Genomic DNA, 57671 nt, shown 5'->3' with positions numbered 1-57671 from the left:
GTAAGCGATTTTCCCGAGCCCGACTCACCTACTAATCCTAGACTCTCTCCTTTGCCCAGCGAAAAGCTAACATTGTTGACTAATCTCTCATTTGTCTTCGCTGCCAGTGTTAGTTGCTCTATTTCTAAAATGGGTTGTGTAGACATCATTTTTTCCTCCATAAGTCTGCTAGACCATCACCTAGGAGCGACAAAGCTATTCCTGTATACACCACTGCTAATCCTGGAACAGCCGATAGCCACCAAGCTGTAGTGATGAAGGGCTGTCCATCCGAGATCATTGTCCCCCAGTCTGGAGTTGGTGGTGTAATGCCGATCCCAAGATACCCGAGCGTCACAATGGCGACAAGCAATCCAATCATATCTGTCATAAGAACGACTACGGCTTGAGGAAGTACATTGGGAAGCAAATGACGTAAAATAATTCTTACTCCGGGTAGTCCTAATGTTTGAGCAGACGCCACCCATTCCTGATTGCGGAAAGATGCGCTGAGACCTCTGACGACACGGGCAAAGACAATCCAACCTACAAGGATAAACGTAATATAAATACCTCGTTCTCCTGCTCCACTGGCAAAAGCAACGATAATAACGATCAGATAAAAAGGAAAAGCGATAAATGTATCTGACAACAGCGAAATAACTGCATCAACCCATTTCCCGTAATATCCTGCTAGCATTCCTAGGAATACACCTGTGCAAAAGGGAATGATTTCTGCCAAGACCATGATTTTCAGATCAGTCCTCGCTGCATAGATCAGTCTAGTAAACAGATCACGCCCAAGTTGATCGGTTCCTAGCCAATGTTCAGCCGACGGAGGCTGCAGAAAGTCACTCAAATTTTGCTCGGATGGATCATAGGGACTTATATACGGTATAAACACAGTTAAGAGAATAAGGGCTGCAAACATAATCATTCCTACTAACAAAGAAGGGGTATTCCATATGCGCTTTAAGCCGCTTGTCATCTTGTTGCCTTCATACAATTGTGGCTCTAGTCTTATCGTTTTCATTGTTTCCCCTTCGTTCTGGGATCAAGCCACCAAGAAATGATCTCAATCAAGAGACTGATGATCACAACAGATAGCGCACAATAAAGTGCTATTCCTTGAATAACTGGAAAGTCCCGTTTCGAAATTGAAGTAAACAGCAAACTGCCAATTCCCTTAATTCCAAATACCTGTTCAACGACCAATGTGCCGCCGATTAGATAAGAAATATTCACACCCATCAGCATCAGTGTAGGAAGAGCAGAATTGCGCAACACATGTTTAAATAGAATAACCCTGCTTGGTATTCCCGCGGCTTTAAGGGTGACTACAAAATCCGATTCTAACACTTCAAGCATCTGCGCTCTTAAGGAACGGACCAGGGTAGGAATCTGTGAAAAAGCAACGGTGATTGCCGGAAGTGCAAGACTATGCAAGGTTCCAACCCACCCTTCACTAACTCCCCCAACGGGAAACCAGCCAAGCCGGACACTAAAGAGCAAAATTAAAAGTAAGCCAACCCAAAAGATTGGCATACCCAAAGTTATTGTAGGAAATATACGTATTAAATGGTCCAGCAGTTTATCCTTATGCGTAGCAGCTACCGTAGCAAGCAGAAGTGATACGACAATTGCCAACACACAGGCCATCACTATGAGCAACAAAGTAACAGGAGCCCGCTGCGTGATCAATTCTCTTGTTGATGTCCCCATAATAATGGAATTTCCAGTATCTCCTTGCGTAAACAGCGTCTTCACAAATCGCATGAACTGCTCCCATAAAGGGATGTCGAGCCCAAGAGTATGATGCATACTCTTGAGCGCCTCAGGGGTACTATATTCTCCCAAAATCATTTTCGCTGGATCTCCGGGTACAATTCGGATGATGAAAAAGACGGCTATCATTACGCAGCAGATCACTGCCAATGCTTTTATAAGAGATATTACAAGCCAGTTGTAAGAGTCCTTACTTCCTCTAGGTTGATTTAACACCTGCTTAAGATTCATCATTGGCTGATGCGGACATCTTCGAAACGGGCGCTACCATTAGGTAGCACAACTAGACCATCCACTGAAGAACGAATACCTTTCAAAACATCTGGATAATAAAGCGGAATATACGGTACTTCATCAGCAAGTGTCTGCAGCAGCTTGGTATAGATTTGCGCACGAGCATCGCCATCTGCTGTTTTTTGGCCCTCATATAGAAGCTTCGTTACTTCATCATTCGTATAATGGGTCCAATACGATTTGCTGAAGCCTTCCGGATCGGTTTGGAAGGCAATAATCGAATTCGCTTCCGGGGAATCAGCTTGACCGCTATTCAACATTGCGGCGAAATCATAAGCAAAGAATCGTTCACGGAAAGTGGCAAGCTCAATCGATTCAATCTCAATTTTAATTCCGATGGTTTGACCCGCTGCCTGAATAATTTGTGCCTCTTGCGCTCTTGTACTATTACCGGAGGCTACAAGTAACTTGGTAGTAAAACCATTAGGGAAAGCCGATTTAGCAAGCTCTTCCTTGGCTGCCTCGACATTGAAGTTCAGAGCCTTAATTGTATCATTGGCGTTATAAGGAATCGTTGTTGGCAGTAATGAGTTTGCTGTTTGTGCATATCCAAAGGTTAACGCTTTGGTCAAGCCTTCACGGTCAAGCGCCAGAGCCAGTGCACGGCGGACATGTACATCCGAAAAATGCTCATCCAGCGTATTAAAGAATAATTGCTCTGTCACCCAACTACCGTTAGTAATTACTTTAGTGTCGGCTCCATCTTTGATCTCATTAGCATTTTGCAAGGCCAAAGATTCAATAGCATTAACTTCCCCAGCCTTCAGCTGGTTGATCGCTTGGCTATCGTCCTCAATCAACTTATAAACAAGCTTATCAATATATGGTTTACCTTCTTGCCAGTAGAATTTGTTCTTAGTGAAAGTCAGATCACCCGCAGTGTCCCATGATTCAACGACAAAAGGTCCCGTTCCGATTGGTTTCTTGAAGAATTCTTCTTCGGAAACTCCACCAAAATTATTAGGTAGGATGCCATTAGAGAAATTGGACAGCTCTGAGATAAATGGTGTATAAGGTTCTTTAAGCGTAATAACAAGCGTTTTGTTATCTTGTGCTTTGATTGAATCAACCTTAGCGGATATTGCCAGCGGGCCGCCAACCTTCAAGTGCCGCTCAAGGGAGAATACGGCATCTTCCGCAGTCACATCGGTACCGTTTGAAAACTTCAGACCCTCACGAAGTTCAAAAGTATACGTCAATCCATCCTCGCTGATACTATGTGACTTCGCAAGCCAATCTACAATTTCGCCCTTGCTGTCAAAAGCAACTAATGATTCAAATACTTTATCGATAGCAAAAGCATTGTTGGATGTAATCTGATTATGCAAATCCAGCGAGGTTACAGAAGCAGGCCGTCCATAGACGAAGGTGCCTCCTACTGCCGGCTCTGCCGTTTGAGGACTCTGAGTTGCTGTTGCTGGACTCGCACTTTCCTGCGCATCTTTATTTGAAGCAGCCTTATTATTAGATCCCGAGCATCCTGCAATTACCATCAATAGCAAAACTGCTATTGCCCCCAACAGAACCGGTTTCTTAACAGATACATTAAAATATGACATAATCCGCTCCCCCTACAATTCTTATATGTTTAGTATGAATTGTATTATGGGTTAAACACTGTAGTCTGTCAAACAAAATTTAAATCGTACCAACTCTTTAAGAAAATAGATACAACAAAAAGACCACTGTCGATAACTCAACAGTGGTCTTGCGTGCTTGGCAACGTCCTACTCTCCCAGGACCCTTCGGTCCAAGTACCATCGGCGCTGGAGGGCTTAACGGTCGTGTTCGGGATGGGTACGCGTGGAACCCCTCCGCTATCGCCACCAAACATGCGTCTGTGAAACAGACGCTGCCGCGTGAAATTTGGTTCATCACCAGAAGTGAGAATAAATTTCTAAGCGTGTTACAGGCTTGATGCCTGAAAACTGAATCCGAATTGAATTTGCGTTTTAAGTATAGGATAAGCCCTCGACCGATTAGTATTGGTCAGCTCCATGCATTGCTGCACTTCCACCTCCAACCTATCTACCTCGTCGTCTTCAAGGGGTCTTACTAATTGGGAAATCTCATCTTGAGGGGGGCTTCACGCTTAGATGCTTTCAGCGCTTATCCCGTCCGTACGTAGCTACCCAGCCATGCTTCTGGCGAAACAACTGGTGCACCAGCGGTACGTCCATCCCGGTCCTCTCGTACTAAGGACAGCTCCTCTCAAATTTCCTGCGCCCACGACAGATAGGGACCGAACTGTCTCACGACGTTCTGAACCCAGCTCGCGTACCGCTTTAATGGGCGAACAGCCCAACCCTTGGGACCTACTTCAGCCCCAGGATGCGATGAGCCGACATCGAGGTGCCAAACCTCCCCGTCGATGTGGACTCTTGGGGGAGATAAGCCTGTTATCCCCAGGGTAGCTTTTATCCGTTGAGCGATGGCCCTTCCATGCGGTACCACCGGATCACTAAGTCCGACTTTCGTCCCTGCTCGACTTGTAGGTCTCGCAGTCAAGCTCCCTTATGCCTTTGCACTCTTCGAATGATTTCCAACCATTCTGAGGGAACCTTGGAACGCCTCCGTTACTCTTTAGGAGGCGACCGCCCCAGTCAAACTGCCCGCCTGACACGGTCCCCGTACCCGATTAGGGCACTAGGTTAGAACCTAGATACGATCAGGGTGGTATCCCAACGGCGCCTCCACCGAAGCTTGCGCTCCGATTTCTACGGCTCCCACCTATCCTGTACAGATCGTACCCAAATTCAATATCAAGCTGCAGTAAAGCTCCATGGGGTCTTTCCGTCTTGTCGCGGGTAACCTGCATCTTCACAGGTATTAAAATTTCACCGGATCTCTCGTTGAGACAGCGCCCAAGTCGTTACGCCATTCGTGCGGGTCAGAATTTACCTGACAAGGAATTTCGCTACCTTAGGACCGTTATAGTTACGGCCGCCGTTTACTGGGGCTTCGGTTCATAGCTTCGGGTTACCCCTAACCACTCCCCTTAACCTTCCAGCACCGGGCAGGCGTCAGCCCGTATACTTCGCCTTGCGGCTTCGCACAGACCTGTGTTTTTGCTAAACAGTCGCTTGGGCCTTTTCACTGCGGCCCCCTCGTGCTATTCACACTACCGGGGCACCCCTTCTCCCGAAGTTACGGGGTCATTTTGCCGAGTTCCTTAACGAGAGTTCTTCCGCGCGCCTTAGAATTCTCTTCTCGCCTACCTGTGTCGGTTTGCGGTACGGGCACCTTCTCCTGGCTAGAGGCTTTTCTTGGCAGTGTGAGATCATGACCTTCGCTACTACAATTTTCGCTCCCCATCACAGCCCAGCCTTAACGATGTGCGGATTTGCCTACACATCAGCCTCACTGCTTAGACGGACATATCCATCAGTCCGCGTCACTACCCTCCTGCGTCACCCCATCGCTCATAGCGGATTACGGTGGTACAGTAATTTCAAACTGTTGTCCTTCGACTACGCCTTTCGGCCTCGCCTTAGGTCCCGACTTACCCTGAGCGGACGAGCCTTCCTCAGGAAACCTTGGGCTTTCGGCGGATCAGATTCTCACTGATCTTTTCGTTACTCATACCGGCATTCTCACTTGTATGCTGTCCAGCGCTCCTTACGGTACACCTTCAACCCACATACAACGCTCCCCTACCCCAGATACATAGTATCTAGCCATAGCTTCGGTGGTGTGTTTAGCCCCGTTACATTTTCGGCGCAGAGTCACTCGACCAGTGAGCTATTACGCACTCTTTCAATGGTGGCTGCTTCTAAGCCAACATCCTGGTTGTCTGTGCAACTCCACATCCTTTCCCACTTAACACACACTTGGGGACCTTAGCTGATGGTCTGGGCTGTTTCCCTTTTGACAATGGATCTTAGCACTCACTGTCTGACTCCCGGCAATAAGTATATGGCATTCGGAGTTTGACTGAGCTTGGTAATCCTTGCGGACCCCGCACCCAATCAGTGCTCTACCTCCACTACTCTTATACCGAGGCTAGCCCTAAAGCTATTTCGGGGAGAACCAGCTATCTCCGAGTTCGATTGGAATTTCTCCGCTACCCCCACCTCATCCCCGCACTTTTCAACGTGCGTGGGTTCGGGCCTCCAGTGCGTGTTACCGCACCTTCACCCTGGACAGGGGTAGATCACACGGTTTCGGGTCTACGTCCACATACTCAATCGCCCTATTCAGACTCGCTTTCGCTGCGGCTCCGTCTTCTCGACTTAACCTTGCATGTTAAACGTAACTCGCCGGTTCATTCTACAAAAGGCACGCCATCACCCATAGATAGGGCTCTGACTTTTTGTAAGCACACGGTTTCAGGTTCTATTTCACTCCCCTTCCGGGGTGCTTTTCACCTTTCCCTCACGGTACTGTTTCACTATCGGTCGCCAGGTAGTATTTAGCCTTAGCAGATGGTCCTGCTGGATTCATACGGGGTTTCACGTGCCCCGCACTACTCGGGATCCGTCTCGGAGAGAACACAGTTTAGGTTACAGGGCTTTTACCTCTATCGCGGGCCTTTCCAGACCTCTTCACCTACCATATTCCTTTGTAACTCCATGTGAGACGTCCCACAACCCCTAAGAGCAAGCTCTTAGGTTTAGGCTGTTCCGCGTTCGCTCGCCGCTACTGACGGAATCACTATTGTTTTCTCTTCCTCAGGGTACTTAGATGTTTCAGTTCCCCTGGTCTGCCTCTACATACCCTATGTATTCAGGTATGAGTAACTGCGAATTACCACAGCTGGGTTTCCCCATTCGGACACCCCCGGATCAAAGCTTGCTTACAGCTCCCCGAGGCAGTTTCGTTGTTCGCCACGTCCTTCGTCGGCTCCTGGCGCCTAGGCATCCTCCGTGTGCTCTTATTAGCTTAACCATGATTTTTCCGCAGGAAAATATCATACGATATCTCTTTTGGAATCATCTCACTAATAACATTTACTTGTTTGCACAAGTTGCTAAAAGATGTTCTAAAACGCAAATTCGTTTCGGTATCCAGTTTTCAAGGATCAAGTCTTACTTGAGAGCTTAAACTCTCAAAACTGAGCAACGAGTGAGTAACAGGCCTAAACCTGAGATTGTGGAAGTTTAACTTCCGATTTGAATGTCTTCATTGCAGAAGACGATTCTCCATAGAAAGGAGGTGATCCAGCCGCACCTTCCGATACGGCTACCTTGTTACGACTTCACCCCAATCATCTACCCCACCTTCGGCGGCTGGCTCCCTTGCGGGTTACCCCACCGACTTCGGGTGTTGTAAACTCTCGTGGTGTGACGGGCGGTGTGTACAAGACCCGGGAACGTATTCACCGCGGCATGCTGATCCGCGATTACTAGCAATTCCGACTTCATGCAGGCGAGTTGCAGCCTGCAATCCGAACTGAGACCGGCTTTGATGGGATTGGCTCCACCTCGCGGCTTCGCTTCCCGTTGTACCGGCCATTGTAGTACGTGTGTAGCCCAGGTCATAAGGGGCATGATGATTTGACGTCATCCCCACCTTCCTCCGGTTTGTCACCGGCAGTCACTCTAGAGTGCCCAACATTACTTGCTGGCAACTAAAGTTAAGGGTTGCGCTCGTTGCGGGACTTAACCCAACATCTCACGACACGAGCTGACGACAACCATGCACCACCTGTCTCCTCTGTCCCGAAGGCCGCTGCTATCTCTAGCAGATTCAGAGGGATGTCAAGACCTGGTAAGGTTCTTCGCGTTGCTTCGAATTAAACCACATACTCCACTGCTTGTGCGGGTCCCCGTCAATTCCTTTGAGTTTCAGTCTTGCGACCGTACTCCCCAGGCGGAGTGCTTACTGTGTTAACTTCGGCACCAAGGGTATCGAAACCCCTAACACCTAGCACTCATCGTTTACGGCGTGGACTACCAGGGTATCTAATCCTGTTTGCTCCCCACGCTTTCGCGCCTCAGCGTCAGTTACAGCCCAGAAAGTCGCCTTCGCCACTGGTGTTCCTCCACATATCTACGCATTTCACCGCTACACGTGGAATTCCACTTTCCTCTTCTGTACTCAAGTCACCCAGTTTCCAGTGCGACCTTAGGTTGAGCCCAAGGTTTAAACACCAGACTTAAATGACCGCCTGCGCGCGCTTTACGCCCAATAATTCCGGACAACGCTTGCCCCCTACGTATTACCGCGGCTGCTGGCACGTAGTTAGCCGGGGCTTTCTTCTCAGGTACCGTCACTCCGATAGCAGTTACTCTACCGGACGTTCTTCCCTGGCAACAGAGCTTTACGATCCGAAAACCTTCATCACTCACGCGGCGTTGCTCCGTCAGACTTTCGTCCATTGCGGAAGATTCCCTACTGCTGCCTCCCGTAGGAGTCTGGGCCGTGTCTCAGTCCCAGTGTGGCCGTTCACCCTCTCAGGTCGGCTACGCATCGTCGCCTTGGTGGGCCGTTACCCCACCAACTAGCTAATGCGCCGCAGGCCCATCCCTCAGTGACAGATTGCTCCGTCTTTCATTCTTTCTTCAGGAGAAAAAAGAAATTATCCGGTATTAGCTACCGTTTCCGGTAGTTATCCCAGTCTAAAGGGCAGGTTGCCTACGTGTTACTCACCCGTCCGCCGCTAAGTTATTTTGAAAGCAAGCTTTCAAAATAACTCCGCTCGACTTGCATGTATTAGGCACGCCGCCAGCGTTCGTCCTGAGCCAGGATCAAACTCTCCAATTAGTATTGAAAAGAGCGATATGCTCATTTTGAAACATCTGACGAGAAAATTAATTCTCTAATTTTGGATTTCACTTTCGTGATTTCCTACTCACTCGTTGTTCAGTTTTCAAAGATCAAGTTCTCGTTGGCGCCGCTTAATGTCTCAGCAGCAACTCTTATACTATATCATGTTCGGCTATTTAATGTCAAGCTCTTTTTTTAACTTCTTTTTCGAGCTCGGCATGTGTATTTCTTGGCCGGACTTAGAATATATCATGTATAGAGATTGATTGCAACACTTTTTTTAATATAATCTATAAATAAGAGACTGTGCTACCAATGATCCTAAATATACTCTTACGCACTAGGCAGCACAGCCTCAGCTCTGAAGTCTTTCAATACTTACTACACTAAGAAATAATCTCTTGAATATATAGCTCCCGCTCCAACATTAAGTTAACAATTGTACCCTCTACCTTAATCATAGGACGTGTAGGATTCGCACGATCAGTGAATATGATCTCCCCGTGACGCCCATCGCTCAAACGTATTCTGGTTCCATTAAATAAATCAGTGCTCTTCTGTATAAAGGTCTGTACAACGACTGGGTCAAGCTTACCAAAGCTTTCAGTCATAATCTGTTCTAATACTAGATAAGGGGACTGTGCCTTTCTATAAGCTCTTTCCAAAGTCATAGCATGGAATATATCTGCTACCGCAACTACTTTAGCGTAAAAGTGAATCTGGCTACCTTCTAGCTTAAGTGGATAACCAGACCCATCGACCTTCTCATGATGCTGCAATGCTGTTAGTCTTACCCCTTCATTAATCGCTGTGACATTACGTAATAATTGATAGCCATATGTAGTATGTCTGCGAACCTCTTCTATTTCAGCACTATTAAGTGACTCCGGCTTATGTAAAAGAGAACTATCTACTTTTGCGTTTCCGATATCATGCAGCAATCCAGCAAAAGCGATCTGCATCCAATCCTTTTGCGGATACCCGCACCACTGAGCAATCTTATATGATGTTAACGCGGACAATACGGCATTGTGATAGTTGTAATCCTCGTCTTTTAGCGTACGTGGAGAAAACTTCAAGACATGATAATCCTTCAAATGACTAATTAGTACCTCTAACTGACTCCGTAACTCAAAAATAGGAAGAGAGGCTGCCGTTACCGAACGATAGCTTGTCCTAATAAGTCCGATCATTTTGTCATATTCATCGTGTAGTGGGGAATTGTTCTTAATCAGCATTGATTCATTTATAATGGCTCCGGCTTTAAGTGATGTCTGCTTCGAGTTTTTTTTGGCAGCATCAGAGTTGCCCTCTCCTTGAACACCCTCGATCTCCACTTGCCCAACTAAGAAAGCTTCCAAAATTTCTAGATCACGGGGGAGTAGTATTTTTCCCTTGGTAAACAAAATCCCACCCAAAGGTGTAATTACATCTTTGATTATCTTTGAGCCCGCTTTAACTTCTCCAACCAATACATTTGGCATATACTCAGCCCCTTAATTTCTATAACAATAAGCTCAGGATTACCCAAATCTAATATGACAGATAATTTCTGAGAAAATAGTACTTTATATACTGATTTATACTCTATCGGCTAATTATAGTACGGATAAAAGGAAGCGACTAGTGCAATGAAAACTATTCTTTTAAAAATTACTCATTACATTTCATAAAATAACTAACTATTAATTAATCACAGTAAAAAGAGCAAGGGGTTCTGTAATAGAACCCCTTGCTCTTTATTGAATATAAACTATTCTAAGTTATCCTCTTGATCTTCAGCGATTGTTTCCGGCTGATCTATATCGCCAGATTCATCAACTGTTACTTGGTCCTCGAGGCCTTCTATATCTTCAGACATTTCGTCCTCTTCATTCTTATCGGCTCTGCACAGGGTAGCCACAGCATCATCCTCGCGGATGTTAATTAGCTTAACCCCTTGCGCATAACGACCCATAGTAGAAATTCCATCCATGCTGGTACGAATCAAGGTACCGCTTGTAGTAATGATCATTAAGTCTTCGTCGTTCTTAACAACTTTAAGACCAACTACAGGTCCATTCTTCTCAGTGAGATTAATGGTCTTGATTCCTTTACCGCCACGAGTCTGGGAACGATAGTCGCCGGCTGGTGTCCGTTTACCATAACCCTTGCTAGTAACAATCAGAACCTCAAGCTCCTTATCGACACAGTCCATACCAATGACATGGTCATTACTATCGAGTGTAATACCCTTCACGCCAGTTGCGCTACGACCCATAGAACGAACATCATTCTCTGAGAACGTAATCGACATTCCGCGTGCTGTACCGATAATAAGATTTTGCTGACCATCTGTCAGCTTAACCTCAATCAGGGAATCCTCTTCCCGAAGATTAATAGCGATAAGTCCGCCTTTGCGGATGTTATTGTAATCCTCAAGTGGCGTCTTCTTCACGATACCTTCGCGGGTAGCAAAGAACAAGTACTTGTCACTATCGCTCTCTTCCACCTGGATAACGGCACTAATCTTCTCACCTTGTTCAATTTGAATCAGGTTGATGATTGGTGTCCCACGCGCAGTACGTCCCAGCTCTGGGATCTCATAAGCCTTAATCCGGTACACCTTACCCTTATCGGTAAAGAACATCAGATAGTTATGAGAGTTACTCACGAAGAGATGCTCCACAAAATCTTGGTCCTTGGTGTCCATCCCCATTACTCCGCGGCCCCCACGCTTCTGGCTGCGGTAAGTGCTGACAGGCAGACGTTTGATGTATCCAGTATGCGTAATAGTGATAACAACCTCTTCACGTGGAATAAGGTCTTCATCGAGGATACTTTCTTCACCAACCGTAATCTCTGTCCGGCGATCATCAGAATATCTATCACGAATATCCTGCAACTCGTTGCTGATGATTTCCAGTACGAGATGCTCATTCGCCAAAATTTCACGGTACTCTGCAATTTTAGCTAACAATTCGTTATATTCATTCTCGATTTTTTCCCGTTCCAGACCGGTCAGACGCTGCATCCGCATGTCGAGGATTGCTTGAGCCTGCTCTACACTGAGGCTAAAGGTGCTCATCAATCCGTCACGGGCTATATCCGTTGTCCGCGAAGCGCGGATTAACGCAATAACTTCATCCAGATGATCCAGCGCAATACGCAGACCTTCTAGAATATGAGCGCGTGCTTCAGCTTTTTTAAGATCAAATATTGTACGACGACGAATAACTTCAATCTGGTGCTGCAAATAATGATAGAGCACATCACGCAGATTAAGAATTTTCGGCTCGTTGTTGACGATGGCAAGCATGTTGATCCCAAATGTGGATTGCATTGAAGTATGTTTATATAGATTGTTCAACACAACATTTGGATTCACATCACGTCTCATCTCAACAACTACACGCATACCGTTACGGTCAGACTCATCTCGAAGATCCGTTATACCCTCGATCCGTTTCTCACGTACTAATTCTGCGATTTTTTCAACCAGTCTTGCCTTGTTTACCTGATATGGCAGCTCATGTACAATGATGCGAGCCTTACCGTTGTTCTCTTCAATTGTTGCCTTGGCACGCATGGTCACGGAACCACGCCCCGTACGATAAGCCTGACGAATGCCCTCACGACCCAAAATATATCCAGCCGTAGGGAAGTCAGGGCCTTGGATATACTCCATCAATTCCATAGGTGTGATATCGGGATTCTTAATCATCGCCTGCACACCATCGATAACTTCACCTAGGTTATGCGGTGGGATATTAGTAGCCATACCTACAGCAATACCAGATACCCCGTTCACGAGCAGGTTCGGATAACGAGCTGGCAATACAACTGGCTCATGCTCTTCACCATCATAGTTGGGTGCGAAATCAACTGTTTCTTTGTTCAAATCTCGAAGCATTTCGCCTGCAATCTTGGAAAGACGGGCTTCTGTATAACGCATCGCTGCAGCCATATCACCATCAATCGAACCAAAGTTCCCGTGACCGTCCACAAGCATATAGCGCATAGAGAAATCCTGAGCCATCCGTACCATTGTTTCATAGACGGCTGAGTCACCGTGAGGGTGGTACTTACCGATAACCTCACCGACGATTCTTGCCGATTTCTTATGAGGCTTATCCGCAGACATTCCAAGTTCCGACATCGCAAACAAAATGCGTCGGTGAACCGGCTTGAGTCCGTCCCGCACATCTGGCAAAGCCCGACTAACAATGATGCTCATTGCGTAATCCATAAAGGATTCACGCATTTCCACGCCAATGTCCCGATCTTTGACTTGTGGGTTATTTTGTTCAGCCATGAATTGCTGGACCTCCTTCAGTTAAAAAACCGCTACCCTTAATTATATTACTTTCACAAAAGTAGCACAATTAAACATGATAGCCTTTTATCTTCTAATATTGATTTCTTTTGCGTTGGTTAGGGTATTCGCCCTTTCCGCAAATGTCTTTAGTACATAGACTGTAAAGACAAGAAACACGGTTTTATTATCCTAGTATCGTTCGATAAGGCATAACCCCATATCCTTATATTATACCATTGTTTAGGTAGCTTGTCCTGATTTTCAGCCGTCAAAGATTATGCTTCCAAAGCAAGTTTTGTACAAAGGAATTCAAAAGACCAAATGCTGCAAAAAATTGTTAAGGAGGAAGATAATGAAGATTCAACGTGTCCCAAGTAAATGGGCAAAAACAAAAGTCATTCTTCAAAATCAATCTCTATCTCTATATGTACCGGATACTCGTAAATACGATTTAAGTGTTCTTAAAGAAATGCTTGCGTTATATACAATGGTCTATATTAAACCTGACCGCGGAAGCTTTGGCATTGGTGTAATGAGAGCCGAGCAGCGTACGGTGATTTTGAGCCCTAGCCAGCGGAAGTCTGAAAAAAATGCCACCACCGATAACGAGGAGATAGAACAACAAGAAACACAGCTTCTATATATTTTAAGATATGCAAAAACGGCAGAAGTTTTCTTCTCCCCCGAAGAGCTGCATGAAGCCTTACAGAAACGAATTCAGAACCGTACCTACCTGATCCAAAAGGGAATTGACCTTCTACGTTATCAAGACCGCCCCTTCGACCTTCGAGTTCTTGCCCAAAAAAGTCCGTCAGGCGCATGGGAAACGACAGGAATGCTCGGAAGAGTGGCTGCCCCTCAGAAAATCGTCACCAATTATCATAACGGAGGCAGTATTGTGTCAGTAAATACATTATTAAAAAGTCATATGAACCCTTCTGAAACACTCTCCACCGTTAATCAATTAAAATCTTTAGGCGTGCAAATTGCAGGCCAATTGGAAACTACTTATCCAGGGATTAAAGAAATCGGTCTGGATATTGCCATGGATCAGCATATGGATATGTGGCTGCTTGAGGTCAACACCCTTCCATCCATAGTTATATTTAAGTTATTTCCTGATAAATCTATCTATCGTAGAATACACCGCTATGCTGTAGCATACGGGCGTGTAAAAGCTAGAAAATCTCCATACACTACCCGCAACAAACAAATCACCAAGGCCTAAAAAAACAGCTCTGAAATCAAAAAACAGCTCTGAAATCAAAAAAACCTCCAGCATTCTAATTCCATTAGGAACAGAAGCCGGAGGTTTTGTTAAAAATATAAGTAGGTATAAGTTTCACGTTATACATTATCCTTATATTTTATTCTTACACATCAAGATATCTGACGTCTTTCGCATGCTCATGGATAAAGTCACGCCTTGGTTCAACATTATCGCCCATCAGCGTATCAAAAATACTATCAGCGAGCATCGCATCTTCAATCGTTACTTGCAACATCATACGCGCTTCAGGATCCATCGTCGTGTCCCACAGCTGGGTAGCATTCATTTCACCCAAACCTTTGTAGCGTTGGACATTGACCTTAACATTTTCTCCAAAAGAAGCGATAATCTCATCGCGTTCCTTCTCGCTTCCTGCATAACGGATCACTTTGTTGCGCTCTATCTTGAACAATGGCGGTTGTGCGATATAGATATAACCTGCATCTACTAGCTTCCGCATGTAACGGTAGAAGAATGTCAACAACAGAGTTCTAATATGAGCTCCATCGACGTCGGCATCCGTCATAATAACGACTTTATGGTAACGAGCCTTTGATAGATCAAAATCATCACTGATCCCTGTACCCAGAGCCGTAATGATCGCCCGAATTTCCGCGTTGGATAGAATACGGTCTAAGCGAGCTTTTTCTACGTTTAGGATCTTACCACGCAGTGGTAGAATCGCTTGGAAATGACGATCCCGGCCTTGCTTGGCCGATCCCCCCGCAGAGTCACCTTCGACGATATACAATTCGCTGATAGACGCATCCTTGGATGAACAGTCTGCAAGTTTACCAGGTAGTGCACTGACTTCAAGCGCACTCTTACGGCGTGTTAACTCACGAGCCTTACGAGCAGCTTCTCGTGCACGTGAAGCTGAAAGCGACTTTTCAAGGACACGGCGAGATACTGCTGGATTCTCTTCTAGGAATTCCTGCAATTTCTCTCCGAACAGTGATTCTACAATTCCGCGTACTTCACTATTTCCGAGCTTAGTCTTCGTTTGACCTTCGAACTGAGGCTCTGGAATTTTGACAGAAATAATCGCTGTCAATCCTTCACGCACGTCGTCACCAGTCAGATTTGAATTACCATCCTTCAGCACACCCGCTTTACGGGCATAATCGTTGATGATACGTGTTAGCGCACTTTTGAAGCCGGATTCATGCGTTCCGCCCTCATGAGTATTAATATTATTCGCAAAAGAGTAGATGTTCTCTGTATACGAATCATTGTATTGGAGAGCTACTTCAACCTGGATCATATCTCGTGAGCCTTCCACGTAGATTGGTTCCTCGTGCAGCGCTTCTTTTTTCTCATTCAAATATTTCACATATTCAACGATACCACCCTCGTATTTGAACACGTTGGTAACATCGGTCCGCTCATCATGCAGTGAAAGCTCGATTCCTTTGTTAAGAAAAGCTAGCTCACGAATACGTGTAAGCAATGTCGCATATTCAAAGACCGTGGTTTCAGTAAAGATTTCAGGGTCTGGATGAAAAGTTGTAGTCGTACCTGTCTCGTCCGTATCTCCAACAACCTTGATCTCATACTGTGGTGCACCACGTCTGTATTCCTGCTGATAAACATGCCCATCACGCTTAACATTAACAACAACCTTCTCAGACAAGGCATTTACTACGGAGATACCCACACCGTGTAAGCCGCCTGATACTTTATATCCGCCGCCGCCGAATTTACCGCCTGCATGCAGTACTGTCATTACAACTTCAAGCGTCGACTTTTTAAGTTTTTCATTTTCACCTACAGGTATGCCACGTCCATTATCGATAACAGTAATCCCGTTATCCTCATGAATAATCACTTGAATCCGGTCACAATAACCTGCTAGGGCTTCATCGATACTATTATCTACGACCTCCCACACCAAGTGATGGAGACCTTTAGAACTAGTGGAACCAATATACATGCCCGGACGTTTCCGGACAGCTTCTAGCCCTTCTAGTACCTGAATCTGGCTCTCATCATATGTCGGTTGATTCATTGACATGCCTTCACCTACTTCTTTCAGATTATCTCTTTGTTACTAAACGCAAGTTATATCTCGAGCAAAATTTTGGCTCTTTTTTTGAGAGTGGAGGAGGAAATGGGGGAGTAATACACGATATTTTTAGTTACGACAATAGATTTTGCTTCCTCTTCACCAATCCGCTCAAGCTTCTTGTCCTGCTCAGAGTGAATGACGAATTGCTTAGACACCTTGGAAGATTTCTCAATCGAAATATCAAATATTGCAATTAACTCCGAAGAGCGAATAATCTTCTCCCCGCCCAAATGAATATACATGATCTTCCTCCGCTCTTTATAACTCCACTTTTCCATCATGAACATGATATAGGCTGGCGCCTTTTAATTTATCGGCATTCAGACCCTCAATTCCGGTAGCGGTAATGAATGTCTGTACCTTGCTTTGAAAGGTTTCAATAAGCTGGGTCTGTCGGTAAGGATCAAGCTCGGATAAAACATCATCAAGAAGCAGCACAGGATATTCTCCGATTTCTTCATGGATCAGCTCGATTTCCGCCAGCTTGAGCGATAAAGCCGTGGTACGCTGCTGTCCCTGAGAACCGTAGACCTGAGCTTCCCTTCCGTTGATAAAAAAGGACAGGTCATCCCGATGGGGACCCGTCAGCGTCATGCCGCGCCTGATTTCTTGTTCTCTCGTTTGTGATAACTTTAACATAAAATTGTCTAATAAGACAGCTTCATCTTCCTCATCACGATCGCCGAAAGAGGGGACATAGAGCAATTTCAGTTCTTCTCCGCCGTTCGTAATCCCCCGGTGTATGCTTTCAGCCCATATTTGCAGCTTCTTTATGAATTGTTTCCTTTTTTTTACGATTTTAACACCGTGCTCCACAAGTTGAGCATCCCAGATTTCCAAAAGATCTTTTCCCGCTGCCTCTTTCCCCCACAACTGCTTCAGCAAATTGCCCCTTTGTAAGAGAATCTTTTGATACTGCTGGAGGTGAAATAGATAACTGGGCTGGACTTGGCCAATCTCCATATCAAGAAAACGCCGTCTGATGCCAGGTGTGCCTTTTACAATCTCTAAATCTTCCGGTGCAAACATGACCACATTAAGTGATCCTACAAACTCACTAAGGCGCCGTTGTTCTAAACCGTTAATCTTAGCTTTTTTACCTTTGGCAGAAAGGGTGAGCTCTAGCTTGAGATCGCCGTACTTACGTTCTACCTCGGCAATGATCTGAGCAGCGTCTCCAGGGGCATCGAATGAAATAAGTTCGCGATCTTTCGAGGTGCGGTGGCTTTTGGTCATCGCCAGGACGAACAATGCCTCCATGAGGTTTGTTTTGCCTTGGGCGTTCTGACCCAGAATCAGATTGACATCGCCCAGGCTCTCCAGACGCAGCAGCCCGTAATTTCGATAATGCTGCAGACCGATATTTTTAACAAACACGAAATGGTTCCTCCCCTAGCCTACTCCTCTTTAACTCCTCCACCTTCAACCTGAAAGGTGCCGTTATCCTGCACTTCAATTTGGTCACCCGGATACAGCTTTCTTCCACGTCGTTCCTCTACTTCTCCGTTAACCAGTACATGTCCTTCTTGCAGTAAAGCTTTAGCCATTCCACCTGTGGATACACAATCAGAAAGTTTCAGGAATTGATCCAGCTTAATATATCCACTGTGGATAAGTATTTTTTTCATGGTTTTTATCCTTTCAGCCACTTATCCACATGTTCATGAATGTTGGCATTAATTTGTTGTACGGTAAGGCAAAATGATATACAAGCTATTCGTTTGGTCAAGTGGCTTCAAAATGATCGGACTCATCATTCCTGTAAATGCTATGACAAGCTGCTCACTCTCAATAACTTTTAAGACATCGAGCATATATTTGGAGTTGAAAGATATTTTGAGAGGTTCACCTTTGAAATCAATGACTTCAAGTTCCTCACGAACTTTACCAAGCTCAGAAGAGCTAGAAGAAATTTCAATGCCGCCTTGTTCAAGCGTCTGCATGCGCACAATATTGGTTTTTTCTTCACGGGACAGCAAATAAGCGCGATCAATCGATTCGCTTAATTTTTTTGTGTCCAAAGTTAGTTCTGTTTTGTAGGTTGTTGGAATAATTCTAGAAGTATCCGGATAAATTCCATCAAGGATCCGTGAATAGAACAGTACTTTGTCGATTTTAAAGAGAACTTGATTGTCCGCAACCACAATATCAACAAGCATATTTTGATCAGGGATAATTTTACTTAGCTCATTAAGGGTTTTACCGGCGATTACGATATTTGCAAATTGGACATTCTCCGTACCTTCTAGTCTTGCTGCTCTTGTAGCTAAGCGGTGACGGTCTGTCGCTGTGAACTTAAACTCATTATCAGCCAGATTCCACAGTATACCTGTTAAAATCGGAGTTGTCTCTTGGGTAGAAATAGAAAAAGCGGTTTGTTTAATCATATTTTTCAGCAAATCACCTGGCAGGGAGATGGTATCGTTCTCCTCAATACTCGGTAACACCGGGAATTCTTCAGGGTCTAAACCTACGATCTGAATCTCCGTGGATCCAGAAGAAATATACGTTTGGAATCCTTCTTTAACTTCCATGTGAATCTCTTTGGAGGGCAGCTTCTTAATAATCTCGACGAAAAACTTAGCGGGAAGAACTACACTTCCTGGCTGGTCTATCTTCACGATCGTATGGCTGTCATTCTCTGCTGGAATAAACGATTGGATGGAAATATCGGTGTCGCTTGCAGTTAGTGTGACGCCTTGATGGCTAACTTCCAGCTTAATACCGGTCAGAATTGGGATCGTCGTTCTACTGGAGATAGCTTTGGATACGTGTTGAATGGATTCGTTGAGCTCGTTTTTAAGAATGCTTATTTTCATGATTTCACTCCTAGCTGAAAAATTGGGGATTTCGTTGTATTTGCTGTTCTTTATTACGCGTCTTTACATGATGAATTATTATAGTTATTTAATAGTATTAGTAGTAGGGGCGTCTAATATGTGGATAACCCTATTAAATAGCATAAAATTAAGCCTACCCACATGTGTATAGATTGTGTATAGGCTCTTTGTTCCTCTTAGGAAGGATTTTTAATTTTCTCCGCAAGATTATTTACCACTTTGTACAACTCCTGATCGACCTTTAATGACTGTGTAATTTTATCATGCGCATGAATTACGGTCGTATGGTCACGTCCACCGAATGCCTCGCCAATCTTAGGAAGCGAATAATCCGTTAGTTCACGGGAGAGATACATTGCGATTTGACGTGGAAATGCTACGGCTTTCGTACGTTTTCGTGCTTTGAAGTCTTCAAGGCGTAAATTGTAGTATTCACCGACTTTTTGCTGAATATCAGCGATGGTAATCATCTTAGGCCGGCTGGAAGGAATAATATCCTTGAGTGCTTCAGCTGCCAAATGAGTGGTTACATCCTGGTTGGTTAGCGATGAGTAAGCAACAACCCGGATTAATGCACCCTCGAGTTCACGAATATTGGTGTCAATCTGGTTAGCAATATACATCATGGCCTCATTAGGGATATCAAGGTTCTCTGCTTTCGCCTTTTTGCGCAAAATCGCAATTCGGGTCTCTAGATCAGGTGGTTGAATATCCGTAATCAAGCCCCATTCAAACCGGGAACGTAGGCGTTCTTCCAGTGTGGGAATTTCCTTTGGCGGTCGGTCGCTGGAGATGATAATTTGCTTGCGTTCTTCGTGGAGCGCATTGAACGTATGGAAAAACTCCTCCTGCGTGGACTCTTTTCCAGCGAGGAATTGAATATCGTCAATAAGCAAAATGTCAACGTTACGATACTTATTGCGGAAGCTTTCACCGCGGTTATCACGGATTGAATTGATAAATTCATTCGTGAATTTCTCTGAAGAGATGTAAATAACCTTGTTATTTGGGTTATGTTCCAGAACATAGTGCCCAATGGCGTGCATTAAATGGGTTTTGCCCAGTCCTACACCACCGTATAAAAACAAGGGATTGTATGCTTTGGCGGGTGCCTCGGCTACTGCCAGTGAGGCTGCATGCGCAAAACGGTTGCCAGAGCCAATTACAAAAGTGTCAAAGGTGTACTTGGGATTGAGTAGATGCGTTTGTGCTTCTTCTCGTGATACTACGGGAGTGGGAGCCGATTGTTGAACCACAAGCTCAGGCGGCTTGCTTTCTTCAATGACGAATTTTACATCCACTTGTTTCCCTGTAACTTCGTAAACCGTAGCTCCTACTAGTTTGGTGTAGCGACTTTCCAGCCATTCTACTGCGAACGTTGTAGGTGCCGAAATAATGAGAACCTGGGAGTTGAAGGTTACGGCTTTGGTAGCCTTAAACCAGGTATCAAAGCTCGGCTTGCTTAATTTGGTTTGAATAATCGATAAAATTTGCTGCCATAATTCGGAAGTATGGCTGTCCACAGACTGTCACTCCTTTAAATCTTCCAAATGTGGCATCAGCCATGAAGTGGAAATGTCGAAGAAAATAGGTTGGTGCTGATATTTATCCCCAGTAGGCAATATGAAGAGACAAAAAAATATGGATAAATTTGATTTGTTCACAACTTTATCCACAGCTTGTTGATAATTAAGAGAACAAACAAATCTATTCACATTCAAAAGTAATACCATCATAGCAAAACGCCCCTTATTTTTCAATGAGCAGGGCTATTTTATCCACAAATTCAATCACTTGTGTACAATTATTAGGAACACCACTACATATTGTTGATAATTTGTTTACGGTTCGACAGTTTACGTCAAAGCTTCGATAATTTTATACACAGGTTGTGCTCATTTGTGAGTAGTCGACTTTATTTTTTGATCACAGGTGGATAACTGTCATATCTTGTGGATTACTTTTTTTCTAATGGAAGTTGTGGATAAGCAGCTTGAATTAGAGGGAGGGGCTGGAGCCAGTAGTAGGTTGACTTTTGCGCATAAAATATGTTTAAATATATAAAGGTGTTTTCTGTAAGGATATGTCTTGATAATTAAATGATGATTCATGTAGATACTGTCCCTACTATAAGGACGGCTTAGACCGTTTCTGCTTATATGACAGTAATTAAGTTCCTGTAAGGGAGGTGCAATTATGAGACCGACATTTAGACCAAATGTGAGCAAACGCAAGAAGGTTCACGGTTTCCGTAAAAGAATGAGCACGAAAAACGGCCGTAAAGTGCTGGCAGCTCGCCGCTTGAAAGGCAGAAAAGTTTTGAGTGCGTAAGTTAGGCCACTAAGGGACCACTCCGGTGGTCTTTTTTTACTGCTTTTTATTATTCTAAAGAATTTAAATGTTACCGTTCTTATAAGGACGCCGAAGGCGGTTTATGCTTATTGCTCTGCAAACGACTAGGATCTCGCTTAATGCGCTAGCTACACTTTGCGGGGCTATTTATCGTATATACAGAATTATTTTGTGAGAAGTTGAGAATATTTTTCTTTCTATAATATAGAAGAGAAATTTCAGCGTTGTAGTCGCAGTCGTTTATGGCGACATCCAAATGACTATACTATTAGAAGAAAAAAATTCGGAAGGACACTTTTAACCGGATTTTTATGAAGGAGATTCCCGTGCACAAAAAGTTACGTTTACGAAACCGTGCCGACTTCAGTCGTGTATATCGCCATGGGAAGTCATTTGCGAATCATCAATTTGTAGTGTATTGGTTTAGCAAAAAAGAGGTAGAGCGATTTAGAGTAGGAATATCGGTCAGTAAGAAGGTTGGAAACGCGGTTGTCCGTAACCGTATGAGAAGATTGGTTAAGGAAATCGTTCGTCACCATGAATCTGAGATTGCAGGTGGACTCGATATAGTGTTTATTGTAAGAAAAGGAGCGCTTTCCATGGAATACAGTGAGCTCGAAAAAAGCGTGCTGCATGTACTGCGCAAAGCCAAGCTACTCAAGGCTTCCCGCAAATAAAGGACGCATAAGAGGCTTGTTTATTTGTATTCATAATTATGGTATGATTTACGGTGGAATGGAATGTTCAAGAGAGGGGTTTTGAAGTGTCTCTAATGAAGACTAGACGGGGAAAATGGTTTCTCCTCATCACAGTGATGGTGTTGTCGTTAGCTGTTCTGTCGGGATGCGCTCCGTCAACTGCTGTTACGCACACTACGGAGGATTTAAAGAATGGAGGCTTCTGGCAAAGTAATGTAGTGTATTATTTCGCCATTGCCTTGGACAAGTTTGCTGATTGGTTTAACGGAGAATATGGTTTAGCCGTACTTGTGATGGTTATTATTGTCCGCACGCTGATTCTTCCGCTTACGATTAAACAGGTGAAGAGCTCGCGAGCAATGCAAGCCATTCAACCGGAACTCCAAAAGATCCAGAAAAAATATAAAGACACACCTGAAAAGGTGCAGCAAGAAACGATGCGTTTGTTCCAAGAGAATAAGGTTAATCCAATGGCGGGTTGTTTACCGCTGATCGTACAAATGCCTATCTTTATCGCTCTCTACAACTCGATATACTATAACCCACATCTACGGGAGCACGACTTCTTATGGCTGCAGCTAGGTAAGCCCGATCATCTGTTTATCTTGCCAGTGCTAGCCGCATTAACAACATTTATTCAAACTAGAATGATGACTAAAATGAACCCGATGCAACAACAAGGGCCAATGCAGTTCATGATGATGATTTATCCAGTTCTGATTTTCGTTATGTCCTACAACTTCCCAGCAGCATTGCCGCTATACTGGGTATACAGTAACATTTACACTATTGTTCAGAACTATTTCTTATATCGCAACAATGATAAACACAAATTGGCAATCGCAAGTGCTGTGAAAAGTACAGATGACTCAGCTGCTGTGAAGAGTAAAGGCGGCAGTAAAGCATCGAAGGGAGCCAAAAAGTCAAAATGAGCAAAGTCGTCGCAACAGGGAAAACCATTGAAGAAGCTGTAGAACGGGGACTTACCCAGCTTGGAGTTCAAAAGGACCGGGTAACGGTCAACGTACTTGAGCAGCCATCAAGAGGATTCCTGGGATTGATCGGTGCGAAAGGTGCCAAGGTTGAATTAACCTTGATAGCCGAAGCCGCACCGGCATCAGCGGCGAGTGCTCCGTCACTGCCTCAGCAGTCAACAAGAGAGAGCAAACAGGAGGCTAACGGCGGCGTGCCGCGCCAAGATTCCGGACAACCGGTGGAGGAAGCTTACCAAGAAGCCGTTCATTTCATTGTGGATGTCGCTAAGAGCATGGGGCTCGAAGTGGAAGTCGAAATCGTCCACACCAAGGAATCCACGATTCTGCAGATATCAGGTCCAGATTTGGGACTATTGATTGGTAGAAGAGGACAAACTCTCGATGCTCTGCAGTATTTGGCTAATATCGTAGCTAATCGTTACTCCGACAGTTTTATACGGCTTGTGCTAGATGCGGAGAACTTCCGTGAGCGGCGTAAAAAAACTCTCGAAGAGCTGGCTGATCGTTTAGCCGGTCGTGTCATTCGGACTCGTAAAGAGGTTGTATTGGAGCCGATGTCACCTCAGGAGCGGAAAATTATTCACTCCAGATTACAGGATCATCGGCAAGTGAATACCCTTAGTAAGGGCGAAGAGCCAAATCGCCGCGTCGTTATAACTTTGAAGTAAAGACTATATGGATGCAATGACTCCTTGACCAATGTAAGGGGTCATTGCTTTTTTAACAATATAAGACCGTTTCTGATCAAAAAAATATAGGTTTTGGGGTGAAAAACAGCATGCTTAGTGACACCATTGCTGCCGTATCGACGGCATTAGGCGAGGGAGGAATTGCTATTATTCGGGTAAGTGGCCCGCAGGCTATTTCCCAAGTGGCGCCTTTGTTTCGTAGCCGAGTTCCGTTAACTGAAGCGGAATCGCATACCGTTCATTATGGGCATATCGTTAGTCCGGATAACGGAGAGAAGATGGAAGAAGTACTAGTAACCGTCATGAAGGGCCCACGTTCTTTTACGACCGAAGATGTAGTAGAGATCAGTGCTCATGGGGGTGTAATCTCTGTAAGAAGGGTGATGGATTTACTTCTTCAACAGGAGATAAGGTTAGCCGAGCCGGGTGAGTTCACCAAGCGTGCTTTCTTGGGCGGACGTATTGATTTATCACAGGCTGAAGCGGTTATTGATCTCATTCGCTCGAAGTCAGATCGCGCTTTTTCCGTGGCTTTAAAGCAGGTTAGCGGATCCTTGTCGGATCGAATTCATGCCTTGCGCCATACACTTATTGAGATGCTTGCGCATATCGAAGTGAATATAGATTATCCAGAGCATGATGTAGAATCCATGACAGCTGAATTTATTAAGGATAAAAGCAGTGAAGTGATGGAAGGAATCACAAAGTTACTCAAGACTTCTAATGAAGGAAAAATACTTCGTGAGGGTATAACGACAGCTATAGTCGGACGTCCCAATGTTGGTAAATCCTCATTATTAAACGCATTAGCACGTGATAACAAAGCGATTGTAACGGATATTCCCGGAACAACACGTGATGTTATTGAAGAGTATATAACGATAAACAACATTCCGCTTAAGCTGCTTGATACGGCAGGAATTCGTGAAACGATCGATGTAGTGGAGAAGATTGGTGTGGAACGCTCCAAGGCTGCAGTTAGCGATGCGGATTTGATTCTACTTGTGCTAAACGCTAATGAAGAGCTACATGAGGATGAATTGGCATTGATGGAACAAATCCACGGTAGACAATGCCTAGTAATCATGAATAAAATGGACTTACCGTCCAAACTGGATAAGGATAAGTTGCTCTCTTTCTTTGAAGAGTCCAACATCGTACCAATGTCCGTTCTGGAAGAGGAAGGTCTAGACAAACTTGAAGATGCCATTTCGACACTCTTTTTTGGTGGAAAGCTGGAATCGGGTGACTTGACATATGTGAGTAATGTGAGACATATAGCACTGATTAAAAAAGCCTATAAATCACTACAGGATGCATACGATGCCGCGGAACAGTATATTCCGATTGATATGATTCAAATCGATGTACGGCTCGCATGGGAACAGCTCGGTGAGATTATTGGCGATACAGCAGCAGACTCGTTATTAGACCAAATATTCTCGCAATTTTGTTTAGGAAAATAGGTTTTACATTTTAATATAATAATTAGGGGGAAACAGGACATGAGTTATGATGGAGGTAGCTATGACGTAATCGTCATTGGCGCCGGTCATGCCGGTTGTGAGGCAGCTCTAGCGTCAGCACGGATGGGCTGCAGCACGTTGATGATCACAATTAACCTGGATATGGTTGCATTCATGCCCTGCAATCCGTCCATAGGCGGACCTGCCAAAGGACATGTAGTGCGTGAGATTGATGCGCTTGGCGGAGAAATGGGTCGCAATATAGATAAGACATTTATTCAACTTCGTATGCTGAATACGGGTAAGGGACCTGCTGTACATGCTTTACGTGCACAAGCGGATAAATTCCTTTACCAACATACAATGAAGGAAACGATGGAGAAAACGCCTAATTTGACACTTCGTCAAGGAATGGTTGAACGTTTAATCGTTGAGGACGGACGTTGTGCAGGTGTAGTTACGAAGACTGGAACCGAATACCATAGTAAGACAGTTATTCTGACTACAGGTACTTACCTGCGTGGTAAAGTGATCATGGGTGAACTGACATATGAGAGTGGACCTAACAATCAGCAGCCATCAGTGAAGCTATCCGAGAATTTGCGGGAGCTTGGTTTTGAATTGGTGCGTTTTAAAACTGGTACACCACCACGTGTACATCGTGATACGATCGATTTCTCGAAGACAGAAATTCAACCTGGCGACGAGGAGCCTAAATTCTTTTCGTTTGAAACGAAATCATCGGACAATGAACAGCTTCCTTGTTGGTTAACTTATACCTCTGAGGTTACTCATCAGATTATTAATGACAACCTACATCGTGCACCGATGTTTACGGGTATTATTGAAGGAACAGGTCCACGTTATTGCCCATCTATTGAGGATAAAGTTGTAAGATTTAGTGATAAATCTAAGCATCAGATCTTTTTAGAGCCAGAAGGAAAAAATACATCGGAATACTATGTACAAGGTCTGTCCACTAGTCTTCCTGAGGATGTTCAGCTAGCCATTCTGCGTTCCATCCCTGGTATGGAAAAGGTAGAAATGATGCGTAACGGTTATGCTATTGAATATGATGCAATGGTTCCTACACAGCTATGGCCATCTCTTGAAACTAAACGTCTACCAGGTCTTTTCACTGCTGGACAAATCAATGGTACTTCCGGTTATGAAGAAGCAGCTGGCCAAGGTGTAATGGCTGGAATTAATGCAGCGCGCAAAGTGCAAGAGAAAGAACCCGTAATTTTAGATCGTTCACAGGGATACATTGGCGTACTCATTGATGATCTTGTGACTAAGGGTACTAATGAACCTTACCGTTTGCTTACTTCACGTGCAGAATATCGGTTGTTGCTTCGCCATGACAATGCAGATCTAAGACTTACACCTATTGGTTACGATATTGGTTTGATCACAAAGGAACGATTTGATAACTTCACGGATAAGAAAGAACGGGTGGAGCGTGAAATTGTTCGTCTGCAAGAGACAAAGGTTAAACCTGTTGAGGTAAATCATGTACTAGCACAATATGAATCGGCACCTATTGTAGACGGCAGCAATTTGCTTGTTCTGATGCGTCGTCCAGAGCTTGTATATAGCTTCGTAGATCAAGTCTCACCATCACCGGAGCTGCTGGATGCAGAAATGAAGGAACAAGTTGAAATCCAAATTAAATATGCCGGTTATATTGAAAAACAGCTTCAACATGTGGAGCGCCTGCAAAAGATGGAAAAGAAGAAAATTCCAGATGACATTAATTATAATGAGATCCATGGATTAGCGATGGAAGCACGGCAGAAGCTGACTAAGATCCGTCCGATCTCTATCGGGCAGGCTTCTCGGATTGCGGGAGTCACACCTGCTGACATCTCCATTCTTCTCGTATATCTGGAGCATTACAACCGGGTAACCGCGGCGAAAGGATAATTTATGGATAATACGGAAATTCAATTCACACAGCTTTTACAGGAACGAGGTATTACACTTACAGCAGAACAATTAGAGCAATTTGATCTCTACTATAAAGAGCTCGTATCCTGGAATGAAAAAATGAATCTCACCGGCATAACAGAGCGTGAGCAGGTTTACACGAAACATTTTTATGATTCGATCTCTCTAGCTTTTTTCCTTGATCTCAATGAGATAAACAATTTGGCAGATATCGGTTCGGGAGCCGGGTTCCCAGGAATTCCGCTTAAAATTTGTTTTCCACATTTGAAGCTGACGATTATTGATTCATTAAGTAAAAGAATTTCTTTTCTACAACATGTCTGTACTACACTGAAATTATCTGATGTGCAATTAATTCATGGTCGTGCGGAGGATATTGCCCGGCAATTCAAGCATCGTGATGCCTACGATTTGGTGACTGCGCGTGCAGTGGCAAGATTATCCTTGTTGAATGAATTTTGTCTTCCTTTTACACGTAAGGATGGAGTTTTCGCTGCCATGAAGGGAAACGATCCTTCTGAGGAATTAAGTGAGGCGAAGTATAGCTTAAAAGAGCTTCGTGCTCAGCTCGACAAAGTAGAGTCATTCAGCTTACCAGTGGAAGAGTCAGCGCGACATATTGTTATTATTCGTAAGACAGGAGCTAGTCCTGCTAAGTATCCACGAAAAGCGGGAATTCCTGCCAAAACACCACTAATTAAGTAATGTTTCACGTGAAACATTATAGATTCATTAATATATTTAAGGTCATTCTCCATTTTAAGGAGGATGACCTTTTTTTGTGGATAATAGCGAGAATGAGCTGAAATGAACGTATATTTAAATATAAACTAAATGAATATGATTTTGAGAGAGTATAACTATGAAAATGCAGGAAAAATAGGTCTTTACGGAGAATATGATTATGTAGAGAAAAGTGATAGAATAGCATAGTAGACTTTTAATTTTGTATATAACTCCTTCTCTGTACTCTTGTTCGAAAGAAGGAGAGATTATGATGCCTGATAGCAGCAGGTGATTTCATAATATCAGAATGTTTTTTATTGCTGTACGATACGCTTTCCGAGAAGAAGGTCAAGAAGATCGTACTATAACGAAATTAGGTGGTTATGAACGGAATGAAAGAACAATTTACCAAGCTATTTGGATTTAACGAGCGGAGCAGCGGAGAAGAAATCAAACAAATACCAGTTCATGAGGTCATTAGCAGTCCTTACCAACCACGGACGATATTCGATGACGATAAGATCGATGAGTTATGCCAGACGATTAAAACTCATGGGGTCATTCAACCCATAGTTGTACGCATGCGCGATTCCGTATACGAAATCATCGCAGGCGAACGGCGCTGGCGCGCGGTTAAAAAGCTTGGTTTAGAGACGATTCCAGCCATTGTTCGTGAATTCAATGATTCACAGGCCGCTTCAATTGCGCTTATAGAAAACTTACAGCGTGAAGGCTTGACCTCCATTGAAGAAGCTGTGGCTTATCAAAAGTTAATTGATCTTCATCAATTAACGCAAGAAAGCTTGGCACAACGATTAGGTAAAAGTCAGTCTACCATAGCTAATAAAATTCGCTTACTCAACCTGCCAGAAGAGGTTAAGACCGCATTAATGGAGCGTCAGATTTCTGAAAGACATGCACGTTCATTATTATCACTCGATAGTGTGGAAATGCAGCTGAAGGTGTTAGCAGAGATCATAGCAAAAGGATTAAATGTTAAACAAACAGAAGCTCGTATTGCTTTCTACAAACAAGTCTCACAAACTAAAAAATCGAAACGGGTCTCCTATACCAAGGATGTTCGTCTAGCTCTTAATACAATTCGTCAATCTATTGATATGGTGACAGGCTCCGGAATGGAAATCAAAACGTCAGAAAATGACCGTGGCGACCATTACGAGATTGTAATCCAAATCCCCAAAAGATAAATTGTTTCAAAAGCTGAAGGCGGCCCTGAGGTGATTGGCCGCCTTTGTTATGGCTAGAACCGAGATGTGTTGGTCCAGCCTGTATTTAAAGTTCCAGTATAAAAATAGTTGTCTATATTCTTCATAAAGTGTGAAGCTACATCAGCGTCAGGAACATTGTACTTGCGATCTACGAGAAGATTCTTCCTAACTATTCGAGGTGAAATAAGTGTCCAAGATTATTGCCATAGCAAATCAAAAAGGCGGTGTCGGTAAAACAACAACCTCCGTGAACCTAGGTGCCGGTATGGCTACATTAGGAAAAAGAGTGCTTCTAGTTGATATCGATCCTCAAGGTAATACTACTAGCGGCGTTGGCGTCAACAAGGCGGACGTGGCGAATTGTATATATGACATTCTTATAAATGAGGTAAACCCTCTAGAAACCATACTGGAAACTCAAAATGAAGGACTGCACATCATTCCGGCGACCATTCAATTAGCGGGCGCGGAGATTGAGTTGGTATCAACAATTTCCAGAGAGCTAAAGCTAAAGAAGGCGCTGAATGCGGTTAAAAACAATTATGATTATATTATCATCGATTGTCCTCCTTCACTTGGTATTTTAACAATCAATTCTCTTACTGCAGCAGATTCGGTAATTATCCCGATCCAGTGTGAATATTATGCGCTTGAAGGGTTAAGTCAGCTTTTAAACACCGTTCGTCTGGTGCAAAAAAATCTCAACCCGCATCTGAAGATAGAGGGAGTATTATTGACTATGCTTGATGCCCGGACCAATCTGGGAATTCAGGTAATAGAAGAGGTTAAAAAGTATTTCCAAGAGAAAGTATATAGAACCATTATTCCTCGGAATGTTCGGTTAAGTGAAGCACCTTCACATGGGCAATCCATAATTACTTATGATCCTCGCTCTAAAGGAGCGGAAGTGTATTTAGAGTTGGCAAAGGAAGTGATTTCTTATGAGTAAACGTTTAGGAAAAGGTCTGGATGCGCTGATTCCATCTTTATCTATTAATGAGGATGATAAGGTAGTTGAGATTCCTTTAGCTCAACTACGGGCTAATCCATATCAACCACGTAAAGATTTTAATGAAGAGGCAATCCAAGAACTAGCAGAATCTATCAGACAACATGGTGTGATTCAGCCAATCATTGTCCGTAGCGTATTGAAGGGATATGAGATCATTGCCGGCGAACGCAGATTCCGGGCTTCGCAATATTGTGGCAAAGCTACAATTCCAGCAGTCGTTAGGAATCTTAGTGATCAACAGGTCATGGAGATAGCCTTAATTGAAAACTTGCAACGTGAAAACTTAAATGCAATGGAAATTGCAGTGGCTTACCAAGGCCTAATGGATCAGTTCTCACTCACACAGGAAGAACTATCGCTTAAGGTAGGTAAGTCCAGATCGCACATCGCAAATTTCCTAAGATTGCTTTCTTTACCTGAAGAAGTAAAAGAATATGTTTCACGTGGAACAATGTCAATGGGGCATGCGCGTGCAATTGTTGCTTTGAAGGATCCGGAAGTGATTAAACAGTTAGCTGAACAATGCGTAGAACAACAATGGAGTGTAAGAGAGCTAGAAGAAACAGTGAAGAACTTGGACCGAAAGCCAGCAAACGGAGTTAAAGCCAAGGTGGTTAAGCGTGACCCCTATATTGATAATGTAGAGGAAGTATTACGTGAACGTTTTAAAACAACAGTGAAAATCAAACAGGGTAAGGAAAAAGGAAAGATTGAATTGAATTACTACAGTGCTCAGGATTTAGAAAGATTGCTGGAATTATTGGGTAACTAAATGGGTATCTATGCCAAGAACATATCCTGAGATATCCTTCATCGGATAATTAGGGGTATGTTTTTTTGGATAAGACGACTTTCAAAAAGAGTATTAGATGAGGGGCGAGGTTATGGAAGACTTCGTATATCTGGATCATGCAGCTACTTCGTGGCCTAAACCACCGGAGGTTGCAGCTGCGATGATGAATGCTCTACAGTCAGGAGCGAATGCTGGCAGAGGTAATTACTCGCTGGCGATGGGTAGCGGGCGAGTGTTAGTAAGGACGCGGAGTGTGCTGGCTGGATTGTTTGGTGTATCTAATGCACAAGATATAGCCTTTACTCATAACACTACGATGAGTTTGAATATGGCGATCAGAGGGATGCTTAAAGCTGGAGATCATGTCATTTCTACGATGACAGAACACAACTCTGTGAGGCGACCGCTAGAATACTTGCGTAAGACACTAGGGGTGACGGTTGATTATCTGAAAGTAGATCGTGAAGGGCAATTGGATTTACAGGAGCTCGAAAATGCTTTCCAACTGAACACCAAAATGGTGATTTGTAATCACAGTTCCAATTTACTTGGTAGCATACTGCCTGTTGGTGATATTGGTGATATTGTTAAATCGCATAACGCTGTATTTCTGGTGGATGCTGCTCAGAGCGCAGGCTCAATTGATATTGATGTTAAAAAAATGAATATCGACTTGTTGGCATTTCCGGGGCATAAGGGACTACTCGGACCACAAGGGACCGGTGGACTTTATATATCGCCTGAATTGGATCTTGAACCTTTAATGTATGGAGGAACGGGGAGTCAATCTGAAAATAGTGATCAACCCTCTGTTCGTCCAGATCGGTATGAAGCAGGAACGCAAAATACGGTAGGGATTGCCGGTTTACTAGCAGGTGTTCAAAAGGTACAATCTTTAGGGACGAATGTTATCCATGAGAGAGAGTGGATGTTAACTCAGAGACTGATGGAGGGGTTGTCCCACATCCCAGGTATTAAACTATTAGGACCCTCACTAGGAGCGCCTAGAACCGGAATTATATCGTTTGTAGTGGATGGAGAAGAATCGGCGAATATTGCTCACCGTCTAGATCGTGATTATAACATAGCAGTCAGAGCGGGTATGCATTGTACCCCTTTGGCACATAAGGCTGTTGACACGCTAGAGAGTGGTGCTGTTCGGGCGAGTGTAGGTGTAGATACGACAGAGCATAATATAAGCAGAATGCTGGCTGCTATGGATGAGTTATATGGCAATGCCCGCAGCAGATGAATAAAAAGGATGGTCCATTCATGTCTGAATTGAATCAATTAATTAGTGAGCAGTTGCAGTGGTTTGTGTTTGCTTTTACAGTAATTATGTTGGTGCTGGTAATCACTGTGATCGCTCAGGGGGCTAAGTTACGTACTATGCGGCGTAAATATGAGGCCATGATGGCTGGGAGCGGTGTAGAGGATCTGGAAGGCCTTCTGGTTGATCTGAAGAACCAAAGCGACATGTTGGAAGAAGAACAACGTGAACAAAAAGCTGTATTAGAAGCTACTCAAACTAAAATGCGTGGCATGAAGTCCAATATTGCACTGAAGCGTTATAATGCCTTCGGTGAACGTGGCAATGATTTGAGCTTCTCCGTCGCTATACTGGATGACAACAGCAGTGGTATTGTATTAACGAGTCTTCATAATCGTGAGAATTCTTATATTTACTCTAAACCTATGCAGAATGGCGAGTCACAGTATGTCCTATCACCTGAAGAAAAAGAAGTTGTTACTCTCGCGTTGCAGCGGACCTAGCATGTAGATTCCATTGTTTTAAGGCGGAATATAGACTCGTAGCAATAATATCAGATAATCGCATAACTAAACTTAACCGCGTGTTTTGCAATACAAAATACTCCATAAAGCCGCCGACATTAACGATTCCCGTCAAGTGGATATCGCCTACCGGCGGCAATTGTTTATTCACGCCAGCACCCGGTCTCAAAGGACCTTCGACAACTTGAATGCAGCCCACACTAGTAGAATGACCTAAACAAGCATCTATTCCGATGATAAAGGGGTTACTATATCTTTCGTTGATTAGGGATAGAGTTTCTTCAAGGTTAACTGCATGAACAGGCTCTTCAAGAGTTCCATATAAATGAAACAACGGACTATGAAAACGTGATAATGCAGTACCAACAAGAGGACCAAGAGAATCACCTGTGGATCGATCTGTTCCCACACAAATGACGACAATTTGGGTCTCCGGGCGCGTACGTGCAAAATGAAAAAGTAGTCGGTGGGTAATCGCGGAATAGATATCCGGATCTGTATGTGATATTTTTAAACAAGACGTTTCTTGCGCTGATGTAGCTTTGGATGAAAAATTCATACCATCTTCCTTTCTGAAGCTGATTCTATTTGATGGTATCTAGTATATGGATAGAAGAGGGGTTTTATACTACAGCGGCAAGAGATAGGACGATAATCCTATGGGAGGCGTAACCTATATGCAGGAAGAGATGCTGATCGCGTTTGACTCTACCCAGCAGGCGCTTCGTGCTGAAATGCTGCTTGAGTATGCGGAGATTGAAATTGATATATTTCCAACCCCGAAAGAGATCACGGCAGGTTGCGCAATATCGATTCAGTTTTTTCAAAGTGCGCTGGGAGAGGTACAGAAGATTGTATCTGAGCAGAATATTGAAATACGCGGTATTTACGGAAAACACAACGAGAATTACATACTGATAGAGAGGTAGGGAGGAATACACGATATGAATAGGTGGATATTGGAGGCTACTACTCCCGGTGAAGCTGTAAAAGATGCTTTGCGTTTTAAAGATAAAGTGTGGAACTGGTTTACCGATGCGGATATGTGGGCCAACGTCTTATTCTCGGGTCTGCGAATTCTTATTATTTTCCTCTTAACCAGGGTTATCATTAAAATTGTTTCTAATATTATTGATCGTTCGCTTGAACGCAAAACCGGGGGCAGAATCCTGTCGAACACCCGAAGGTTTACTACAGTAGGGGAATTGATGAAAAATGTAGTAACGGTTATCTGTAATTTTGTGATGATCATGCTCGTACTTTCAGAATTCCACTTTGATTTAGCGCCTTTGCTAGCTGGAGCGGGTGTGCTTGGTTTAGCAATAGGTTTTGGAGCTCAAAGTCTGGTGAAGGATGTTATTACAGGGTTCTTTATTATTTTGGAGGACCAATTTGCGGTAGGGGATGTAATTCAGACAGGTACTTATAAAGGAACTGTAGAATTAATCGGCTTACGAACAACAAGATTACTTAGCGCTACCGGCGAGGTATTTATTATCCCAAATGGCTTAATTACGAATGTGACTAACTATTCTCTTGCCAATGCTTTGGCTGTAGTCGATGTTCCTGTAAAAATGGAGCGAAGCTTGGAAGCCACATTAGGATTAATTGGAGAGGCCCTAAAGGGCATAGATGAACGTAACTCAAATGTGCTTGCTTACCCTAATGTGCTCGGTATACAGTCCATGAGCACTTCGGAATATGTAATACGCATAGCAGCCAGCTGTGCACCTAATGCAAGAGATGCGGCGGAAAGACAGATTCAAAACGATATAAAACAAGCATTAGAGAAACAGAGCATGCTGGAGCAGGCTCAAGCTGGAGAGGAAGCACGTAAGAAAGCAGAAGCAGAGGCGAAGGCTGAAATAGATCTTGCAAAAACAGAAAATGCACGAGAAGTAACAGAATCGCTAAACACTGGATCAAGACGGCAAATCGCAGCTACACAAGAAGGAGAAGAGGGGGAAGAATAGTGGAACGTAAAGTTTTTCAGCTTGGGGATATAGTGCAGATGAAGAAGCAACATCCTTGTGGATCAAATGAAATGGAAATTATTCGTATGGGGATGGATATCCGAATTAAGTGTACAGGCTGTCAGCATAGTGTTCTGATTCCCCGTGCCAAATTCGAGAAGAATATGAAGAAGGTACTACGCTCTGTGGAGGAAAATACAGACAATAAATAAGCTTGCAAATGGCATGTCTGCATGATACAATTATTTTTGCTGCGGAGAGGTACCCAAGAGGCCCAAGGGGGCTGACTCGAAATCAGTTAGGCGTGTCAAAGCGTGCGTGGGTTCGAATCCCACCCTCTCCGCCACTTCAGCATAATATAACATTTAATGAATCCTTCGTTCCTGTAACGGAGGTTTTTTTGTGTCCTATGATAGCCCAATTTGCAATGCAAAAAGAAGGGCCCTTTCGGGTCCTTCTTCAGGAGGCAGTACATCAATGATGTTTGGAATTTCTCTGTTTATAGCGACTAAAGTGATTTAGGCTTTGCTGAGGCTAATGCTTTTTTAAGGCAATAACCCACTACTCTTCCCAGCTTACATTAGATGCTGAATCAGATCTCCTGTGATTGTGTTCGTCTACGACGGCCAACGGAACCACACCTCTCTTTTGTACTGCCTGAGAATAGTATGTGCAGTGTTGCTTTTTTTATACACATGGATTTTAAAAATATAAGTCGAAGGTGTTTAGGCTTGAATTAATGTACGCGTGCTTTCTCGACCTTTTTCCACTTCCGATTTTTGTTGGTGGTCTCAGGGAAGGTATCCCCTTTTTCCATCTTGATGTGTTGTGGATTCGAAATTTCAGTATGGAAGCTTCGCGCTTCGCCTACCTCTGTGTACATACCTGGATTAGGGGCTTTGTCGCCTTCTTCATATTCCGTTTTCTCACCCATCATTATTCCTCCTTTTTTAGTGTAGATGAATTCGTAATTATTGTGCGCAGGTAGTGATTTTTTCATGTAAAAAGAGGTTGAACGGTTGTCCTGTATTAATATTGCTTGCACTCTGCTGTTCATTTTGGTATATTAATCAGGTGCGAGTCTATGTTTGTGCTCGTTCCTTGCTCCTGACGTGATTAGGGGCCTCAGACCATAAGGAGGTGAAAATTATGCGCAAATATGAAGTGATGTACATTATTCGTCCTGACATTGAACAAGAAGCCGTTCAAGCAGCAGTCGATAAATTCCAAGGCATCATCTCCAATGGCGGGGAAATTACAAAGCACGAAGTGCAAGGTAAACGCCGTCTTGCGTATGAGATCAAGAAATTCCGTGATGGCGTTTATGTTTTGGTTAACTTCAATGCAGAACCTGCAGTAGTTACTGAATTAGAACGTCTTATGAAGATTTCTGACGAAGTTATTCGTTATCTCATTACGAACGACGTTGCTTAAGATCTTGACAAGCTTTGTAATGAATCGCTCTAAAGGAGGGGACCAGAATTGTTGAACCGTATCATTTTGATCGGACGGTTGACCCGTGACCCGGAACTTCGTTATACTCCCGCTGGTGTTGCCGTAACGCAATTTACGCTAGCCGTAGATCGTAACTTTACGGGCCAGAACGGTGAACGTGAGGCAGACTTCATCCCGGTTGTAACCTGGAGACAGCTAGCAGAAACCTGTGCCAATTACTTGCGCAAAGGTCGTCTGACAGCAGTTGAAGGACGCATCCAAGTGCGGAATTATGAGAATAACGAAGGCAAACGTGTATACGTAACTGAAGTTATTGCTGATAATGTTCGTTTCCTGGAATCTTCACAGAGCCGTGAAGGTGGAAATACTTCAAGTGGTGCAAGTAGTATGCCTGAAGAACCAGCATATGGTGGCGGTGGTAACGCTGGACGCGGAAATAACAACAATAATTTCTCGCGTAACAACAATACTCAAGATCCTTTTTCGGGCGATGGTAAACCGATTGATATATCGGATGATGATTTGCCATTTTAATTAGGAAGGACTGAAAAGAATATGGCTTTTAAACCAAGAGAAGGCGCCGACAACGACAAAAGACCGGCACGTCGTGGTGGACGCAACAAGCGTAAAAAAGTTTGCTTTTTCACTGTGAACAAGATTACTCACATTGATTATAAAGATACCGAACTTCTTAAGAAGTTCATCAGCGAACGTGGAAAGATTTTGCCACGTCGTGTAACAGGTACAAGTGCAAAATACCAACGTGCTCTTACCATTGCTGTAAAACGCTCGCGTCAAATCGCGTTGCTTCCTTACACAACGGAATAGGACGTTATATAAAAGCAGTCGGGAAACCGACTGCTTTTTTTGTACATAGAAATGAGAGCACGATTAGAGGGATAGCATGAAATTGAATGATTTGGGTATTCACCGATTTGACGATGGAACCGTAATGTGTTAAATTACAGCTATCCTATAACTAAAGGGGAAATTTTGATGTTGGTGACCGTTCTTAACTAGCAATTTCATAACACTTGATTAGGAAGGCTTTAGCAGGCTCGTCATGAGGCGATTACGTGCTCTATTTGAGTTCGTATTACGCAGCAGTCTGTTGTTCCTTACGAGTGGATGATTTAGTTAAGAACACACGAAGCGTCAAATGGCCTCTTTACGGCTGTTGTTCTCTTTGTAATTAACCGTGCTCTTATTGCACGGTTTTTTTGTTTTTCGGCACCTGCTACATTTAAGGGCCTTAGAACGATAGGAGGCATCAGTTTAAAAAGAAGGGCAAGGACTGCCATAGTGGCATTCTTTGTCCTTCTTTGCGTTAGGGAGAATTAGGTCCAAACCAATAGAGATTTGAAGGAGGATTTGCTGTGAACTTACAAAGTCTAAACACATTGGAATACGAGATTATTAAAACTGAGCTTGCCCGTCACGCAGTTTCTTATGTGGGAAAGAAAGCTGTTGAAGAGCTTATGCCAATGACTTATTTACCGACGATTCAAAGAGCAATCGAGGAAACTTCTGAAGCTAAGGAACTGCTGGAACGAGGATCAAGTGTACCGATTCCTTCATTAGAAGGGATTGAGTGGATCATGTCATTAATGGGGACTGGATATTTGTACAATGAGCAAGACTTCACAGCAGTTGCTACATTTCTTAAAAGAGCTGTAGTCAACTGCGCAAATATATGGCCTCTAAAGAGCAAAGCACTCCACGAATTGCTGCATATGCCTCTTCGTTGATGGAATTAAATCATGTGAGAGAGGCTATTGATCGCTGTATCCGTTTTGGTGCAATTGATGATGGAGCAAGTAAGGGGCTAGAGCGTGTTCGTAAGCGGATCGTAGTGGCTAAAGAACGTCTTCATAAAAAAATCGACGGGATTATGTCACGCCATCAATCGATTTTACAGGAGAATATTTATAGTCAGCGAGGCGGGCGTTACGTTATCCCCGTAAAACGGGAATATCATAAGCAAATAAAGGGATCGGTACTTGATCAATCCACAAGCGGACAGACGGTCTTTATCGAACCGGACGAGATTGCTTCCCTCCAGATTGAGCTTGATTTGTTGTTAGGAGAAGAGGCGCGAGAAGAAGCTGTAATCCTTAGTATGCTGACTAGTATGGTAGAGCAGGAACAGACCACACTGCGCCTTAATATCGAGGTTACGGGCACGTATGATTTTATTTTTGCCAAAGCTAAATACGCACGAACGCTGGGAGCATCTGCTGTCACGCTGAATGCCAAAGGCTTTTTAAAGATGAACGGTGGTAGGCATCCCATGCTGAAGGATATGATTCCGATCAATCTAGAAATTGGGAGGGGTTATAAATCACTGATTATTACAGGACCAAATACAGGTGGGAAAACTGTGGTTTTAAAGACTCTGGGATTGCTGACGATCATGGCTCAATCAGGGCTGTTGATTCCGGTTGAGGAGGGAAGCGAGTTCACTGTTTTTTCGGACGTGATCAGTGTAATCGGCGACGGACAAAGTCTGGCACAATCACTTAGTACGTTCTCGGCGCAAATGAAGAGTATTGAGGGAATGCTGAGAGATGCATCTAAAGGGGTGCTGCTGCTCATTGATGAGCTGGCGGCTGGTACAGACCCAGGGGAAGGCATTGCGCTCTCTATCGCGATTCTGGAAGAGCTGAGCCGTAAAGGCGCGAATATTATCGTTACGACACATTTTAATGAGCTAAAAGCCTTCGCAGCCGCAACGACTGGCTTTCAAAATGCACGAATGGAATTCGACAAAGAGACGTTGCAACCGTTGTATCGCTTGACTATCGGGGAAGCGGGGGAGAGTTATGCTCTGCAAATCGCTAAAAAGCTAGGTATACAGGACAGTGTTATCAAACGATCATGGGAAATTGTAGAGGCGCAGCAACAAAGGCTGCAGAAAGGCAGCGGGGAGGCATGGGGCAGTCTGTTCAGCAAAGAGGAAGAGCCGAGAAACGCTGTAGCAACAGTAGAGGTACATGAAAACGCAGAAGAAGAGGCTACTCCATCCATCCGCAGTAAGGAGAAGCTGGTCGATTTTGAAATTGGAGATGCAGTTGTTGTAACATCACTGGGCCGGACAGGAATCGTATACGAGAAGCGAGATCATTTAGGTATGGTTGGAGTAATGATTCAGAAGCAAAAAATGAAAATTAATCATAAGCGGTTGAAGCCTTACCTTTCAAAAGAAGAGCTATATCCGGAGGAATATGACTTTGATATTATTTTTGAGAGTAAGGATACTCGTAAAAAGCGCAAATTGATGCAGCGTAAACATGTTGAAGGCTTGAGAATTACGCATAAGGATGAAGAATAAATGCAATGAAGATCTGTCCGCGAGGCAGGTCTTTTTTTATTAATACAACGAAAATATGAAATTCAAGCAGGAGTAAAGGCCTATAGCTTAGAAGTTATTGTAACCGCCATAAAACTTTGTTACAGTAAAAATATTTATATACCGTAGCTTATATGTAGATATATGTAGATATACGTTCAACTAGAGAAGGGAAGAAACACATGAATAATAAGAAGATGTGCAGGTTGTTGTTTATGCTGCTTGTGATGGCGACCCTATTGTCAGCATGTAGTAGAGCAACTTCCAGCAGTAATTCATTATCTTTTCGACATAATTTGGTAGAGGATAAGCCACAAGCTGGTGGAGTAATTACTTACGGATTCTCCTCACCGTTTACGGGCTTGTTTGAGCCTGCATTTTATGAAGGTGAAGATGATTTTCATGTGTTAGAGTTTATTACTGAGCCGATGTTTAGCGTAAATGATGATCTATTAACGGTTCCTAATATCGCTTCTTGGCAGGAATCTGACGATCATAAAGTATTTACCTTTAAAATCAAACCGGGAATCCGTTGGCACAACGGTGATGAATTAACGGTCGAGGATTGGAAATTTGCGATTGAAACTATCGCTGATCCAGATTATACGGGCTCGCGTTATTATAGTGTTGAAATGATTCAGGGTGCAGAAGCCTATCATAAGAAAGAAGCGAAGGCTATATCCGGCTTGAAGGTTATAGATCCCTATACTTTGAAAATAACTGTAACTGCTGCACGGGTAAACACTATCGATAGTCTATGGCCTTATCCGATGAATAAGAAATACTATACTGGAATCGCTGTTAAAGATATGCCCGAGAGTGACCAGATGCGAAAATCTCCTATTGGGATTGGCCCTTTTGAAGTTGAACTTATTCAGCCTGGTGAGAGGGTAGAAATGAAACGTTTTGATCAATACTATAAAGGTAAGGCGCTATTGGAAGGCGTAGTGTATAAGGCTTTTGACGATAGGGAAGTGGCCGAACGTTTTCAAACAGGAGAAATTGATATAGAGTCAGCCCCTAGGGATGCTTATGAAGAGCTAAATAAATTGGAGAATGTAAATATCTTGCAAACTGCTGAGCTAGGCTATGAATATATTGGTTTTAAATTCGGACATTGGGATACTGAAACCGAGACCATCGTAATGGATAACCCTAAATTTGAAGATAAAAGGTTACGCCAAGCTATGTACTATGCTCTAGATCGTGAAGGGATCATAAAAGCATATTCCCACGGTCTGGCTGAACCTGTAGAGACTCCAATATCTAGTACAAGTTGGGCAAAGATTCCTGATAATCAGATTAATGCTTATCTATATAATCCTGCAAAGGCTAAGGAACTGCTGGATGATGCTGGTTTTTTGGATGTAGACGGTGATGGATTACGGGAAGATCCGAAGGGCCAAAAGCTGATGATTCATTTTGATTCTATGCTGGGCAGCCAAACAGCAGAGCTGCGTACGAATGCCATTTTAAGAAATTGGCGTGATGTTGGACTCGATGTACAGCTAAACGGCGGAGCATTAAAGGAATTCCACACCTTCTACGACGCAGTGGAAGCCGACGATCCGTCGATCGAACTATTTTACGGAGTATGGGGGCTGGCGAGTGATCCTGATCCTACGGGTCTATGGAGAGAAAATGATCTGTGGAACTATCCGCGTTGGTCTTCGGAGCGTAATGAAGAGCTGATTCGTGAAGGCGTAAGTATGAAGGCATATGATATGGATTATCGCAAAGAAATATATTATGAGTGGCAGAAGCTAGTTAATGAAGAAGTGCCTATGATCTTTTTTGCTGAACGAAAGGCTATTGTTCCAGTAAATAAGCGCCTACAAGGCGTTCGTGTGAACTCTATAAGTACGATTATTGATCCTTATAAATGGTGGATTAAGGAAGAGGACGAAAAATAAAATAAAAATTTTTTGTGAAAAGTGAAATCAAATTGTAGTTTCATTCGTCATATATAGTATGGAGGATGACGACGATGAAAAGACGGATAATAGTGGGGACAATTGCAGCTGTTTTAGTCGTTGTCTTGCTTGTGGTGTGGAGGCCAACTGGGCTTGGTTTTAAACCGAATATTGATGCGGAATCAGCAGTGCTTTTAGATATGGATACCGGAGATATATGGGTGGATATAAACGGTGATGTACCCATGCCACCGGCCAGTGTGTCTAAATTAATGACAGAAATGATTGTGCTGGATCAAATCTCCTCTGGAATGATTAGATGGGAAGATAGGGTTACAATTAGTGATTTCGCAAGTAAAATGGGTGGCACAAGTCTCTCATTGAAGCGTGGAGAATTCTATACCATAAGGGAACTATTTGAGGGAATGACCATTTATTCTGCTAACGATGCTACTGTTGCATTGGCAGAGTATATGGCTGGCTCAGAAGCTTCATTTGTGCTAATGATGAACGAAAAGGCACGTAGTCTAGGATTATCTTCCAACACAATATTTACCAACTCAACGGGACTATCGGGTAAGGATCTTGGTTTTACTGCTCCCAATGTGCATATCAGCGGTGAGACTATGATGACAGCTCGGGACACCGCCAAATTGGCTGCCGCACTAATCTATCATCATCCGGATATTCTTGATATTTCTAGCCGTACTCAAATGCATTTGAAGGATAAAGGTCTATATGTAAGTAACAGTAATTTCATGCTTCCAGCTATGGGTGGTATTTACGCTTATGAGGGTACAGATGGCTTAAAGACTGGGCATGATAACCGGGCAGGATACTGCATTGCAGGCTCAGCCCAGCGGGATGGCCATAGGCTTATTGCAGTTGTTATGGGGGCAAAAACTTATGAGAGCCGTTTTGAAGGGGCAGCAAAATTATTTGATTATGGGTTCTTCCGCGGTTTGCAATCTGGAGATAGGGTTAAACATATGATACAACCGCTCAAAATTAGGAATTAATGTTGGAGCGCCATACCAGTATATATTACTTGGTTTGGGGCTTTTTCCCTATTCATGTCGTTATTTGTTGTTTCTTTTTATCCATTTAGTGATTACAATAGAAATATTGTTTTACTCCACATTATTTTTAGGACCGCAAAAAATTTTTTTCTATAATTTTGAATGACCTGAATTTCCTGAATGGGGGGACAATAAGATAATGGAATAAGGGATAGCCGATCGCTGTGAGAAATAAAGACATGACTGCCTGATGAAGATCAGGGAGCATTATATATAAGGCAAGCAATTATTCTACAATAAAGAAGGAATCAAAGATGAAAAAAATAAAGAAAAGATATATCGCCCTCATCGTTCTTGTTGTTATTATAGCGGGAGGCTTTCTGTTTCGTAATTCCTTGGCTGTATTAGCCTTCGACCTCTTTTTGTCTGATCGGGTTGAAACTAAGCTAAAGGAAGAATCTTACCAGCCACTTAAGGATGATAACAAGGTTAAGCCAGAACCGGTTGTGTACAAAAGCGATCCGTTCTCAATTATGCTGCTAGGTACCGATCAACGCGAAAATGAAACCGCACGTTCGGATACCATGATGTACGCTGTTGTTCGCCCAGAGGATTATAAGATCCTGCTTATTTCTATTCCGCGTGATACGTATACGGAAATTATAGGCCATAAGGATAATAAAAAGGATAAGATTACACATGCCTATGCTTTTGGGGGGCAACAAATGGCCAAGGATTCTCTAGAAGCGCTGCTTGGTCATGATATTCAATATTATGCCACAATCAACTTCCAAGGACTCAAGGATGCTGTAGATGCTATTGGAGGCGTTCCACTGCCGATTAAGAAAGACATTGTGAACAAAGGTAAGGATCATGAAAAGTTTACAATTGAAGCTGGAAAATCGCTTTATAACGGACAAGAAGCGCTGAATTATACGCGTTATCGTGAGGATAGTGACTTTAACCGCACCAAGCGCCAACAAGTTTTTATTGATGTTGTGGCTAATAAAATGTTATCGATCAGCCAAATTGGCAACATTCCAAAACTGCTTGATATTATGGGGGATAACTTCAAGACCGATATAGAGCCTTCGATGATTATTAGCCTAGCTAAGAAATTCATGGGCGGAAAAGGGATGGATATCTCCAGCTTCACAGTTATGGGCGAAGGTAAACGTATGGATGGTATTTATTATGATATCGTTGATGAAGAGGATCTGAGTGAAGCTAAGGCGATGATTGACAACTGGATGAATGCAGCAACACCTATAGATCAACTAATCGAACCTGGAAAAGCAAGTAATGCACTGGAACCTAAAGCAACGGCAGTTACGCAATAATTCTAAAGTGGAAATTAAACTCATATAAATAATTGCAGCAGCCATTTACATTCTCATGGCTGCTGCTTACTGTCTTCATGCTATAATGTATTGGAACTATTATTAAGCTGTCACGTATTAATAATTTTGCATGGCAGTAAGAGGAAGCTAAAGAACCGTAATTCCTTCGGAACTCTTTGAGGAGGATCAAGAGATGAATATTGCATTTTTTTTACTTCCGAAACAGGAAGTCGCTTGCGTAACGATCGATTCAACGCTACGCCAAACGCTGGAGAGGATGGAGTTCCACCGTTACACTGCTGTCCCTATTCTGAACCGAAATGGAGAATATGCTGGCACGGTTACAGAGGGTGATCTGCTCTGGTATATGAAGGAATCCGAGGGCAAGGTTACTTTCGAGAACGCTTCAAAATTCTTACTTAAAGATTTGCCGTTAAGGATGAATAACAGACCTGTCTCGATTGATGCGGATATGGAAGATCTGATTAATTTGGCTAAGGTACAGAACTTTGTTCCTGTAGTCGATGATATGAACCGGTTTATTGGTATTGTTCGCCGGAGTCAAGTCATAGAATATTGTGAGAAATTTGTATCAAAACAATCACAAGAGTCATTATAGCCCAATTTATTCGCGGTAATAGAAGCAATCGGAACAAGGCCTGTATTTCCGGCGATAACGGAAAACAGGTCTTTTTTTAAAAAGGTTAGAAGTATTAGTTCGGCCCTTGTTGAAGCATACTTAAGGTGCGCGGGGCGCCTTGTGTGACACGGAATTTTTTATGCTATAATGGAGAATAAAGCTTTTTGCCGGAGGTAGAGAGACGTGTCCAATGTGCCGAAGGATCTAGATGTAGCTAAACGCGCTAAGGTAATTGAATGGTTAAAAACAGAAGTGATTGACCAAGTTTCACGGTTATTTAAAGCGTTATGGGAAGGCAGTACTACCCGTGTGGGTGACAGCCTGGCTAGTTTGATTATGAGCTCTTATATATTGGGCCGCAGACTAGGGATTCCTTATCGTCAGTTAGATGACTTGCTACTCGAGAAGCTCAGAAAGCATAAGCAGGAAGGGCATCAGTTGGAAGAATGGTATCAAGATATATCTGCTTTAGAAGAACATATGCGTAAGAGGTGAATACTGTTGAAATTTCGCTGGTCATCTGTGGCTTGGAGTGTAGCATACTTACTTTTGCTGCTTAGTTTAACGACTCCACTGCTCATCATCACTACCTTATTTATGATTGTTCCGGCAGTAGTGTTATTCACTACGCTGAACACCAAACAATTCGTTCTACACGTATTACCGGTGTTGCTGATCGTTGGTCTGATTACACCTATTTATGTGCTGATCGCGGCGTATTTCTTAATACCTGCTCTGGTTATGGGACGTTGGTATAAAAGACATGCCTCAGCAATGTCTACCGTGATTGCGGGTACAGTTACAATTCTTGGAGAATTCTTGTTACTCTTATTACTCGGTACGGCGTTATTTAATTTTGATCTGTCTAACTATGTGAACGATGTGCTACAGATGGTTAACTCACCTCTGTCTGATCTCGGTACCGCTAATCCACTGTTTACTGATCTTGGGTTTACGACTGAGGATGTAAACAAGCTAAGTCATATGACGGTTCAAATGATCCCGATGACTCTAATCGTAAGCTCTTTCATGATAGCTGTCATTACGCATTCTATTGTCCGTCCGATTTTGAACAGTATGAATTATGCAGCGCCTAAGATGAAGCCTGCTCGTGAGTGGAGACTTTCTAGATCGTTTATTTGGTATTATTTGATTGGTGTGGTTCTTCAGCTCTTCTTCGCAGGATCGGAGAATAATTACATCCTCATGATTTCTGCCAATCTGCTGCCGTTGCTGCGAATTGGCTTTATGATTCAGGCGATTGGATTCTTCTTCTTCCTGGCGCATGAACGCAAATGGAACAAGATGGCTGCTATTCTGCTAGCAATTCCGGTCATTTTACTACCGCCGCTACGCATTATTGGTATTATTGATCTTGCTTTCCCACTGCGGGAGTATGTGACGAAATCGAAACGATAGGGTGAGAGTTCATGCCTAAATTTCTGCAAAGACGCTGGCACGGCTATCATACCGTATGGGCGTTCATGCTGCTGTTGGCCCTTATTATAATTGTTAGTATTTATAATTGGGCACTAGGGGTCGTTAGCCTGTTTCTGGCAGGTACATTATGCTTCTATATGCTGAAGACGGAGATTACGTTCCGCCGTAATTTGGTGGAATATATAAATGGATTAACTTTTCGTATTAAGCGGGTGGAGGGAGAAGCAGTTAGCATGCTGCCCCTCGGAATCATTCTGTTTAGCGAGGATCGAACAGTAGAATGGAATAACCGCTATGCCGGTGATGTTTTTGCACGCAAGTCTTTAGTTGGTGAACCACTGCAGGAATTACTGCCAGATATGCAGTCTTTTTTTACGACGAATGTAACAGGAAAACGGGATGTCCTCAAAGAAGGTGTATTGCACGACACTCGCCTTGAGCTCACTGTGGATGAACGATATTATCAAGCCGTAATTATTCCAAGTGAACGTATTCTATACATGTATGACATTACTGAGCTTGTGGTGCTACGTGAACGTTATGAGGATGAGAAGCTGGCGATCGGTATAGTGATGATGGATAATCTAGATGAATCTGCTCAAGGAATGGATGATCAACAGCGTACTTCTCTGATTGCTAAGGTAGCAAGTGAGATCACCGAATGGAGTAAACAGTTTGATGTTTACCTGCGTCGTCTGTCTTCTGAACGTTATCTAATGCTGCTTAATCATCGTAGCCTGCAAGCGCTGGAAGAAAGTCGATTCGTTATTCTCGATGAGATTAGGGAAATGACCGCCGACCTTAAGGTTCCCATGACACTGAGTATTGGCATGGCATTTGGAGCAGACTCTGCAAGCGAGCTAGGCGCTCTGGCGCAATCCAGTCTGGATATGGCGCTCGGCAGAGGTGGAGATCAGGCTGCTGTAAAAGCAGGTCAGAGGTTATCTTTCTACGGTGGAAAGAGTAATGCCGCCGAGAAGCGCACACGAGTGCGTGCAAGAGTCATTGCACATGCGCTGCGTGATCTGATGCAGGAGAGCGACCGTGTGCTGATCCTTGGGCACCGGACTCCAGATATCGATGCTGTTGGCGCTGCGATTGGCCTTCTAAGGGCCGCACAGATGTATAATGTAGAGGCCAGCATTGTGATGGAAACTCCTAATCCTTCCATAACGAACATGATGGAGCAGATTCGGAAAGATGATGAGTTGTTTAAGTCATTCATCACAACGGAGCAATCCTTACAAGTAATGACGGAGCATACATTGCTTATTGTTGTGGACACCCATAAGGCGTCAATGACAATGGAACCGCGGCTTGTGCAATATGCTAGTAGAATTGTTGTGGTGGATCATCACCGTAGAGGTGAAGAGTTCATCAACGATGCTGTATTAGTCTATTTAGAGCCTTATGCTTCATCAACCTGTGAGCTAGTGACAGAGTTGCTTCAATATATCCATGAGAAGGTAAAGATTAGTCCATTGGATGCTACAATGCTCTTAGCGGGAATTACTGTAGATACGAAGCACTTTGCATTGCATACAGGCTCCCGTACATTTGAAGCTGCAGGATTTCTGCGCCGAAATGGTGCGGATACCGTTCTTATTCAGCGTATGCTGAAGGAGGACTTACAGGAGTATATTTCAAAAGCCGAAATTATCAAGCATGCGCGTATGATTTATGATCAAATCGCATTGGTGGTTACGGCACCAGGTATGAAGATTCCGCAGCTGCTTATCGCTCAGACAGCGGATACGCTGCTTGGAATGACGAACGTAGTCGCTTCATTTGTCATTAGTGAGCGACCAGACGGCCTGATAAGCATTAGTGCTCGATCACTTGGGCGTATGAATGTACAGGTCGTGATGGAAAAAATGGGTGGCGGTGGGCATCTATCGAACGCCGCGGTACAGCTAGAAGGAACATGTAAAGAAGCAGAAGCCAGACTGCTGAAAGTGCTGGCTGAAATCGAATCGAAAGAGGGTTTATTCGAATGAAGGTCATTTTCATAAAAGATGTTAAGGGTCAAGGTAAAAAAGGTCAGGTTAAAGAGGTATCCGAAGGTTATGCTTCGAACTTCCTATTACCACGTGGATTAGTTCGTCCGGCAACGGAAGGCAATGTGAAGACGCTTGAGAATCAAGCAGCAGCTGAACAACGCCGTAAAGATAACGAAAAAGAAGAAGCACAGCAACTGGGCAAGAAGATAGATGAGCTTACCCTTACTATGAAGGCAAAAGCAGGTGAAGGCGGCCGTCTATTCGGCGCAATCACGAGCAAACAAATTGCTGAAACGCTATCTTCCACTCAAGGCATTTCCATCGATAAGCGCAAGATTGAGCTAGGTGAACCGATTCGCCATTTGGGAGTCTTCCAAGTAAGTATAAAACTACACACTGAAGTAAAGGCTACCCTTAAGGTTCAGGTAACGGAGGAGTAAAATGGGTGGAGATCTCTTTTTCGATCGGGTTCCCCCGCAGAATCTTGAGGCGGAGCAAGCGGTAATCGGTGCTGTTCTGTTGCAGGATGAAGCGCTCATTACTGCAATGGAACGGGTGAATACCGAAGACTTCTACGATAAAGCGCATCAAATGATTTTTGAGGCGATGGTGCAGCTCGGAGAAGAGAGCCAGCCGATTGATCTTGTTACGCTTACCTCAAGACTGCAGGACAAGGGAGAGCTTGAAGATATTGGCGGTGTTAGCTACTTAGCTAAGCTGGCGCATGCTGTGCCTACTGCGGCCAACGTAGAATACTACGCGCAGATTATTGAAGAAAAGGCTATGCTACGGCGTTTGATTCGTACAGCGACGCAGATCGTGAGCGAGGGTTACACGGGTGGCGAAGATGTTGCCGATATGCTGAGTGATGCAGAACGGCGAATTCTTGAAATCTCTAACCGGCGCAGCGGCAGTGGATTTATCGCAATCCGCGATGTTTTGATGGAAGTATTTGATAAGGTTGAACTCCTTCATCAGAATAAAGATAAGGGCGGCATGTCAGGTATTCCAACGGGATTTGTGGATTTAGACCATATGACTAATGGATTCCAGCGCAATGATTTGATCATTGTTGCAGCCCGTCCTTCTGTAGGTAAGACAGCATTCGCGCTAAATATTGCTCAGAATGTGGCAGTGCGTGCCAAAGAGACGGTTGCCATATTTAGTCTGGAAATGTCTGCACCGCAGCTAGTACAACGGATGATTTGTGCCGAAGCTAATCTGGATGCGAATACTATGCGTACCGGTGACTTTAAGAGTGATGATGATTGGTCGAAGCTGACTATGGGCATTCAGTCCCTATCGGAGGCGGAGATTTATATCGATGATACAGCAGGGATTACTGTAACGGATATTCGTGCGAAATGTCGAAGGCTCAAGAAGGAAAAGGGCCTCGGGATGATCGTCATTGACTACTTGCAGCTCATTCAGGGCCGCGGTAAAGGCGGGGAAAACCGGCAACAGGAAGTATCGGATATATCCCGTACACTGAAGCAGATTGCCCGTGAATTGGACGTGCCGGTTATCGCCCTGTCACAGCTTAGCCGGGGTGTAGAGCAGCGTCAGGATAAACGACCAATGATGAGTGACTTGCGTGAATCCGGTTCTATCGAGCAGGATGCCGACATTGTTGCGTTCCTGTATCGTGACGACTATTACAATCAGGACACTGAGAAGAAAAATATTATTGAAATTATTATAGCTAAACAGCGTAATGGTCCCGTTGGGACAGTAGAGCTTGTCTTCCTCAAAAATTTCAACAAGTTCGTTAACTACGAGCGAGCACATGCAGAACCATTTGCTGGTTAACCTGTCATGTATGATATCCGAACGATTGCACATTTCTTTGTGTAATCGTTCGTTTTATTTGACTTTGAAAAAAACGGCTGTTACACTGAGTATTGTCCTTTAGTGGGTAAATCCGCTTGGAGTCCGGAGGGCTACGTACATAAGAATGACGTACAGGGCCCATATTATGAAAAATAATGGTGCTGGCTAGCACCTACGGAGGAATGAACATGTCAACGGTAGTCGTCGTGGGAACACAATGGGGAGACGAAGGTAAAGGGAAAATCACTGACTTTCTAGCGGAAAGTGCAGATGTGGTTGCCCGTTATCAAGGGGGCAATAATGCCGGTCACACGATTCTGATTGACGGTGAGAAGTTTAAGCTCAGCTTAATCCCTTCTGGTGTATTTTATAAAGAAAAGACTTGTGTAATTGGTAACGGGATGGTTATTAATCCAGCTGCCTTGATCCAAGAAATTAATTATATTCACGAGAACGGTTTTGACACTAAGAACTTAGTGATCAGCGACCGGGCTCACGTTATTATGCCTTATCACATGGTACTGGATGCTCTAGAAGAAGACCGCAAGGGTCCGAACAAGATTGGTACAACACGCAAAGGTATCGGTCCTTGTTACATGGATAAGGCTGCGCGTAACGGTATCCGTATTGCTGACCTGATGGACGCTGAGGAATTCGAATTGAGACTCCGTCACTTAATGGAAGAGAAGAACCAAGTGATTACTCAAGTATATGGCGCGGAAGCTCTTAATGTTGAAGAGATCCTGACCCAGTACCTAGAATATGCGGAAGTACTGCGTAACTATGTGACAGACACGTCGGTTATTCTTAATGAAGCTATTGATGCAGACCGCAAAGTATTGTTTGAAGGTGCACAAGGGGTAATGCTTGATATCGATCAAGGTACGTATCCGTTTGTAACTTCTTCTAACCCATCTGCAGGTGGAGTATGCATAGGTTCTGGCGTTGGACCTTCCAAGATTAAACAAGTTATCGGGGTTGCTAAAGCCTACACCACTCGTGTTGGAGATGGCCCGTTCCCTACAGAACTGAATGATGCAACTGGAGACTATATCCGCGAAACGGGTCATGAATATGGCACAGTTACTGGACGTGCTCGCCGTGTAGGTTGGTTCGACAGTGTTGTTGTAAGTCACGCTCGCCGTGTAAGTGGAATTACAGGCTTGTCTCTTAACTCGCTGGATGTACTCAGCGGACTTGAGACTGTGAAGATCTGTACAGGCTACAAATACCGTGGTGAAGTAATCACGCATTACCCAGCTAGCCTTAAAATGCTGGCAGAATGTGAAGCGGTATATGAGGAGCTTCCAGGTTGGAGTGAAGATATTACTTCTGCAAAAACATTGGACGATCTGCCAGCCAATACACGCAGATATGTTGAGCGTGTGTCTGAGCTTACAGGAATTCCGATTGCCATCTTCTCAGTAGGCCGTAACCGTGAGCAGACGAATCAAGTAATGCCAATTTATATCTAAGCAACATAGTCATTTATAAGAGGCCTCGAGAGAGGTCTCTTTTTTTATGTTTACTGTTACTCGTATGTTTCCCGCAGCTGGTTCTAGTCAATACTGGAGGTATAGAAAAATATGGATATTATCTACCGGATAGACTTGAACATAGGTGAGAGGAGAGACGAAGATGAAGATTGTGAAGCGTGCACTGGGTGTATGCCTAATTGTAGTACTCGCAAGTACACTTTCAATTCTAACCACGGGCGTGGTTGTAAATGCTTATATTCAATCGGTGCTGGCAAGCTTCGATATTAAAGTGGATAGTCCAGGCCCAGGTTTAGGCGGGATGATCAAGAGTATTATTGGCATGGATAGCCAAACGAACACCACTAAAACGAATAAAGAAGCGACGACAGGCAGTACGGTAAATAAGGATAAAGATAATAGTAAGGATACACCGGCAAAAGAAAAAGGAGAACCTGTGGAGGAAAAAGCACCCGAAGATGCTTTACCGGTTATGGGACAAGCCTCAAATGAGTCCTCTACTAATGAAAACCAGAGTGGAAGTTCAGAGGACCAGAAATTGGTGATGACACCGGAGGCATTAGGTGACTTTAAAGATAATCTCCCTTCAGCGGAGAAGGTAAATATATTCAATATTTTGATGTCCAAACTACCGCAGGATGAGATGCAGAAAATCTCTACGGCGATGGAGGATGGACTAACGGAGGATGAGGTTAAGGAATTACAACAAGTCATTGCCAGATATGTTGATCCTGATGAATACGAGAGCATAATGAAAATGCTTACACCAACTACAGAATCGCTTCAGTAGTTCTAGTAATTGTCAATTTATAGACACAAGAAATAGGTTAAATTTTCATATTTGCGCAAAAAACCCGCATATTTCGTGGGTTTTTTTATATGTGTAAAGTTGAAATTTTTCGCTCAGCTATGGTACATTAGACAAGGATGTCAAAGGGTTAATTTTTTGTAACCAATTGTAACCTTTTGAACGGTCCATTAGAAGCAGGAACTTAGAACTAGGATATGCAGAAATATTCATGGTCGTAATCTATATAATCGAGATCGTATAACTAGCTTGGCCGCTCGTCTCGGATGACAGAGCGGACTGAAAGGGAGAGTTTCATGAAGAGATTTAAGTTCATGCGCCGGATGGGGAAACTGCAGGATAGCCACAAAGCAGAATCCGGGGTAGATGTGCAGAGCCACAATTTCGATCACGACTCCACGCACTTTCATCAAGAAAAAGGTACTCGTAGATTTCGGCGCTCTTGGATTATTGGAGCTGTTGGCCTAGTACTTCTAACCACTGTGTTGGTTGGTGCAGAGAAAAAGTATGTAGCGGCCAATACTGAAACCTACTATCAAGTGTTGGTGAAGGGCGAGGAGATCGGGAAACTTAACGATCAGGCACAGCTTAATCAGCTGTACGATAAGAAGCAACAGGAATATCAGGACAAGTATCCTGATAAAACAATGGTACTTCAGACAGAAGGCATTACAATTAAACAGCAGAAAGCGTATAAGCCTGAAGTTGATAGTGAGGCTACACTTAATAAATTGGATGGTATGCTGAAGGCCTATGCTGTAGGTGTACAATTAATGGTAGATGGCAAGGCTGTTGGTATTGTTAAGGATCAAGAGACCGCAAATGCGGTGCTTGAAGGGGTAAAGAATCACTATGTTCCACAAACTGAAGTAGCAACAGCTAGTAAGCTCACAAGAACAGCGGCCTCAAGTTCAAATGCTGCAAAGACAAAAGCTGCCAAGCAAGTGGAGTCAGTTAAGATTACTGAAGAGGTCTCTATTGTTCCTGTAAAAACAGATCCTAATAAAGTGTTGGATGTGGAGGAAGCAGTCAAGACGCTTACCGAGGGTAAAGAAGCACCGCTTCTCTACACCGTTCAAGAGGGCGATACGATTTCGGGGATTGCCAAACGGTTTGAAATTACACAAAAAGAGATTTATAGTAACAATCCTGATGTGAAAGAGCTAACGTTGAAGATTGGTGATACGCTGAAGCTGAAGGTACCACAGCCAGATGTTACAGTGGTTACTGTAGAGCAAGTGTCAGAGCAGGTAGTTACAGAACCTGAAGTGATCGTGCGTAAAAGCGACCAGTTACCGGCTGGCAAAAGCAAGGTCGTTCGTCCAGGACAAACAGGCCTTAAAGAAATGCAGTATCGGTTAACAAAGAAAAACGGAATGGTTGTACAAGAAGAATGGTTGGGCCAGACCGTTATAAAAGCATCACTACCTGAAGTTGTTTATCGAGGAACGAAGGTTGTTGGAGAAGGAACTGGCATGTTCAGTTGGCCAGTAAGCGGAGCAACCCTTACTAGTAGTTTCGGCGAACGCTGGAGCCGTGCCCATAAGGGGATAGATATGGTATCTGGCAATCGAACCATAAAAGCCTCTGATGCTGGAACTGTAGTCTTTGCAGGTGTGAAGAGTGGATATGGAAATGTGGTTATCGTGGATCACCGTAACGGATACGAGACTTATTACGGTCACTTAAATAGCATCTCAGTCTCTACGGGACAGCGCTTGGAGCAAGGCGCCAAGATTGGCGTAATGGGAAGCACGGGCCGTTCGACGGGTACGCATCTGCATTTTGAAATTCGGAAGAATGGCACTGCAGTAAATCCGATGAAGTATTTGCAATAATTCATACGTTAACCTCAACTGCTCGATGTTAATCGAGCAGTTTTTATTTTTTTTACGATATGTAAATGATGGTAAAGGAATTTCTTTGGCTGAGGTGGACGATTCCTTATTTCGTAGGATGTGACGGTAAGACAGGTATGTTAAAATAAAGGAATGATCTTTAAGTAGGGATAGGAAGGTGAAGCTGAGACATGCAGATGGGAACGATTCTGGTAGTAGACGATGAACAGCCTATTGCTGATATATTGAAGTTTAATTTAGAAAAAGAAGGCTACGAGGTTATTTGTGCTTTTGACGGTAACAGTGCAGTGGAACTGGCATTGTCCAAAAAGCCTGATCTTATGCTGCTTGATCTTATGCTGCCTGGTAAGGACGGGATGGATGTTTGTCGTGAGGTTCGTTCTGCGCACTTGGACATTCCTATCATTATGCTTACTGCCAAAGACGGAGAGATTGATAAGGTGCTTGGCCTGGAGCTTGGTGCGGATGACTATGTAACTAAACCTTTTAGTACACGAGAACTGCTCGCCAGAGTTAAAGCCCAAATGCGGAGACAGCACAAACCGTCACCAACGGGAGTGACGAGTGAGCCTGCAGAGAGCAAGCAGGGGATTTATCATTTTGATCTATTTATTGATACAGATATGTATATGGTATACAAGGGCGGAGAACCGCTTGATTTGACGCATCGTGAATATGAGCTGCTCTATTATATGATCAAACATGCGGGTAAGGTGATGACCCGGGAGCATTTATTGCAGGCTGTGTGGGGATTCGAGTATTTCGGTGATGTGCGGACCGTAGACGTGACGATCCGTCGTCTAAGAGAGAAAATTGAGGAGAATCCCAGCAAGCCGGAATATATTTATACCCGGCGCGGACTTGGCTATTTGATGCATAGCCCTAAAAGCGGAGGACTGTGATGAAATGGTGGTCCTTTTTCCGGACAATTCAGGCCAAGCTTATTATTATTTATGTACTGCTGATTCTGATAGCTATGCAGTTAATCGGAGTCTATTTTGTCAGCTCGATGAAGAACTCGTTAACGGATAATTTCACGAAGGATCTTAAGGCACGTGCTGAGATGCTGTCAATCCTGACTGCTGATAAATTTGGCAGTGAGGCTGGAACGGCGGACGAGGAAACGGCTGTAGAAAGTCTGCGTGGCATGGTCAATAATCTGTATATTAACGGGGCCGAGATTCAGGTGCTTGACGCCAGCGGCAAAATTATTACCACCTCCGTACCCTCGCAGAATGACTATGTCGGACAGCGCAATACTCAGACCGTAGTGAATCGTGCTTTGCAGGGGATCAGCGATAATGAAGAATATATTATTGCTGATGATAATGTGCGTAAAAAGGTTGTCGCCAAGCCGGTGCTCTCCGGTGATAAGGTGGTTGGGGCAATCTATATTGCTGCTGACATGAAAGATTTATATGCAACCATGGGCAGGATCAACAGTGTATTCATCTCTGGTTTGCTGTTAGCCTTATCACTGACAGTTGTCTTATGTGTTATTCTTGCACACACCATTACACAACCGATTAAAGAAATGACCAGGCATGCAACAGCTGTTGCAGAGGGCCGCTTCAATCGGAAAATGCCTGTACTGGGCAACGATGAAATTGGACAACTCAGTCAGGCATTCAATTATATGACTGGAAGATTGCGTGAGGCGCTCTCGCAGAATGAGGAGGAGAAGGAGAAGCTCACCTCTATTCTGACGAACATGAGCGATGGTGTGGTAGCCACGGATGAGAATGGCGTAGTGATTCTTATGAACCTTCGGGCAGCACTTATGCTGGGAACAGAAGGTCCATTGCCTGAAGGTGCTCCATTGGACAAGCTGCTAGGTCTTGACTATGAGCAGAGTGGCGCCTTGGCGAAAGGAAACGCACAATCCGCAATGCTTCATCTAACACATATGGGTGGAGAAGATTCTAATATCGTGAGAGTGACGTTTACTCCCATTCATCGCCGTGAAGGTGGGATTGCTGGTACCATTGCTGTGTTACAGGATGTAACTGAGCAAGAAAACCTGGAAGAATCACGCCGAGAATTCGTGGCGAACGTTTCGCATGAGCTAAGAACACCACTTACAACGATTAAGAGCTATGTGGAGGCACTCGATGATGGAGCGCTGGAGGATCCGCAGTTAGCGGTTCGATTTGTTGGGGTTATTCGTAACGAAACCGAGCGTATGATTCGTCTGGTTACAGATCTACTGCATCTTTCGCGACTGGATTCTAAAGAGGCACTTCTCAGAATTCAGCAGACTGATATTACTGAGATGCTGGAGGATGTAGCAGACCGTTTTTCTTTTCAGATTCGGCAGAAACGTATCGATATTAGCACAAGGGTTCGTAGGGATGTCAGCACAGCATGGCTTGATCGGGATCAAATTGATCAAGTGCTGGGGAATCTAGTCTCGAATGCGTTAAAATATACGCCAGAAGGCGGTACGATTGAATTGGAAGCCTTGAAGAATGAGGATGGAATGCTCTCCATTTCTGTACGTGATTCCGGGATTGGTATTCCGAAGAAAGACATCGAGCGGATCTTCGAACGCTTTTATCGGGTGGATAAGGCACGTTCACGGAATATGGGAGGCACCGGACTCGGTCTTTCCATTGCCCGGGAAATTGTGAAAGCACATGGAGGCTCTATTTCCCTGCAATCCGAGCTTAATGAAGGCTCCAAGGTAACCTTTACGCTACCTCTGAATGAGCAAAGGGGGAGTGAGGCATGAAGGAGAGATTGAAATCATGGATTCTAGCTTTGCTCGTGGTGGGAAGTCTTGTTGAGAGTTATTATTTGATTTACCGGCTGCCTGGTGCAGACTCTGCGGTACTCTCCGAGAATCTATATGTGAAGACGGATAATATGGGACCAGAAGAAAAGGTCGAGAACCTATTGTACCCTGACAAAATGATCATCCATATGGGCGATAACAAGCATACGCTTTTTTATCCAGACTCAACGTTCTATAGCTTAATTATGAATCGGTTAAAAGGTCGTGGATTTGAAAGCTTCCAGCGGCACTCGGTACAGGATTATGACTGGGATAAGATTCGTAGTGAGAATCCGGGGATTGAGCTTTCGTTCGGATCCGGCATTCCGGTAACGTTACTACAGCGGGTTATGCAGTTGTCACCTGATTCCCTGTTTGAAGGAGAAAGCATCGATCGCATTTGGATCTATAACATTAAGAATGACTCCAAAGCGCATGCCATTTTCTTCAGTACGAGAGGTGACATTATATATGAAGCGGCAAAAGCCGATTTAACCGTTCAAGACGTGCAGCAGCATGTGGATTTCGGCAAAAACTGGACGCCTTACAAGGCAGTAGACGGTGATTATTATGTGCCAGACAGCAAGATCTCTCTAGTTCAGGTTGAGATGCCTTCAGGCATGTATACCATAGAACAAATGCAGAGTAATCTTTTCTTCGATGTTGGAAGTACTAGATATATTCGCGAGAAAAACGGATCGGAGATTTATACGGACAGCAAACGCAGTCTTCAGGTCGATAAGGAACGGAATTGGATGAGCTATAGTGATCCAGCCGCACTTCCAGCTGGAGACAGTACACCTGCCAAGGATGCGCTTGAAGCTGTGGAAT

Annotated in this window: 50 protein-coding genes, 1 tRNA gene and 3 rRNA genes (2 of these 54 only partly in view); 37 read left to right on the top strand and 17 right to left on the bottom strand. The window is 43.8% G+C overall.

Features of this window, described 5'->3' with window-relative positions:
- From ACDZ28_RS08175 to gyrA, 9 genes are all read right to left on the bottom strand, one after another.
- On the bottom strand, positions 1–149 hold the 5' end (the start) of the coding sequence (locus tag ACDZ28_RS08175) for an ABC transporter ATP-binding protein (protein WP_249923679.1). The gene continues 619 nt to the left of window position 1, outside the view; the window shows 149 of its 768 coding nt (coding positions 1–149); it begins with the start codon at positions 147–149; its stop codon lies beyond the left edge, outside the window.
- Positions 146–1012, bottom strand: a complete 867-nt coding sequence (locus tag ACDZ28_RS08170) for an ABC transporter permease (protein WP_375104426.1) — start codon at positions 1010–1012, stop codon at positions 146–148. Before ACDZ28_RS08170 ends, ACDZ28_RS08175 begins: the two co-directional genes overlap by 4 nt.
- A complete protein-coding gene (locus ACDZ28_RS08165; RefSeq protein WP_375104425.1) occupies positions 1009–1998 on the bottom strand; it encodes an ABC transporter permease in 990 nt (329 codons plus the stop codon). Before ACDZ28_RS08165 ends, ACDZ28_RS08170 begins: the two co-directional genes overlap by 4 nt.
- Positions 1995–3617 carry an ABC transporter substrate-binding protein gene (locus ACDZ28_RS08160; RefSeq protein WP_375104424.1) on the bottom strand — a complete coding sequence of 541 codons (1623 nt, stop codon included), beginning with the start codon at positions 3615–3617 and terminating at the stop codon, positions 1995–1997. The genes ACDZ28_RS08165 and ACDZ28_RS08160 overlap by 4 nt, the downstream gene beginning before the upstream one ends.
- A 155-nt stretch (positions 3618–3772) precedes the next feature.
- Positions 3773–3889 (bottom strand): 5S ribosomal RNA (gene rrf / locus ACDZ28_RS08155).
- 128 nt (positions 3890–4017) lie between these two features.
- A 23S ribosomal RNA gene (locus ACDZ28_RS08150) occupies positions 4018–6945 on the bottom strand.
- 260 nt (positions 6946–7205) lie between these two features.
- Positions 7206–8763, bottom strand: a 16S ribosomal RNA gene (locus ACDZ28_RS08145).
- Together the 16S, 23S and 5S rRNA genes form the textbook arrangement of a ribosomal RNA operon.
- A gap of 389 nt (positions 8764–9152) precedes the next feature.
- Positions 9153–10250 (bottom strand): HD-GYP domain-containing protein, encoded by a 1098-nt coding sequence (locus tag ACDZ28_RS08140; protein WP_375104423.1) that lies wholly within the window; start codon positions 10248–10250, stop codon positions 9153–9155.
- 269 nt (positions 10251–10519) lie between these two features.
- Positions 10520–13060, bottom strand: a complete 2541-nt coding sequence (gene gyrA / locus ACDZ28_RS08135; protein ID WP_042123056.1) for a DNA gyrase subunit A — start codon at positions 13058–13060, stop codon at positions 10520–10522.
- Positions 13061–13415: 355 nt separating this feature from the next.
- Between gyrA and ACDZ28_RS08130 the strand changes: the two genes are divergently transcribed.
- Positions 13416–14291, top strand: coding sequence for a YheC/YheD family protein (locus tag ACDZ28_RS08130; RefSeq protein ID WP_375104422.1), 876 nt, complete (start codon positions 13416–13418; stop codon positions 14289–14291).
- 145 nt (positions 14292–14436) lie between these two features.
- On the opposite strand, the gene gyrB is transcribed toward ACDZ28_RS08130, so the two are convergent.
- The 6 genes from gyrB to dnaA all read right to left on the bottom strand — a co-directional run bounded on the left by gyrB (position 14437) and on the right by dnaA (position 20764).
- Positions 14437–16347, bottom strand: a complete 1911-nt coding sequence (gyrB, locus tag ACDZ28_RS08125; RefSeq protein WP_042123053.1) for a DNA topoisomerase (ATP-hydrolyzing) subunit B — start codon at positions 16345–16347, stop codon at positions 14437–14439.
- Positions 16348–16394: 47 nt separating this feature from the next.
- Positions 16395–16643, bottom strand: coding sequence for an extracellular matrix regulator RemB (gene remB / locus ACDZ28_RS08120; RefSeq protein ID WP_036677731.1), 249 nt, complete (start codon positions 16641–16643; stop codon positions 16395–16397).
- A 16-nt stretch (positions 16644–16659) separates the two neighbouring features.
- A complete protein-coding gene (recF, locus tag ACDZ28_RS08115) occupies positions 16660–17778 on the bottom strand; it encodes a DNA replication/repair protein RecF (RefSeq protein WP_042123050.1) in 1119 nt (372 codons plus the stop codon).
- Positions 17779–17798: 20 nt separating this feature from the next.
- On the bottom strand, positions 17799–18029 hold the full coding sequence (yaaA, locus tag ACDZ28_RS08110; RefSeq protein WP_042123047.1) for a S4 domain-containing protein YaaA: 231 nt from the start codon (positions 18027–18029) through the stop codon (positions 17799–17801).
- A 48-nt stretch (positions 18030–18077) separates the two neighbouring features.
- Positions 18078–19220 carry a DNA polymerase III subunit beta gene (gene dnaN / locus ACDZ28_RS08105; RefSeq protein WP_042123045.1) on the bottom strand — a complete coding sequence of 381 codons (1143 nt, stop codon included), beginning with the start codon at positions 19218–19220 and terminating at the stop codon, positions 18078–18080.
- A 197-nt stretch (positions 19221–19417) separates the two neighbouring features.
- Positions 19418–20764: a chromosomal replication initiator protein DnaA gene (dnaA, locus tag ACDZ28_RS08100; RefSeq protein ID WP_042123043.1), complete on the bottom strand. Its 1347-nt coding sequence runs from the start codon at positions 20762–20764 to the stop codon at positions 19418–19420.
- Between the two features lie 673 nt (positions 20765–21437).
- Here dnaA and rpmH point away from each other — a divergent pair.
- The 12 genes from rpmH to ACDZ28_RS08040 all read left to right on the top strand — a co-directional run bounded on the left by rpmH (position 21438) and on the right by ACDZ28_RS08040 (position 32924).
- On the top strand, positions 21438–21572 hold the full coding sequence (rpmH, locus tag ACDZ28_RS08095) for a 50S ribosomal protein L34 (protein ID WP_039295761.1): 135 nt from the start codon (positions 21438–21440) through the stop codon (positions 21570–21572).
- A gap of 347 nt (positions 21573–21919) precedes the next feature.
- Positions 21920–22270, top strand: coding sequence for a ribonuclease P protein component (gene rnpA / locus ACDZ28_RS08090; protein WP_042131735.1), 351 nt, complete (start codon positions 21920–21922; stop codon positions 22268–22270).
- 86 nt (positions 22271–22356) lie between these two features.
- Complete coding sequence (locus tag ACDZ28_RS08085; RefSeq protein WP_042131734.1) at positions 22357–23223, top strand: YidC/Oxa1 family membrane protein insertase; 867 nt, start codon at positions 22357–22359, stop codon at positions 23221–23223.
- Entirely contained in the window at positions 23220–23954 is a 735-nt protein-coding gene (jag, locus tag ACDZ28_RS08080) for an RNA-binding cell elongation regulator Jag/EloR (RefSeq protein ID WP_042131733.1), read from the top strand. Before ACDZ28_RS08085 ends, jag begins: the two co-directional genes overlap by 4 nt.
- 110 nt (positions 23955–24064) lie before the next feature.
- On the top strand, positions 24065–25441 hold the full coding sequence (gene mnmE, locus ACDZ28_RS08075; RefSeq protein ID WP_375105319.1) for a tRNA uridine-5-carboxymethylaminomethyl(34) synthesis GTPase MnmE: 1377 nt from the start codon (positions 24065–24067) through the stop codon (positions 25439–25441).
- Positions 25442–25480: 39 nt separating this feature from the next.
- The gene (mnmG, locus tag ACDZ28_RS08070) at positions 25481–27367 is read left to right on the top strand and encodes a tRNA uridine-5-carboxymethylaminomethyl(34) synthesis enzyme MnmG (RefSeq protein WP_076120617.1); all 1887 of its coding nucleotides are present in this window, start codon (positions 25481–25483) and stop codon (positions 27365–27367) included.
- 3 nt (positions 27368–27370) lie between these two features.
- The gene (gene rsmG, locus ACDZ28_RS08065) at positions 27371–28096 is read left to right on the top strand and encodes a 16S rRNA (guanine(527)-N(7))-methyltransferase RsmG (protein WP_375104421.1); all 726 of its coding nucleotides are present in this window, start codon (positions 27371–27373) and stop codon (positions 28094–28096) included.
- A 413-nt stretch (positions 28097–28509) separates the two neighbouring features.
- Positions 28510–29325: a nucleoid occlusion protein gene (noc, locus tag ACDZ28_RS08060; RefSeq protein ID WP_042131729.1), complete on the top strand. Its 816-nt coding sequence runs from the start codon at positions 28510–28512 to the stop codon at positions 29323–29325.
- 208 nt (positions 29326–29533) lie between these two features.
- Complete coding sequence (locus tag ACDZ28_RS08055; RefSeq protein ID WP_042131728.1) at positions 29534–30295, top strand: ParA family protein; 762 nt, start codon at positions 29534–29536, stop codon at positions 30293–30295.
- The gene (locus ACDZ28_RS08050) at positions 30288–31130 is read left to right on the top strand and encodes a ParB/RepB/Spo0J family partition protein (RefSeq protein ID WP_042131727.1); all 843 of its coding nucleotides are present in this window, start codon (positions 30288–30290) and stop codon (positions 31128–31130) included. Before ACDZ28_RS08055 ends, ACDZ28_RS08050 begins: the two co-directional genes overlap by 8 nt.
- A 112-nt stretch (positions 31131–31242) precedes the next feature.
- Positions 31243–32403 carry an aminotransferase class V-fold PLP-dependent enzyme gene (locus tag ACDZ28_RS08045; RefSeq protein WP_375104420.1) on the top strand — a complete coding sequence of 387 codons (1161 nt, stop codon included), beginning with the start codon at positions 31243–31245 and terminating at the stop codon, positions 32401–32403.
- Positions 32404–32423: 20 nt separating this feature from the next.
- On the top strand, positions 32424–32924 hold the full coding sequence (locus ACDZ28_RS08040) for a DUF4446 family protein (RefSeq protein WP_042131725.1): 501 nt from the start codon (positions 32424–32426) through the stop codon (positions 32922–32924).
- On the opposite strand, the gene yyaC is transcribed toward ACDZ28_RS08040, so the two are convergent.
- Complete coding sequence (yyaC, locus tag ACDZ28_RS08035; protein WP_042131724.1) at positions 32899–33504, bottom strand: spore protease YyaC; 606 nt, start codon at positions 33502–33504, stop codon at positions 32899–32901. The genes ACDZ28_RS08040 and yyaC overlap by 26 nt on opposite strands.
- Positions 33505–33622: 118 nt before the next feature.
- Between yyaC and ACDZ28_RS08030 the strand changes: the two genes are divergently transcribed.
- The 4 genes from ACDZ28_RS08030 to ACDZ28_RS08015 all read left to right on the top strand — a co-directional run bounded on the left by ACDZ28_RS08030 (position 33623) and on the right by ACDZ28_RS08015 (position 35264).
- Positions 33623–33874 carry a DUF3343 domain-containing protein gene (locus ACDZ28_RS08030; protein WP_042131723.1) on the top strand — a complete coding sequence of 84 codons (252 nt, stop codon included), beginning with the start codon at positions 33623–33625 and terminating at the stop codon, positions 33872–33874.
- Between the two features lie 15 nt (positions 33875–33889).
- Positions 33890–34918: a mechanosensitive ion channel family protein gene (locus ACDZ28_RS08025; protein WP_042131722.1), complete on the top strand. Its 1029-nt coding sequence runs from the start codon at positions 33890–33892 to the stop codon at positions 34916–34918.
- Positions 34918–35130, top strand: a complete 213-nt coding sequence (locus tag ACDZ28_RS08020) for a DUF951 domain-containing protein (RefSeq protein ID WP_042131721.1) — start codon at positions 34918–34920, stop codon at positions 35128–35130. The genes ACDZ28_RS08025 and ACDZ28_RS08020 overlap by 1 nt, the downstream gene beginning before the upstream one ends.
- Positions 35131–35173: 43 nt before the next feature.
- Positions 35174–35264 (top strand) — tRNA-Ser (locus tag ACDZ28_RS08015).
- Between the two features lie 390 nt (positions 35265–35654).
- Here ACDZ28_RS08015 and ACDZ28_RS08010 read toward each other — a convergent pair.
- Positions 35655–35852 carry a YjzC family protein gene (locus ACDZ28_RS08010; RefSeq protein WP_042131720.1) on the bottom strand — a complete coding sequence of 66 codons (198 nt, stop codon included), beginning with the start codon at positions 35850–35852 and terminating at the stop codon, positions 35655–35657.
- Positions 35853–36067: 215 nt separating this feature from the next.
- Here ACDZ28_RS08010 and rpsF point away from each other — a divergent pair, with 215 nt between their 5' ends.
- The 20 genes from rpsF to ACDZ28_RS07910 form a co-directional block, all read left to right on the top strand.
- Entirely contained in the window at positions 36068–36352 is a 285-nt protein-coding gene (rpsF, locus tag ACDZ28_RS08005; RefSeq protein ID WP_036677776.1) for a 30S ribosomal protein S6, read from the top strand.
- A 48-nt stretch (positions 36353–36400) separates the two neighbouring features.
- Positions 36401–36907 carry a single-stranded DNA-binding protein gene (ssb, locus tag ACDZ28_RS08000; RefSeq protein WP_036677780.1) on the top strand — a complete coding sequence of 169 codons (507 nt, stop codon included), beginning with the start codon at positions 36401–36403 and terminating at the stop codon, positions 36905–36907.
- A gap of 21 nt (positions 36908–36928) precedes the next feature.
- Entirely contained in the window at positions 36929–37201 is a 273-nt protein-coding gene (rpsR, locus tag ACDZ28_RS07995) for a 30S ribosomal protein S18 (RefSeq protein WP_036651767.1), read from the top strand.
- Between the two features lie 548 nt (positions 37202–37749).
- Positions 37750–38121: a hypothetical protein gene (locus ACDZ28_RS07990; RefSeq protein ID WP_375104419.1), complete on the top strand. Its 372-nt coding sequence runs from the start codon at positions 37750–37752 to the stop codon at positions 38119–38121.
- On the top strand, positions 38121–39704 hold the full coding sequence (locus ACDZ28_RS07985; protein ID WP_375105318.1) for a DNA mismatch repair protein MutS: 1584 nt from the start codon (positions 38121–38123) through the stop codon (positions 39702–39704). Before ACDZ28_RS07990 ends, ACDZ28_RS07985 begins: the two co-directional genes overlap by 1 nt.
- A 200-nt stretch (positions 39705–39904) precedes the next feature.
- Positions 39905–41635, top strand: a complete 1731-nt coding sequence (gene opp4A, locus ACDZ28_RS07980) for an oligopeptide ABC transporter substrate-binding protein (protein ID WP_231573996.1) — start codon at positions 39905–39907, stop codon at positions 41633–41635.
- A gap of 74 nt (positions 41636–41709) precedes the next feature.
- On the top strand, positions 41710–42654 hold the full coding sequence (locus ACDZ28_RS07975; RefSeq protein WP_375104418.1) for a D-alanyl-D-alanine carboxypeptidase family protein: 945 nt from the start codon (positions 41710–41712) through the stop codon (positions 42652–42654).
- A gap of 314 nt (positions 42655–42968) precedes the next feature.
- Entirely contained in the window at positions 42969–43994 is a 1026-nt protein-coding gene (locus ACDZ28_RS07970; RefSeq protein ID WP_042131717.1) for an LCP family protein, read from the top strand.
- Positions 43995–44187: 193 nt separating this feature from the next.
- Positions 44188–44613 (top strand): CBS domain-containing protein, encoded by a 426-nt coding sequence (locus tag ACDZ28_RS07965; RefSeq protein WP_042131716.1) that lies wholly within the window; start codon positions 44188–44190, stop codon positions 44611–44613.
- Positions 44614–44826: 213 nt separating this feature from the next.
- Entirely contained in the window at positions 44827–45129 is a 303-nt protein-coding gene (locus tag ACDZ28_RS07960) for a MazG-like family protein (protein WP_170880353.1), read from the top strand.
- 6 nt (positions 45130–45135) lie between these two features.
- Complete coding sequence (locus tag ACDZ28_RS07955) at positions 45136–46053, top strand: DUF2232 domain-containing protein (RefSeq protein WP_042131714.1); 918 nt, start codon at positions 45136–45138, stop codon at positions 46051–46053.
- A gap of 11 nt (positions 46054–46064) precedes the next feature.
- Positions 46065–48071, top strand: coding sequence for a DHH family phosphoesterase (locus ACDZ28_RS07950; protein ID WP_042131713.1), 2007 nt, complete (start codon positions 46065–46067; stop codon positions 48069–48071).
- Complete coding sequence (gene rplI / locus ACDZ28_RS07945) at positions 48068–48514, top strand: 50S ribosomal protein L9 (protein ID WP_339288676.1); 447 nt, start codon at positions 48068–48070, stop codon at positions 48512–48514. Before ACDZ28_RS07950 ends, rplI begins: the two co-directional genes overlap by 4 nt.
- A gap of 1 nt (position 48515) precedes the next feature.
- On the top strand, positions 48516–49883 hold the full coding sequence (dnaB, locus tag ACDZ28_RS07940) for a replicative DNA helicase (protein ID WP_042131710.1): 1368 nt from the start codon (positions 48516–48518) through the stop codon (positions 49881–49883).
- Positions 49884–50092: 209 nt separating this feature from the next.
- Positions 50093–51379: an adenylosuccinate synthase gene (locus tag ACDZ28_RS07935; RefSeq protein WP_076120609.1), complete on the top strand. Its 1287-nt coding sequence runs from the start codon at positions 50093–50095 to the stop codon at positions 51377–51379.
- A gap of 163 nt (positions 51380–51542) precedes the next feature.
- Positions 51543–52190 carry a hypothetical protein gene (locus ACDZ28_RS07930; RefSeq protein WP_339288675.1) on the top strand — a complete coding sequence of 216 codons (648 nt, stop codon included), beginning with the start codon at positions 51543–51545 and terminating at the stop codon, positions 52188–52190.
- A gap of 314 nt (positions 52191–52504) precedes the next feature.
- Positions 52505–54046 (top strand): M23 family metallopeptidase, encoded by a 1542-nt coding sequence (locus ACDZ28_RS07925; protein ID WP_052414782.1) that lies wholly within the window; start codon positions 52505–52507, stop codon positions 54044–54046.
- A 191-nt stretch (positions 54047–54237) separates the two neighbouring features.
- Positions 54238–54969: a response regulator YycF gene (yycF, locus tag ACDZ28_RS07920; protein WP_042131706.1), complete on the top strand. Its 732-nt coding sequence runs from the start codon at positions 54238–54240 to the stop codon at positions 54967–54969.
- Positions 54969–56798 carry a cell wall metabolism sensor histidine kinase WalK gene (gene walK / locus ACDZ28_RS07915; RefSeq protein ID WP_042131705.1) on the top strand — a complete coding sequence of 610 codons (1830 nt, stop codon included), beginning with the start codon at positions 54969–54971 and terminating at the stop codon, positions 56796–56798. The genes yycF and walK overlap by 1 nt, the downstream gene beginning before the upstream one ends.
- Positions 56795–57671, top strand: the 5' portion of a protein-coding gene (locus ACDZ28_RS07910) for a YycH family regulatory protein (protein ID WP_076120607.1). The gene runs 416 nt beyond the window's last position; 877 of the gene's 1293 nt are visible here — the first part of the coding sequence; the start codon lies at positions 56795–56797; its stop codon lies beyond the right edge, outside the window. Before walK ends, ACDZ28_RS07910 begins: the two co-directional genes overlap by 4 nt.

The organism is Paenibacillus sp. RS8 (assembly GCF_041956825.1).
GTDB lineage: Bacteria > Bacillota > Bacilli > Paenibacillales > Paenibacillaceae > Paenibacillus_AQ.
Note: the sequence above shows the minus strand (reverse complement) of the source record. Positions and strands in the feature narration are given on the sequence as shown.

What these genes read in the sequence shown, in the direction of transcription:
- ACDZ28_RS08170 (WP_375104426.1), bottom strand. Translation starts at nt 1,012, where the DNA reads ATGAAAACGATAAGACTAGAGCCACAATTGTATGAAGGCAACAAGATG.
- ACDZ28_RS08165 (WP_375104425.1), bottom strand. Translation starts at nt 1,998, where the DNA reads ATGATGAATCTTAAGCAGGTGTTAAATCAACCTAGAGGAAGTAAGGAC.
- ACDZ28_RS08160 (WP_375104424.1), bottom strand. Translation starts at nt 3,617, where the DNA reads ATGTCATATTTTAATGTATCTGTTAAGAAACCGGTTCTGTTGGGGGCA.
- ACDZ28_RS08140 (WP_375104423.1), bottom strand. Translation starts at nt 10,250, where the DNA reads ATGCCAAATGTATTGGTTGGAGAAGTTAAAGCGGGCTCAAAGATAATC.
- gyrA (WP_042123056.1), bottom strand. Translation starts at nt 13,060, where the DNA reads ATGGCTGAACAAAATAACCCACAAGTCAAAGATCGGGACATTGGCGTG.
- ACDZ28_RS08130 (WP_375104422.1), top strand. Translation starts at nt 13,416, where the DNA reads ATGAAGATTCAACGTGTCCCAAGTAAATGGGCAAAAACAAAAGTCATT.
- gyrB (WP_042123053.1), bottom strand. Translation starts at nt 16,347, where the DNA reads ATGTCAATGAATCAACCGACATATGATGAGAGCCAGATTCAGGTACTA.
- remB (WP_036677731.1), bottom strand. Translation starts at nt 16,643, where the DNA reads ATGTATATTCATTTGGGCGGGGAGAAGATTATTCGCTCTTCGGAGTTA.
- yaaA (WP_042123047.1), bottom strand. Translation starts at nt 18,029, where the DNA reads ATGAAAAAAATACTTATCCACAGTGGATATATTAAGCTGGATCAATTC.
- dnaN (WP_042123045.1), bottom strand. Translation starts at nt 19,220, where the DNA reads ATGAAAATAAGCATTCTTAAAAACGAGCTCAACGAATCCATTCAACAC.
- rpmH (WP_039295761.1), top strand. Translation starts at nt 21,438, where the DNA reads ATGAGACCGACATTTAGACCAAATGTGAGCAAACGCAAGAAGGTTCAC.
- jag (WP_042131733.1), top strand. Translation starts at nt 23,220, where the DNA reads ATGAGCAAAGTCGTCGCAACAGGGAAAACCATTGAAGAAGCTGTAGAA.
- mnmE (WP_375105319.1), top strand. Translation starts at nt 24,065, where the DNA reads ATGCTTAGTGACACCATTGCTGCCGTATCGACGGCATTAGGCGAGGGA.
- mnmG (WP_076120617.1), top strand. Translation starts at nt 25,481, where the DNA reads ATGAGTTATGATGGAGGTAGCTATGACGTAATCGTCATTGGCGCCGGT.
- rsmG (WP_375104421.1), top strand. Translation starts at nt 27,371, where the DNA reads ATGGATAATACGGAAATTCAATTCACACAGCTTTTACAGGAACGAGGT.
- noc (WP_042131729.1), top strand. Translation starts at nt 28,510, where the DNA reads ATGAAAGAACAATTTACCAAGCTATTTGGATTTAACGAGCGGAGCAGC.
- ACDZ28_RS08050 (WP_042131727.1), top strand. Translation starts at nt 30,288, where the DNA reads ATGAGTAAACGTTTAGGAAAAGGTCTGGATGCGCTGATTCCATCTTTA.
- ACDZ28_RS08045 (WP_375104420.1), top strand. Translation starts at nt 31,243, where the DNA reads ATGGAAGACTTCGTATATCTGGATCATGCAGCTACTTCGTGGCCTAAA.
- ACDZ28_RS08040 (WP_042131725.1), top strand. Translation starts at nt 32,424, where the DNA reads ATGTCTGAATTGAATCAATTAATTAGTGAGCAGTTGCAGTGGTTTGTG.
- yyaC (WP_042131724.1), bottom strand. Translation starts at nt 33,504, where the DNA reads ATGAATTTTTCATCCAAAGCTACATCAGCGCAAGAAACGTCTTGTTTA.
- ACDZ28_RS08030 (WP_042131723.1), top strand. Translation starts at nt 33,623, where the DNA reads ATGCAGGAAGAGATGCTGATCGCGTTTGACTCTACCCAGCAGGCGCTT.
- ACDZ28_RS08025 (WP_042131722.1), top strand. Translation starts at nt 33,890, where the DNA reads ATGAATAGGTGGATATTGGAGGCTACTACTCCCGGTGAAGCTGTAAAA.
- ACDZ28_RS08010 (WP_042131720.1), bottom strand. Translation starts at nt 35,852, where the DNA reads ATGGGTGAGAAAACGGAATATGAAGAAGGCGACAAAGCCCCTAATCCA.
- rpsF (WP_036677776.1), top strand. Translation starts at nt 36,068, where the DNA reads ATGCGCAAATATGAAGTGATGTACATTATTCGTCCTGACATTGAACAA.
- rpsR (WP_036651767.1), top strand. Translation starts at nt 36,929, where the DNA reads ATGGCTTTTAAACCAAGAGAAGGCGCCGACAACGACAAAAGACCGGCA.
- ACDZ28_RS07985 (WP_375105318.1), top strand. Translation starts at nt 38,121, where the DNA reads ATGGAATTAAATCATGTGAGAGAGGCTATTGATCGCTGTATCCGTTTT.
- opp4A (WP_231573996.1), top strand. Translation starts at nt 39,905, where the DNA reads ATGAATAATAAGAAGATGTGCAGGTTGTTGTTTATGCTGCTTGTGATG.
- ACDZ28_RS07975 (WP_375104418.1), top strand. Translation starts at nt 41,710, where the DNA reads ATGAAAAGACGGATAATAGTGGGGACAATTGCAGCTGTTTTAGTCGTT.
- ACDZ28_RS07970 (WP_042131717.1), top strand. Translation starts at nt 42,969, where the DNA reads ATGAAAAAAATAAAGAAAAGATATATCGCCCTCATCGTTCTTGTTGTT.
- ACDZ28_RS07965 (WP_042131716.1), top strand. Translation starts at nt 44,188, where the DNA reads ATGAATATTGCATTTTTTTTACTTCCGAAACAGGAAGTCGCTTGCGTA.
- ACDZ28_RS07950 (WP_042131713.1), top strand. Translation starts at nt 46,065, where the DNA reads ATGCCTAAATTTCTGCAAAGACGCTGGCACGGCTATCATACCGTATGG.
- rplI (WP_339288676.1), top strand. Translation starts at nt 48,068, where the DNA reads ATGAAGGTCATTTTCATAAAAGATGTTAAGGGTCAAGGTAAAAAAGGT.
- dnaB (WP_042131710.1), top strand. Translation starts at nt 48,516, where the DNA reads ATGGGTGGAGATCTCTTTTTCGATCGGGTTCCCCCGCAGAATCTTGAG.
- ACDZ28_RS07935 (WP_076120609.1), top strand. Translation starts at nt 50,093, where the DNA reads ATGTCAACGGTAGTCGTCGTGGGAACACAATGGGGAGACGAAGGTAAA.
- ACDZ28_RS07930 (WP_339288675.1), top strand. Translation starts at nt 51,543, where the DNA reads ATGAAGATTGTGAAGCGTGCACTGGGTGTATGCCTAATTGTAGTACTC.
- ACDZ28_RS07925 (WP_052414782.1), top strand. Translation starts at nt 52,505, where the DNA reads ATGAAGAGATTTAAGTTCATGCGCCGGATGGGGAAACTGCAGGATAGC.
- yycF (WP_042131706.1), top strand. Translation starts at nt 54,238, where the DNA reads ATGCAGATGGGAACGATTCTGGTAGTAGACGATGAACAGCCTATTGCT.
- walK (WP_042131705.1), top strand. Translation starts at nt 54,969, where the DNA reads ATGAAATGGTGGTCCTTTTTCCGGACAATTCAGGCCAAGCTTATTATT.